At 66.6% G+C, this 44,436-nt stretch carries 41 protein-coding genes, 1 pseudogene and 1 riboswitch; of the genes and pseudogenes, 21 read left to right on the forward strand and 21 right to left on the reverse strand.

Translation table 11 applies throughout. The features are described 5' to 3' along the window. Nucleotides 1-211 precede the first annotated feature (211 nt). From O0J73_RS05560 to O0J73_RS05570, 3 genes are all read left to right on the forward strand, one after another. A complete protein-coding gene (locus O0J73_RS05560) occupies nucleotides 212-1,075 on the forward strand; it encodes a pirin family protein (protein ID WP_049457548.1) in 864 nt (287 codons plus the stop codon). A 120-nt stretch (nucleotides 1,076-1,195) separates the two neighbouring features. Beyond that, nucleotides 1,196-1,915, forward strand: coding sequence for an aquaporin Z (gene aqpZ, locus O0J73_RS05565; RefSeq protein ID WP_006462519.1), 720 nt, complete (start codon nucleotides 1,196-1,198; stop codon nucleotides 1,913-1,915). Nucleotides 1,916-2,111: 196 nt separating this feature from the next. Continuing rightward, nucleotides 2,112-2,570, forward strand: coding sequence for a hypothetical protein (locus O0J73_RS05570; protein WP_008266318.1), 459 nt, complete (start codon nucleotides 2,112-2,114; stop codon nucleotides 2,568-2,570). Between the two features lie 128 nt (nucleotides 2,571-2,698). Here O0J73_RS05570 and O0J73_RS05575 read toward each other — a convergent pair whose 3' ends face one another. Further along, entirely contained in the window at nucleotides 2,699-3,550 is an 852-nt protein-coding gene (locus O0J73_RS05575; RefSeq protein ID WP_308308191.1) for a pirin family protein, read from the reverse strand. A 215-nt stretch (nucleotides 3,551-3,765) separates the two neighbouring features. On the opposite strand from O0J73_RS05575, the gene O0J73_RS05580 reads away from it, so the two are divergent. Together O0J73_RS05580 and O0J73_RS05585 are read left to right on the forward strand one after the other, a co-directional pair. Continuing rightward, nucleotides 3,766-5,847 (forward strand): carbon starvation CstA family protein, encoded by a 2,082-nt coding sequence (locus tag O0J73_RS05580; RefSeq protein WP_006462520.1) that lies wholly within the window; start codon nucleotides 3,766-3,768, stop codon nucleotides 5,845-5,847. Then, nucleotides 5,847-6,071 (forward strand): CstA-like transporter-associated (seleno)protein, encoded by a 225-nt coding sequence (locus O0J73_RS05585; RefSeq protein WP_005410613.1) that lies wholly within the window; start codon nucleotides 5,847-5,849, stop codon nucleotides 6,069-6,071. The genes O0J73_RS05580 and O0J73_RS05585 overlap by 1 nt, the downstream gene beginning before the upstream one ends. 68 nt (nucleotides 6,072-6,139) lie before the next feature. Here O0J73_RS05585 and O0J73_RS05590 read toward each other — a convergent pair. Next, a pseudogene (locus O0J73_RS05590) lies at nucleotides 6,140-6,358 on the reverse strand (glutaredoxin family protein); the annotation flags it as partial. Nucleotides 6,359-6,457: 99 nt separating this feature from the next. Between O0J73_RS05590 and O0J73_RS05595 the strand changes: the two are divergent. Next, the gene (locus O0J73_RS05595) at nucleotides 6,458-7,840 is read left to right on the forward strand and encodes an L-serine ammonia-lyase (RefSeq protein ID WP_006464040.1); all 1,383 of its coding nucleotides are present in this window, start codon (nucleotides 6,458-6,460) and stop codon (nucleotides 7,838-7,840) included. A 78-nt stretch (nucleotides 7,841-7,918) separates the two neighbouring features. After that, nucleotides 7,919-8,914, forward strand: coding sequence for an alpha/beta fold hydrolase (locus tag O0J73_RS05600; protein ID WP_197564539.1), 996 nt, complete (start codon nucleotides 7,919-7,921; stop codon nucleotides 8,912-8,914). Between the two features lie 32 nt (nucleotides 8,915-8,946). Here O0J73_RS05600 and O0J73_RS05605 read toward each other — a convergent pair whose 3' ends face one another. Genes O0J73_RS05605 through O0J73_RS05615 form a run of 3 tightly spaced genes read right to left on the reverse strand, consistent with a single transcriptional unit; the run spans nucleotide 8,947 to nucleotide 12,274 of the window. Then, nucleotides 8,947-10,014, reverse strand: a complete 1,068-nt coding sequence (locus O0J73_RS05605) for a homoserine dehydrogenase (RefSeq protein ID WP_308308192.1) — start codon at nucleotides 10,012-10,014, stop codon at nucleotides 8,947-8,949. Next, nucleotides 10,011-11,246, reverse strand: coding sequence for an O-succinylhomoserine (thiol)-lyase (locus O0J73_RS05610; protein ID WP_308308193.1), 1,236 nt, complete (start codon nucleotides 11,244-11,246; stop codon nucleotides 10,011-10,013). Before O0J73_RS05610 ends, O0J73_RS05605 begins: the two co-directional genes overlap by 4 nt. After that, nucleotides 11,243-12,274 (reverse strand): homoserine O-succinyltransferase, encoded by a 1,032-nt coding sequence (locus O0J73_RS05615; RefSeq protein ID WP_197564538.1) that lies wholly within the window; start codon nucleotides 12,272-12,274, stop codon nucleotides 11,243-11,245. Before O0J73_RS05615 ends, O0J73_RS05610 begins: the two co-directional genes overlap by 4 nt. A gap of 77 nt (nucleotides 12,275-12,351) precedes the next feature. After that, nucleotides 12,352-12,470, reverse strand: a riboswitch (SAM riboswitch). A 149-nt stretch (nucleotides 12,471-12,619) separates the two neighbouring features. Between O0J73_RS05615 and O0J73_RS05620 the strand changes: the two genes are divergently transcribed. From O0J73_RS05620 to O0J73_RS05635, 4 genes are all read left to right on the forward strand, one after another. Next, on the forward strand, nucleotides 12,620-13,504 hold the full coding sequence (locus O0J73_RS05620; protein WP_308308194.1) for a M23 family metallopeptidase: 885 nt from the start codon (nucleotides 12,620-12,622) through the stop codon (nucleotides 13,502-13,504). Between the two features lie 66 nt (nucleotides 13,505-13,570). Next, nucleotides 13,571-15,175 (forward strand): peptide chain release factor 3, encoded by a 1,605-nt coding sequence (locus O0J73_RS05625; protein ID WP_006464054.1) that lies wholly within the window; start codon nucleotides 13,571-13,573, stop codon nucleotides 15,173-15,175. 174 nt (nucleotides 15,176-15,349) lie between these two features. Further along, nucleotides 15,350-15,988, forward strand: coding sequence for a hemolysin III family protein (locus O0J73_RS05630; protein WP_005418403.1), 639 nt, complete (start codon nucleotides 15,350-15,352; stop codon nucleotides 15,986-15,988). Nucleotides 15,989-16,071: 83 nt separating this feature from the next. Further along, complete coding sequence (locus O0J73_RS05635) at nucleotides 16,072-18,045, forward strand: AsmA family protein (RefSeq protein WP_308308195.1); 1,974 nt, start codon at nucleotides 16,072-16,074, stop codon at nucleotides 18,043-18,045. Between the two features lie 480 nt (nucleotides 18,046-18,525). On the opposite strand, the gene O0J73_RS05640 is transcribed toward O0J73_RS05635, so the two are convergent. From O0J73_RS05640 to mtgA, 3 genes are all read right to left on the reverse strand, one after another. Beyond that, complete coding sequence (locus O0J73_RS05640; RefSeq protein WP_012511858.1) at nucleotides 18,526-18,957, reverse strand: CBS domain-containing protein; 432 nt, start codon at nucleotides 18,955-18,957, stop codon at nucleotides 18,526-18,528. Then, nucleotides 18,917-19,936 carry a glycosyltransferase family 2 protein gene (locus O0J73_RS05645; protein ID WP_049455965.1) on the reverse strand — a complete coding sequence of 340 codons (1,020 nt, stop codon included), beginning with the start codon at nucleotides 19,934-19,936 and terminating at the stop codon, nucleotides 18,917-18,919. Before O0J73_RS05645 ends, O0J73_RS05640 begins: the two co-directional genes overlap by 41 nt. A 64-nt stretch (nucleotides 19,937-20,000) precedes the next feature. Continuing rightward, nucleotides 20,001-20,750 carry a monofunctional biosynthetic peptidoglycan transglycosylase gene (mtgA, locus tag O0J73_RS05650; protein WP_006464101.1) on the reverse strand — a complete coding sequence of 250 codons (750 nt, stop codon included), beginning with the start codon at nucleotides 20,748-20,750 and terminating at the stop codon, nucleotides 20,001-20,003. An 82-nt stretch (nucleotides 20,751-20,832) separates the two neighbouring features. On the opposite strand from mtgA, the gene O0J73_RS05655 reads away from it, so the two are divergent. From O0J73_RS05655 to O0J73_RS05665, 3 genes are all read left to right on the forward strand, one after another. After that, nucleotides 20,833-21,726 carry an Hsp33 family molecular chaperone HslO gene (locus tag O0J73_RS05655; RefSeq protein ID WP_308308196.1) on the forward strand — a complete coding sequence of 298 codons (894 nt, stop codon included), beginning with the start codon at nucleotides 20,833-20,835 and terminating at the stop codon, nucleotides 21,724-21,726. Between the two features lie 116 nt (nucleotides 21,727-21,842). Beyond that, nucleotides 21,843-22,691, forward strand: coding sequence for a hypothetical protein (locus O0J73_RS05660; RefSeq protein ID WP_006464105.1), 849 nt, complete (start codon nucleotides 21,843-21,845; stop codon nucleotides 22,689-22,691). Nucleotides 22,692-23,081: 390 nt separating this feature from the next. Further along, nucleotides 23,082-25,826 carry a TonB-dependent receptor gene (locus O0J73_RS05665; RefSeq protein WP_308308197.1) on the forward strand — a complete coding sequence of 915 codons (2,745 nt, stop codon included), beginning with the start codon at nucleotides 23,082-23,084 and terminating at the stop codon, nucleotides 25,824-25,826. 138 nt (nucleotides 25,827-25,964) lie between these two features. Here O0J73_RS05665 and O0J73_RS05670 read toward each other — a convergent pair whose 3' ends face one another. Further along, nucleotides 25,965-26,567, reverse strand: a complete 603-nt coding sequence (locus O0J73_RS05670; RefSeq protein ID WP_006464233.1) for a TetR/AcrR family transcriptional regulator — start codon at nucleotides 26,565-26,567, stop codon at nucleotides 25,965-25,967. 141 nt (nucleotides 26,568-26,708) lie between these two features. Between O0J73_RS05670 and O0J73_RS05675 the strand changes: the two genes are divergently transcribed. The 4 genes from O0J73_RS05675 to O0J73_RS05690 all read left to right on the forward strand — a co-directional run bounded on the left by O0J73_RS05675 (nucleotide 26,709) and on the right by O0J73_RS05690 (nucleotide 31,067). Next, nucleotides 26,709-27,626: an alpha/beta hydrolase gene (locus O0J73_RS05675; RefSeq protein ID WP_197564363.1), complete on the forward strand. Its 918-nt coding sequence runs from the start codon at nucleotides 26,709-26,711 to the stop codon at nucleotides 27,624-27,626. Then, a complete protein-coding gene (locus O0J73_RS05680; protein ID WP_006464326.1) occupies nucleotides 27,623-30,100 on the forward strand; it encodes an acyl-CoA dehydrogenase in 2,478 nt (825 codons plus the stop codon). Before O0J73_RS05675 ends, O0J73_RS05680 begins: the two co-directional genes overlap by 4 nt. A gap of 76 nt (nucleotides 30,101-30,176) precedes the next feature. Then, nucleotides 30,177-30,656, forward strand: coding sequence for a hotdog fold domain-containing protein (locus O0J73_RS05685; protein ID WP_308308198.1), 480 nt, complete (start codon nucleotides 30,177-30,179; stop codon nucleotides 30,654-30,656). A gap of 6 nt (nucleotides 30,657-30,662) precedes the next feature. Then, nucleotides 30,663-31,067: a hypothetical protein gene (locus tag O0J73_RS05690; RefSeq protein WP_308308199.1), complete on the forward strand. Its 405-nt coding sequence runs from the start codon at nucleotides 30,663-30,665 to the stop codon at nucleotides 31,065-31,067. Between the two features lie 29 nt (nucleotides 31,068-31,096). Here the strand turns inward: O0J73_RS05690 and O0J73_RS05695 are convergent, their stop codons facing one another. Beyond that, nucleotides 31,097-31,444, reverse strand: coding sequence for a DUF1304 domain-containing protein (locus tag O0J73_RS05695; RefSeq protein WP_164241737.1), 348 nt, complete (start codon nucleotides 31,442-31,444; stop codon nucleotides 31,097-31,099). A gap of 78 nt (nucleotides 31,445-31,522) precedes the next feature. After that, a complete protein-coding gene (locus O0J73_RS05700; protein WP_006464416.1) occupies nucleotides 31,523-32,851 on the reverse strand; it encodes an MFS transporter in 1,329 nt (442 codons plus the stop codon). Nucleotides 32,852-33,137: 286 nt separating this feature from the next. Between O0J73_RS05700 and O0J73_RS05705 the strand changes: the two genes are divergently transcribed. After that, on the forward strand, nucleotides 33,138-34,538 hold the full coding sequence (locus tag O0J73_RS05705) for a serine hydrolase domain-containing protein (protein WP_006464418.1): 1,401 nt from the start codon (nucleotides 33,138-33,140) through the stop codon (nucleotides 34,536-34,538). A gap of 245 nt (nucleotides 34,539-34,783) precedes the next feature. On the opposite strand, the gene O0J73_RS05710 is transcribed toward O0J73_RS05705, so the two are convergent. From O0J73_RS05710 to nudE, 10 genes are all read right to left on the reverse strand, one after another. Continuing rightward, a complete protein-coding gene (locus tag O0J73_RS05710; protein WP_308308200.1) occupies nucleotides 34,784-35,299 on the reverse strand; it encodes a hypothetical protein in 516 nt (171 codons plus the stop codon). 775 nt (nucleotides 35,300-36,074) lie between these two features. Next, nucleotides 36,075-36,470 (reverse strand): glycine cleavage system protein GcvH, encoded by a 396-nt coding sequence (gene gcvH / locus O0J73_RS05715; protein WP_006464497.1) that lies wholly within the window; start codon nucleotides 36,468-36,470, stop codon nucleotides 36,075-36,077. A gap of 93 nt (nucleotides 36,471-36,563) precedes the next feature. Further along, nucleotides 36,564-37,676, reverse strand: a complete 1,113-nt coding sequence (gene gcvT / locus O0J73_RS05720) for a glycine cleavage system aminomethyltransferase GcvT (RefSeq protein ID WP_197564362.1) — start codon at nucleotides 37,674-37,676, stop codon at nucleotides 36,564-36,566. A 79-nt stretch (nucleotides 37,677-37,755) separates the two neighbouring features. Beyond that, the gene (locus O0J73_RS05725) at nucleotides 37,756-38,199 is read right to left on the reverse strand and encodes an NfeD family protein (RefSeq protein ID WP_049458043.1); all 444 of its coding nucleotides are present in this window, start codon (nucleotides 38,197-38,199) and stop codon (nucleotides 37,756-37,758) included. A 1-nt stretch (nucleotide 38,200) separates the two neighbouring features. Then, a complete protein-coding gene (locus tag O0J73_RS05730) occupies nucleotides 38,201-39,160 on the reverse strand; it encodes an SPFH domain-containing protein (RefSeq protein ID WP_008268117.1) in 960 nt (319 codons plus the stop codon). 66 nt (nucleotides 39,161-39,226) lie between these two features. Next, on the reverse strand, nucleotides 39,227-39,529 hold the full coding sequence (locus O0J73_RS05735; protein WP_006464557.1) for a DUF962 domain-containing protein: 303 nt from the start codon (nucleotides 39,527-39,529) through the stop codon (nucleotides 39,227-39,229). Nucleotides 39,530-39,651: 122 nt separating this feature from the next. After that, a complete protein-coding gene (locus tag O0J73_RS05740) occupies nucleotides 39,652-39,981 on the reverse strand; it encodes a YnfA family protein (RefSeq protein ID WP_053451368.1) in 330 nt (109 codons plus the stop codon). Beyond that, nucleotides 39,978-40,817 carry a nucleoside triphosphate pyrophosphohydrolase gene (gene mazG, locus O0J73_RS05745; RefSeq protein WP_308308201.1) on the reverse strand — a complete coding sequence of 280 codons (840 nt, stop codon included), beginning with the start codon at nucleotides 40,815-40,817 and terminating at the stop codon, nucleotides 39,978-39,980. The genes O0J73_RS05740 and mazG overlap by 4 nt, the downstream gene beginning before the upstream one ends. A gap of 13 nt (nucleotides 40,818-40,830) precedes the next feature. Then, nucleotides 40,831-41,634 carry a 3'(2'),5'-bisphosphate nucleotidase CysQ gene (cysQ, locus tag O0J73_RS05750; RefSeq protein ID WP_197564361.1) on the reverse strand — a complete coding sequence of 268 codons (804 nt, stop codon included), beginning with the start codon at nucleotides 41,632-41,634 and terminating at the stop codon, nucleotides 40,831-40,833. Further along, a complete protein-coding gene (gene nudE, locus O0J73_RS05755; RefSeq protein ID WP_006464605.1) occupies nucleotides 41,631-42,194 on the reverse strand; it encodes an ADP compounds hydrolase NudE in 564 nt (187 codons plus the stop codon). The genes cysQ and nudE overlap by 4 nt, the downstream gene beginning before the upstream one ends. A gap of 77 nt (nucleotides 42,195-42,271) precedes the next feature. Here nudE and bioA point away from each other — a divergent pair, with 77 nt between their 5' ends. Together bioA and O0J73_RS05765 are read left to right on the forward strand one after the other, a co-directional pair. Next, nucleotides 42,272-43,663: an adenosylmethionine--8-amino-7-oxononanoate transaminase gene (gene bioA / locus O0J73_RS05760; protein WP_308308202.1), complete on the forward strand. Its 1,392-nt coding sequence runs from the start codon at nucleotides 42,272-42,274 to the stop codon at nucleotides 43,661-43,663. Continuing rightward, nucleotides 43,654-44,391, forward strand: a complete 738-nt coding sequence (locus O0J73_RS05765) for a 16S rRNA (uracil(1498)-N(3))-methyltransferase (protein ID WP_006464648.1) — start codon at nucleotides 43,654-43,656, stop codon at nucleotides 44,389-44,391. Before bioA ends, O0J73_RS05765 begins: the two co-directional genes overlap by 10 nt. The last annotated feature ends 45 nt before the right edge of the window (nucleotides 44,392-44,436 follow it).

Genomic DNA, 44,436 nt, shown 5'->3' on the forward strand with positions numbered 1-44,436 from the left:
GCCATGGATGGCGCCATCGAGCCCCCATGGATGGGTTTACGGCGTGTCCTGCGCAACCCACCCGCCCGGCCAAACACGAGATACGCATTGCGCGTCCAGCCACGAGGGGCTGCGCCGTTGGCTGGAACAACCTGTTACCCATACGGGGCATGCCCCCGTCACAGCTGCATGCGATGCTGACCACCTGATCCCTGCCAGCGAGAACGCCCGCATGACCACCATCATCGCCCCGCGCGTGCACGACATCGGCGGACTCGAAGTCCGTCGCGCCGTCCCGACCCTGCAGGCACGCAGCATCGGTTCGTTCGTGTTCGTCGACCAGATGGGCCCGGCACTGATGCATCCCGGTACGGCCATCGACGTGCGCCCGCACCCGCATATCGGCCTGGCCACCGTCACCTACCTGTGGTCGGGCGCCATCGGCCACCGCGACACGCTGGGCTCGGACCAGGTGATCCGCCCGGGCGACGTGAACTGGATGACTGCCGGCCGCGGCATCGCCCATTCCGAACGCACACCGCAGCCCGACCGTGATCACGACAACCCGATCCACGGCATGCAGACCTGGGTCGCATTGCCGAAGTCGCATGAAGAGATTGAACCGGCGTTCTACCACCACGCCGCTGCCACCCTGCCCGAGCAGCGCCGCAAGGGTGTCTGGCTGCGGGTCATCGCCGGCCGCGCCTACGGCGAAGAATCGCCGGTGAAGGTGTTCGCCGACACGCTCAACGTGGCGATCGACCTCGACCCGGATGCGGAGATCGATATCGACAATGGCCATCGCGAGCGCGCGCTGTACATCCTCGAAGGCGACGCGCAGTTGGATGGCGTGGACGTGCCCGCCCAGCACCTGATCATTCCCGAGGCCGGCGCCGTCGGTCGCCTGCGCGCAAAAACCCCGGTGAAGGCGATGCTGTTCGGCGGTGAGCCGCTGGATGGCCCGCGCCACCTGTGGTGGAACTTCGTGTCCAGCTCGAAGGAACGCATCGAGCAGGCCAAGCACGACTGGGAAGCCGGCCGCTTCGGCACAATCCCCGGCGACGACAAGGAGTTCATCCCGCTGCCGCAGTACTGAACATCGCGTGTTGCACACATCCGAAGGTGTATCCCTGCACCCGGCGTTGACGCCACAGTCACCCGCTGATCACTGAAATGTGACATAAATCACACTTTCACCGTCAAAGGAGTGCAACACATGAGCATGGGTAAACGCTTGTCCGCCGAGTTCCTCGGCACGTTCTGGCTGGTTCTGGGTGGCTGCGGCAGCGCGGTGCTGGCCGCCAAGTTCGGCGGTGACGGCAATCCGCTGGGTATCGGATTCCTCGGCGTGGCGCTGGCCTTCGGCCTGACCGTGGTGACTGGCGCCTATGCGTTCGGCCACATCTCCGGCGCGCATTTCAATCCGGCGGTCAGCGTCGGTCTGTGGGCCGGTGGCCGCTTCCCGACCAAGGACCTGGTGCCCTACATCATCGCCCAGGTCGCTGGCGGCCTGCTGGCGGGCTTCATCCTGCTGCAGATCGCCTCCGGTGCCAGTGGCTTCGCCATTGATGGCAGCCAGGCCGGCGCATTTGCCAGCAACGGCTACGGTGCGCTGTCGCCCGGGGGCTACAGCGTGGCAGCCGCCTTCCTGTGCGAAGTGGTGCTCACTGCGGTGTTCCTGATCGTGATCATGGGGTCCACCCATGGCAAGGCACCGGCCGGCTTCGCGCCGCTGGCGATCGGCCTGTCGCTGACCCTGATCCACCTGATCAGCATCCCGGTGACCAACACCTCGGTGAACCCGGCCCGCTCCACTGCGGTGGCGTTCTTCGCCGGCAGCGGTGCGGTCAGCCAGCTGTGGCTGTTCTGGGTCGCCCCGCTGCTGGGCGGCGCGATCGGCGGCATCATCTACAAGTGGATCGGCAACGACCGCTGAGACCTGTGCGGACCATTGCGGCCGACCATCGGCCGCAATGGTTACGCTTGTAACCGCAATTTGTGCGATCGCTCACGTTCCGTTAAGGTTGAGTTGACCGTCCGTGCACATGCCGGGCGGGGTGGCATCCGGGGATGGGATGCCAACGCCCCCATCCATCGGGCGGCGCCAAACGACACACCACCTTGGGGGATGCATGAAGTTCGCGCCTGTAGTGTTGTCGAGCCTGCTGTTCGCCGTGGCCCAGGCCGCCGCGCAGGCTCCCACCGAATGTCCTTCGCTGCCCGCCAGCAGCGGCCTGCAATGGCAGCAGCAGGCGCAGGCCGATTTCCTGGTCTGCCGCGCCAGCACCGGCGACGGCCGCGAAGTGCTGAGCCTGATGCTCAGTGCACGGGATCCGTCCATTCCACTGAACCGTTCGCTGCGCCAGGAAAAGGGCAGCTTCGGCGGTGAATCACTCTACTGGTACCAGCCCGACCTCGGCGGCCAGCAGCCACCCGGCTATGCCGAGCGGCGGATCAGCGTGGTCAAGCTCGACAAAGGGCGTTACGCGCAGATTTCGCTGTATCCGGACAGCCCGCAGGAACTGGGCTCGCTGCAGCAGCTGGCGCAGGGCATGAGCCTGACGCCGTCGGCCGTGGCCGCCGGGCGCTGACCGTGATGGGGATGACTGCCTGGCAGCATCCCCGCAATGCGGCCCGATCACCGGGTAGTGCCAGCCGCTGGCCGGCACCCCGATCCGCCATGACCTCACGCAGTGGCCGGCCAGCGGCCGGCTCCCCCTCAGAACCTGCCTTCCTGGAAATCGACGAAGGCCTGCATCAGCTCCTGCCGCGTGTTCATCACGAACGGGCCGTGCCGCATCACCGGCTCGCGCAGCGGACGGCCGGCCACCAGGATCAACCGCGCGCCATCACGGCCGGCCGAGATGTGCAGCTGCTCGCCACCGCCCAGCACCGCCAGCTCCTGGCGCGCCACGTCACGCGCGGCGTCCTGCTCGCCTACCGTCAGCGCACCTTCGAATACATAGGCAAACGCGTTGTGCCCTTCCGGCAGTGCGTAGGTCCAGGCGCGATCGGGCGCCAGCGTGATGTCCACGTAGAGCGGATCGGTGGCCGGCTGCACGATCGGCCCGCGGGTACCGTCGACGCTGCCGGCAATCACCTTCACCTCCACGCCGGCGGCCGGCTGCACCCGCGGAATGCGCTCGGGCGCGAACTCCTGGTACTTCGGGTCGGTCATCTTGTCCTTCGCCGGCAGATTCACCCACAGCTGGAAACCGCGCATCTGCCCGCTTTCCTGTTCGGGCATCTCCGAATGCACCAGGCCGCGCCCCGCCGTCATCCACTGCACGCTGCCCGGGGTCAGCAGGCCTTCGTTGCCGTGGTTGTCGCGATGCCGCATGCGCCCGTCGAGCATGTAGGTCACCGTCTCGAAACCACGGTGCGGATGCTCGGGGAAACCTGCGATGTAGTCCTCGGCGCGGTCGGTGCCGAATTCATCGAGCAGCAGGAACGGATCCAGGTCGGGCAGCGTCGGGCCGCCGATGACGCGGGTCAGGCGCACGCCGGCACCATCGGAGGTGGGCATGCCACGGATGGTGCGCAGTACGCGAACCGGTTCGGGAAAGCTCATGGCGACTCCTGTTGGATGGATGCCCCTGAAGATGGACGCCACACGGCCGTACGCCAATGGACGGCTCCGCAACCGATTGTTCCATCGCTGATGTTCGCTGCACGTCAGCATTCCCTTCGTTCGACCAAAGTACTACCGCAGATTCGTCCTGTGCCAATTGACCGTGTCGAGGGCAAGCAGGACTCTTTGTCTGTCTTTCCGGGAGAGAGCACCTCATGAAAGGGTTTTCCAAACTGGGCTGGGCGGTACTCGCCCTGCTCGGCGCGTTCTGTCTGGGCACCGTGGCGCTGCGTCGCGGCGAACACATCAATGCCCTGTGGATCGTCGTCGCGGCGGTGTCGCTGTACCTCGTCGCCTATCGCTTCTACAGCCTGTTCATCGCCAACAAGGTGATGCAGCTCGATCCGACCCGGGCCACCCCGGCGGTGATCAACAACGATGGCCTGGATTACGTGCCGACCAACAAGCACGTGCTGTTCGGCCACCACTTCGCCGCCATCGCCGGCGCCGGCCCGCTGGTCGGCCCGGTGCTGGCCGCGCAGATGGGCTACCTGCCCGGCCTGCTGTGGCTGGTGGTGGGCGTCGTGCTGGCCGGTGCGGTGCAGGACTTCATGGTCCTGTTCCTGTCCAGCCGCCGCAACGGACGTTCGCTGGGTGACCTGGTGCGCGAGGAGATGGGCCAGGTGCCCGGCACCATCGCCCTGTTCGGCGCCTTCCTGATCATGATCATCATCCTGGCCGTGCTGGCGATGGTGGTGGTCAAGGCACTGGCCGAGAGCCCCTGGGGCATGTTCACGGTGATCGCAACGATGCCCATCGCGATCCTGATGGGCGTGTACATGCGCTACATCCGCCCCGGCAAGATCGGCGAGATCTCGATCGTTGGCCTGATCCTGCTGCTGGCCGCGATCTGGTTCGGCGGCAAGGTCGCGGCCGACCCGACCTGGGGCCCGGCGTTCACCTTCACCGGCACCCAGATCACCTGGATGCTGATCGGCTATGGCTTTGTCGCCTCGGTGCTGCCGGTGTGGCTGCTGCTGGCGCCGCGTGACTACCTGTCGACCTTCCTCAAGATCGGTACGATCATCGCGCTGGCCATCGGCATCCTCGTGGTGATGCCGGAACTGAAGATGCCGGCGCTGACCCAGTTCGCCGCCAGCGGTGACGGCCCGGTGTGGAAGGGCGGCATGTTCCCGTTCCTGTTCATCACCATCGCCTGCGGTGCGGTGTCCGGCTTCCATGCCCTGATTTCCTCCGGCACCACGCCGAAACTGCTGGCCAATGAAGCGCACATGCGCTACATCGGCTACGGCGGCATGCTGATGGAATCGTTCGTGGCCGTGATGGCACTGGTGGCGGCTTCGATCATCGATCCGGGCATCTACTTCGCGATGAACAGCCCGGCGGCGGTGATCGGCCCGGATGTGGCGTCGGCCGCGCACTACATCACCAATACCTGGGGCTTCACCATTACCCCGGAACAGCTGACCGCCACGGCAGCAGCAATCGGAGAGCCGACCATCCTGCACCGCGCCGGTGGCGCGCCAACACTGGCAGTGGGCATCGCACAGATCCTGCATCAGGCGATTCCAAGCAGCAGCGACGCAATGATGGCGTTCTGGTACCACTTCGCGATCCTGTTCGAAGCGCTGTTCATCCTGACTGCAGTGGACGCCGGCACCCGTGCCGGGCGCTTCATGCTGCAGGACCTGCTCGGCAACTTCGTGCCAGCGTTGAAGAAGACCGAGTCGTGGACCGCCAACATCATCGGCACCGCCGGCTGCGTGGCGCTGTGGGGCTACCTGCTGTACACCGGCGTGGTCGATCCGTTCGGTGGCATCCAGACGCTGTGGCCGCTGTTCGGCATCTCCAACCAGATGCTGGCCGGTATCGCGCTGATGCTGGGCACGGTGGTGCTGTTCAAGATGAAGCGTGACCGCTACGCGTGGGTCACTGCGGTGCCGGCGGTGTGGCTGCTGATCTGCACCACCTACGCCGGCTTCATCAAGATCTTCGACAGCAATCCGGCGCAGGGCTTCCTGGCACAGGCGCACAAGTTCCAGGCGGCGCTTGCCAGCGACACCATCACCGCGCCGGCCAAGTCGGTGGCGCAGATGAAGCAGATCGTGGTCAACGCCTACGTCAACACCGGGCTGACCGCGCTGTTCCTGCTGGTCGTGGGCGCGGTGCTGGTGTATTCGATCAAGACCATCCTGGCGGCGCGCCGCAACCCGCAGCGCAGCGACCGCGAGACCCCGTACGTGGCGCTGAAGCCGCATGAAATGGTGGATCTGTGATGAGCACGCAACTGGTTCCCGCCGGCCAGTACCAGGCGCACCGCCGCATCTGGCGGCGCCTGGTGCAGACCGCTCGGCTGTGCTGTGGCATTCCTGATTACGACAACTACGTCCGGCACATGCTGGAAAAGCATCCGGACCAGGAACCGATGGACTACAAGACGTTCTTCCGTGAGCGGCAGGAAGCGCGATATGGCGGCCGCAATGGCGGTCGCTGCTGTTGAAGTTGTGTGTGGGTGGCGGGGGGTGCCCCCCCCCCCCCCCGCCCCCCCCCCACTACCTGACCGCCTTCGGCCAGCCAGGCCTGCACGGTGGCCGCATCGAACGGCCAGTCCAGCTCGCGCTGCCCCGCCTCGTCGCGCAGCACCGGTACCCGCGCGCCATAGCGCGTCTCCAGCGCAGGCTGGTCGTCCAGGAACACCGACTCGAACTCCGGTGCCCGCGCCTTGGCCAGTTCGGCCAGGGCCAGGTCGCACAGGTGGCAATCGTCACGCTGGATCAGGGTCAACACCGGTTCGGCTCCCGTGCCGGAAATGCTGCGCCGCAGCCATCGGATGGCCCGGCAAGCCGCTAGAATAGCGGCTTGTCCGGTACCCGCAGTTTGGCATCCATGGCTGTCAGCACGTTCGACGTTTTCAAGATCGGCATTGGTCCGAGTTCCTCGCACACCGTCGGGCCGATGAAGGCCGCCGAGCGATTCATCCATCGCTGGCTGCTCGATCCGGGCCGCCTGCACGAGGTCGCACGCATCCGCGCCGATGTCTATGGCTCACTGGCGCTGACCGGCCGTGGCCATGGCACCGACAAGGCGATCCTGCTCGGCCTGGAAGGCCAGCGGCCGAACCTGATCGACCCGGACATCATTCCGGCCACCCTGGAGCGCATCCGCAGCAGCAAGCGCATCCAGCTGATGGGCCAGCACGAGATCGCCTTCGACGAGAAGCGCGACCTCGGCATGAACAAGCGCCAGAAGCTTCCGTACCACACCAACGGCATGCGCTTCACTGCGTACAACGCCGACGACGAAGTGATCGCCACCCGCGACTACTACTCCGTTGGCGGCGGTTTCGTGGTCAACCAGGACGACGCGGCCGATGACCGCATCGTGCCCGACGAGACGCCGCTGCCCTACCCGTTCAAGAGCGGCGACGAGCTGCTGGCGCAGACCGCGCGCAGCGGCCTGAGCATCGCCCAGCTGATGTTCGAGAACGAGAAGTGCTGGCGCAGCGAGGACGAGATCCGCGCCCAGCTGCGCGAGATCTGGAGCGCGATGCAGTCGTGCGTGACGCGCGGCATCCGTGAGGAAGGCGTGCTGCCGGGTGGCCTGAAGGTGGGCCGTCGCGCACCGGCGCTGTACCGCGAACTGTCGTCGAAGCCGGAAGCAGCAATGCGCGACCCGCTGACCACGCTGGACTGGGTCAATCTGTACGCGCTGGCAGTGAATGAGGAAAACGCCGCCGGTGGCCGTGTGGTCACCGCGCCGACCAACGGTGCCGCCGGCGTGCTGCCTGCAGTGCTGCACTACTTCGACCGCTTCTGCCCCGGCGCCAACGAGCAGCGCGTGTTCGACTTCCTGCTGACCTCGGCGGCGATTGGCATCCTGTACAAGGAGAACGCCTCGATTTCCGGTGCCGAAGTGGGCTGCCAGGGCGAAGTGGGCGTGGCCTGCTCGATGGCGGCCGGCGGCCTGGTCGCGGCGCTGGGCGGTAACCCGAGCCAGATCGAGAACGCCGCGGAAATCGGCATGGAACACAATCTAGGCCTGACCTGCGATCCGATCGGCGGCCTGGTGCAGATTCCGTGCATCGAGCGCAACGCGATGGGCGCGGTGAAGGCAATCAACGCCTCGCGCATGGCCATGCGTGGCGACGGCAAGCACAAGGTGTCGCTGGACAAGGTCATCAAGACCATGCGCGATACCGGCCGCGACATGCAGGACAAGTACAAGGAAACCAGCCGCGGTGGCCTGGCGGTGAACGTCATCGAGTGTTGAGGTGTAGAGCCGGGCCCATGCTCGGCTTCGCATGACCGGATGCATTACGCTGGGGGCTCCGTCGCCCCCGAGAACGCCATGCGCCTGCTCGCTGCCGCCCTGCTCGCCTGCCTGCCGATGTCCGCCCTGGCCGCGCCGACCTATGGTCCGCGGCTGGAAGGTTTCGACTACGGCTATCCGGTGAAGACCTTCGCGCTGGAATCGCAGCAGCAGCCGCTGGAAATGGCCTACCTGGATGTCCTGCCCAAACGACGGGCCATCGGGGTGGTGGTGTTGCTGCACGGCAAGAACTTCTGCGCAGCCACCTGGCAGCAGACCATCGCCCCGCTGCTGGCCGCGGGCTACCGGGTGATCGCACCGGACCAGGTGGGTTTCTGCAAATCCAGCAAGCCCGAGCGCTACCAGTACACATTCGCGCAGCTCGCCGCCAACACCCACGCTCTGCTGCAGCAGCTGCAGCTGGGTGATGCGCCGGTGCACCTGGTCGGCCATTCGATGGGCGGCATGCTCGCGGTGCGCTATGCGCTGATGTACCCGCAGGACCTGCGCAGCCTGTCGCTGGTCAACCCGATCGGGCTGGAAGACTGGAAGGCGCTGGGCGTGCCGTGGCGCAGCGTCGACGAGTGGTATGCAGGCGAGCTGAAAACCAGCTACGACAGCATCCGGCGCTACCAGTTGGACGTCTATTACGATGGCCAGTGGAAACCCGATTACGAGCCGTGGGCAAGGATGCAGTCGGGCATGTACGAAGGGCCGGGCAAGCAGGCCGTTGCCTGGAGCCAGGCGCTGGCCTCGGACATGGTGTTCAACCAGCCGGTGGTCTACGAACTGAAGCACCTGCAGGTGCCGACCACCCTGTTCATCGGCCAGAAGGACCGCACGGCGATCGGCCGCGACCGCGCATCACCTGGGCTGAAGGCCACGCTGGGCAACTACCCGGTGCTGGGCAAGGCCGCGGCGGCGGCGATTCCCGGCGCAACGCTGGTCGAGTTCGCCGGGCTGGGCCATTCGCCGCAGGTGCAGGATCCGAAACAGTTCAACGCCGCGTTGTTGAAGGCGTTGAAGTCGCGCTGAGGGGGGCGCGCCGGGCGATGCCCGGCGATCCCTTACCGCACGATGCGCAGCACGTCATCCAGCAACGCGGCGGCGGTGACTTCCGCGCCCGCGCCCGGTCCCTGGATCAACAACGGCTGGCGCTGATAGCGATCGCTATGGATGGCCACGCGGTTGTCGGTGCCCGCGCCCTGCGCCAATGGATGATCGGCAGGCAGCTCGCGCAGGCCCACCTGCGCACCCTGGCCATCGACGCGACCGACAAAACGCAGCACGCGCCCATTGTCGCGCGCCTGCTGCCAGCGTGCCTGCAGCGGCGCATCCAGCTGTTCCAGCGCGGCCACTGCATCTTCCAGCGGCAACGCGGCGAGCGCTTCAGGCACCAGCGAGTCCACCTGCACCTGCGACGCATCCAGCGCCAACCCGCTGCTGCGGGCCAGGATCAGCAGCTTGCGGCGTACATCCTCGCCGGACAGGTCCAGCCGCGGATCCGGCTCGGTGTAGCCAGCCGCCAGTGCTTCGCGCACTGCGGCCGAGAACGGTGACTGGCCGTCATAGCGATGGAACAACCATGCCAGCGATCCGGACAGGACGCCCTCGATGGCATGGATATGGTCACCGCCGGCCACCAGCGCGCGCAGGCTGCTCAGCAGGGGCAGGCCTGCCCCCACGGTGGCGCTGTCGCCGTAGCGTGCGCCACTGTCGGCGCAGCTTTCGGCAATCGCCTGCGCGCGCGCCAGCTGCGCGCCTCGCCCCAGCTTGTTGGCGGTCACCACGTGCACACCGCGCGCCAGCCACTGCACGTGCCGTGCGGCCACGTCTTCACTGGCGGTTGCGTCAACCACTACGTCACCACGCTCCAGCCCTTCCGCACTCGCCCACGGCGGCGAACTCTGGCCATCGCGCGGTGCTCGCCGTGCAAGTTCCAGCGGCAACGCCAGGTCGCGATCGATCTCCAGCGCAGTGCGCGAATTGGCCAGCCACTGCACGCTGGGCAGTTCCAGCCCGCGTGCCTGCAGCACCTGGTAGCGCAGCACGAACGCCGAACCGACCGTGCCGGTGCCGAGCAGCGCCAGGCGTCCCGCGCCCAGCGCAGGAATGTCAGCGGCCAGTGCGCTCATGCGTCCACCACCTGCTTGCGGCGTGCAGCGGCATCGATCACCGCTTCGGCGCGCTGCAGCGCGGCGCCGAGATCGGCCAGCAGGTCACGCTCGGCCTCGATGCCCACCGACAGGCGCAGCAGCCCTTCGCTGATCCCGGCCGCCGCACGCGCTTCGGCGGTCATCGCCGCATGGGTCATGGTCGCCGGATGCGCGATCAGGCTTTCGACGCCGCCCAGCGATTCGGCCAGGGTGAAACAACGCAGGCCATCAACGAACGCGCGCACCGCCGCGTGCGGATCGTCGCCGGCACAGTGCGCCAGCTCGAACGACAGCATCGCGCCGAAGCCCTCCTGCTGGCGTGCGGCGATGGCATGGCCCGGGTGATCGGCCAGGCCCGGGTAGTACACCGCGCCGACCGCCGGATGCTGGTCCAGCAGGGCAACGATCGAGGCGGTGTTTTCCTGGTGCACGCGCAGGCGTGCATCCAGCGTGCGCAGGCCGCGCAGGGTCAGGAACGCATCGAACGGCGAGCCGGTCAGGCCCAGCGCATTGCCCCACCACACCAGCTGCTCGTGCAGTGCCGGATCGCGCGCAACCACTGCGCCACCGACCACGTCGCTGTGGCCGTTGATGTACTTGGTGGTGGAATGCAGCACCAGGTCCGCGCCAAACGACAGCGGCTGCTGCAGGGCCGGCGACAGGAAGGTGTTGTCGACCACGACCAGGGCGCCGGCCTTGTGCGCGGCATCGATGACGAAGCGCAGGTCGGTGATGCGCAACAGCGGGTTGGACGGGGTTTCCACCAGCACCAGCTTCGGCTGGGTGGCCAGCGCCTGTGCCAACGCGCGCGGATCGGTCAGGTCGGCGGTGACCAGTTCGAAGTGGCCCTTCTTCGCCAGCGCGTTGAACAGCCGCCAGCTGCCGCCGTAGGCATCGTGCGGCACCACCAGCGTGTCGCCCGGCTGCAGCAGCGCGTTCAGCACCAGATTGATCGCGCCCATGCCGGTGGCGGTGACGACCCCACCGGCGCCGCCCTCCAGATCCGCAAGCGCTTCACCCAGCAGGTCACGGGTCGGGTTGCCACTGCGCGTGTAGTCGTACTGGCGCTTGTTGCCGAAGCCTTCAAAGCTGAAATTCGACGACAGCACGATCGGCGGAGTGACCGCACCATGCGCGGTATCACGATCGATGCCGGCACGGACAGCGGCAGTGGTACGGCTACAGGACGGCTCGTTGGCGTGCAGGCTCATGCGGACTCTCCAGAGGTACGGAAGGCGGTGGCGAGGATCGCGTCGATGCGATCGGTTTCTTTGAGGAAGGCGTCGTGGCCATAGGGCGAGCGCAGCACGCGCAGGCTGCCGCGCGGGCCCAGTCCTTCGACCAGGCCGACCAGGTCAGCCAGCGGCACCAGGCGATCGCCCTCCACAGCCACCACCACGGTCGGCGGCAGGATCGCGGCAGGGTCCACGCGGTGCAGGTCGATCGACTCGGACAGGCGCAGGTAGGCGGTCACCGGCGTGCGCGCGACGTACTGCGCCCCGGCGGCGTCGAGATAGTCTTCGGCTGCCACGCGCACGCGGCCATTGATCACTTCCGGCGCCGCATCGAAGCGCTCGCCGAATTCTTCCGGGGTGCGGTAGCTGAGCATGGCGAACTGGCGGGCCAGTGCCAGCCCGTGATCTTCGCCGCACTGCAGCTGGCCGAGCGCGACGGCGCGGCGCTGCAGTGCGCGCCAGGCCGCGGCATACGGGTGCGGGCGATGTGCGCCGCTGGCCAGCACCAGCTGGCGCACGCGGGCACGATGGCGGATCGCGAACTGCTGGCCCACCAGCGCGCCATACGAATAGCCGACGAACGCTTTCAGCGCGCGGATGCCCAGATGATCCAGCAGCAGCGCCAGCGCATCGGCCTGGTCGGCGGTATCGATCGGAACGTCCAGCGCACCGTCGGCCCCGATGAAGTCGAAGGCCAGCACGCGCAGCTGCTGTGGGTCCAGCGCGCGGCCACTACCGACCAGGTCTTCGGCCCAGCCCTTCTCGCTGAACTGCGGGTTGGACGCCACATGGCGGTGGGCGGAAATGCCACCGGCCAGCACCACCACCGGCGCATTCGCCGGGCCGACCCACTCATAGCGCAGGCGCACCGGGCTGGGGCCGGCGTGGCGCATCGACAGCACCGCGGCGAACTCACCGCGCTCGGCATGCACGCGGTCATCGACCGGCACGCTGACGGGGACAAAGGGTTCGGGGCGAAGCGCGGTACTGGCGGCGAAGCTCATGGCGGGATCCGGTTGGGGAATCGGCCATCGAGCCTTCGCGGGGCCCGCGTTCGAGATGCACGTGGGGTGCATGGTTCGAACCATCTTTCGGTGGACGCCACGGTCCCCGCAGGATTTGGCACCTACGCAGTCGCTTGCGCGCCTGCGGGCTGCCCCGGCTTCAAAGGGCCTGTCCCTCTGCCGGTCTCGATGGTGAAGCAACGATGCCAGCCCTTTCCGACACTGTCAATCCCTTCATTCGGATAAAGCGATGGATATTTGCAGGCGAACTCTGAGGAGGCCGTCCCGGTCGTCCCGTTCAGGATCGGGTACAGTCCCGGCGGCCCCTCTCCCCCGGAACCACGGATGCCACGCGTGCCCCTGACCTGCCTGCTGCTGTGCCTGCTGGCGAGCGCGACGGCCCATGCAGGCGACTGGCGCCAGGGCTGGGGGCTGGTGCCCAAGGCCGCCCCTGCCACCGCTGGGGAATCTGCCCGGGATGCCACGCCGATGGCTCGACTGCGCCTGCAGCCGGTCGGCGAACAATGGCAGGCGCGGATCGACAACGGGCTGGCGGGGCCGTTGCAGATCGAACTGCGCGCGGCGCCGGGACACCCGGTCGAAGGCCTCCCGGTCGAATCACTGCTGCAGGGTGACAGCAGCCTGGTGGTCGGCCATCTGCCCGCGCCGGTCGATGGCCGGGCGCTCGACCTGCGCCTGCGGTCGGTGCCAGGCAATCCGTCCGCACAGGCAGAAGACGTCGCCTATCGCCTGCCCTTCGAGACCGCCCGCCTGCGCGTGGACCAAGCGCCGCAGGGCCGGTTCAGCCACGATGACGAGGAGAACCGCGAGGCGGTCGACTTCGCACTACCGGAGGGCACCGTCGTGCTGGCCGCGCGCGAGGGTACGGTGATGCAGATCCAGGATGGCTTCCGTGGCAACGGGCAGGACCGCGAACGCGATGCTGCCCGCGCCAATTTCATCCGCGTGCTGCACAGCGACGGCAGCATGGCCCTGTATGGCCACCTGCAGGCCGGTGGCATGCGCGTGCGTCGTGGCCAGGCGGTGCAGGCCGGGCAGCCGATCGGCCTGTCCGGCAACACTGGTTACAGCAGTGCCCCGCACCTGCACTTCGTGGTGCAGGTCAACCGCGGAATGGGCCTGCGCTCGGTGCCGGTGCGCATCTTCACCGCGCAGGGCCAGCTGCAGTTCGCCCGCCAGGCCGCGGCCGAAGGCGGCATCGGGCGCTGACCGGCGCCGGCCGGTATAATCGGGCGCTTATCTCTTTGAAAAGCGCCCCGGGCGGGCGCCACTGCCATGTCCGAAGTCGCCAACGAAGCGTCGCGTCGCCGCACCTTCGCCATCATCTCCCACCCTGACGCCGGCAAGACCACGCTGACCGAAAAGCTGCTGCTGTTCGGAGGCGCGATCCAGATGGCCGGTTCGGTCAAGGGCCGCAAGGCCGCCCGCCACGCCACCTCCGACTGGATGGCACTGGAAAAGGAGCGCGGCATCTCCGTGACCTCCTCGGTGATGCAGTTCCCGTACGAAGGCAAGATCGTCAACCTGCTCGACACCCCCGGCCACGCCGACTTCGGCGAGGACACCTACCGCGTGCTGACCGCGGTGGACTCGGCGCTGATGGTGATCGACGTGGCCAAGGGCGTGGAAGAGCGCACCATCAAGCTGATGGAAGTGTGCCGCCTGCGCGACACCCCGATCATGACCTTCATCAACAAGCTCGACCGCGAGGGCAAGGACCCGATCGAGCTGCTGGATGAAGTGGAAACCGTGCTCGGCATCCAGTGCGCCCCGGTGACCTGGCCGATCGGCATGGGCCAGCGCCTGAAGGGCGTGGTGCACCTGCTGACCGGCGAAGTGCACCTGTACGAACCCGGCCGCAACTTCACCCGCCAGGACTCGACCATCTTCCCGTCCATCGATGCCCCCGGCCTGGCCGAGAAGATCGGTGCGCAGATGCTGGCCGACCTGCGCGACGAACTGGAACTGGTGCAGGGCGCCAGCCACCCCTTCGACCTGGACGCCTACCGCGCCGGCAAGCAGACCCCGGTGTTCTTCGGTTCGGGCGTGAACAACTTCGGCGTGCAGCCGCTGCTGGACTTCTTCGTCGAGCACGCCCCGCCGCCGCAGGCGCGCACCACTACCGGCCGGATCATCGCACCGGAAGAAAACAAGCTGACCGGCTTCGTGTTCAAGATCCAGGCCAACATGGACCCGCAGCACCGTGACCGCGTGGCGTTCATGCGCGTCTGCTCCGGCCGTTTCAGCGCCGGCATGAAGACCTTCCACGTGCGTACGGGCAAGGAGATGAAGCTGGCCAACGCGCTCACCTTCATGGCCAGCGACCGCGAGATCGCCGCTGAAGCCTGGCCGGGCGATGTGATCGGCATCCACAACCACGGCACCATCTCCATCGGCGATACGTTCACCGAGGGCGAAGCGGTCACCTTCACCGGCATTCCCAACTTCGCCCCGGAACTGTTCCGCCGTGCCCGCCTGCGCGATCCGCTCAAGCTCAAGCAGCTGCAGAAGGGCCTGGCCCAGCTGTCCGAAGAAGGGGCCACCCAGTTCTTCCGCCCGCTCACCAGCAACGACCTGATCCTGGGTGCGGTCGGCGTGCTGCAGTTCGACGTGGCCGCCTATCGCCTGAAGGACGAGTACGGCGTGGAAGCCACGTTCGAGCAGGTCAGCGTGACCACCGCGCGTTGGGTCCACTGCAGCAACGAGAAGAAGCTGGAAGAGTTCCGCGAGAAGAACGCGCTGAACCTGGCCCTGGACGCGGCCGGCCACCTGGTCTACCTGGCTCCGACCCGGGTCAACCTGCAGCTGGCGCAGGAACGTTCTCCGGATGTGCGCTTCTCGGCCACCCGCGAAGCGGCGCATACGGTGTCGGCCGGCTGAACCGCAAGGAGGCCCGCGGCGGTTCATCCACGCATGGCGTGGATCTACTGATCGCGGGCGCATCTGCGCAACGCGGGGATTCACCGACCATACGGTGATGGGCGTGCATGCGCCGCCCATCGCGGCGATGATAGAGGGGTGCGGGTCCCCCTCCCCGCGAACGATGCCCACGCCATGTCCACGACTTCCGTTGCTTCGATCCGCGAAGAAATCGCCAGCGCCCTGACCCACGGCCTGGGCGCCGTGCTCGCCCTCGGCGCGGGCGCGGTACTGATCACCCTGGCCGCCATCTACAGTGACGGCTGGCAGCTGGCCGGCGCCATCGTGTTCGGCATCGCGCTGCTGCTGCTGTATACGGCTTCCACCCTCTATCACGCCATCCAGCACCCGGTCGCCAAGGGTCGCCTGAAGGTGTTCGACCACTGCGCGATCTACGTCCTGATCGCCGGCACCTACACCCCGTTCACCCTGATCGGCCTGCGCGGCCCGTGGGGCTGGGGGCTGTTCGCGGCGATCTGGACCCTGGCCCTGGCCGGCGTGGTGTTCAAGCTGTTCTACACCGGCCGCTTCAAGCGCCTGTCCACCGCCATCTACGTGGCCATGGGCTGGCTGGTGATCGTGGCGGTCAAGCCGATGCTGGCCTCGATCGACGGCTGGACGCTGGGCTGGCTGCTGGCCGGTGGCCTGTCATACACCCTGGGCACCTACTTCTACCACCGCGAATCGATCCCCTATTCGCATGCGATCTGGCACCTGTTCGTGATCGGCGGCAGCGTCTGCCACTTCGTCGCGGTCACCATGCAGGTGTTGTAAGACAGGGCCCGCGCGCGGGTTGTGCACACCGCGCACATGGGTGCTTCGCGCCCTGTCCACGATGAGGGGGCAACCATGGCAGCGTGAATGCTGCCGCCTCCCCCGCCACATCGCGCACCTCCCGCTGGCGCCTCCGCCGACCCGGCCCGCGCGGCCGGCGCTGGCTGACGGTCCTGATCTTCCTGCTGGCGGCGGTCCTGCTGCTGATCGCACTGTGGGACTGGAACTGGTTCAAGGGGCCGGTCGAACGCGCCGTGCAGGCGCGCACCGGCCGGGCACTGCACATCGGCCAGCTGAATGTGGATCTCGGCCGCACCAGCACGATCCGCGCCGACGCGATCACCTTCGCCAATGCCAGCTGGGCGAAGCAACCGGACATGGCCAGCGCCGACCGCGTCGAGATCGACGTGCGGGTGTGGCCGCTGCTGCGTGGCAGCGTGCAGCTACCCGAAGTGCGCCTGACCCGGCCGGACGTCCTGCTGGAAACGGCCGCGCGCAAGGGCGAGCCGGGCAACTGGGATTTCCTCGGTGACAGCGCTGGCGGGCCAGGCCTCCAGCTCAAGCGCCTGCGCATCGACGACGGCCGCCTGCAGTTCCTCGATGCACTCGGCCGCACCGACATCCGCCTGGATGTGCGCAGCGGCCAGCCGAAACAGGCCGATGCCGCACCGCCGCTGCTGGTGCAGGGCAAGGGCCGCTGGCAGGGCAACCCGTTCACCCTGCGCGGCGGCACTGAATCACCGCTGCAGCTGACCGACAGCGACCACCCGTTCCGCATCCACCTCGATGGCCGCGCCGGGGCAACCCACGCGGTGGCCAACGGCACACTTACCAATCCGTTCCAGCTGCGCGTGTTCGACCTGCAGTTCGCACTGAGTGGTCAGGATCTGGCCGACCTGTACCCGCTGCTCGGCATCGCCATTCCGTCCTCGCCGCCGTACGCGTTGAATGGCCGCCTCAAGCGCGACCACGACACCTGGCGCTACAAGCAGTTCACCGGCAAGGTCGGCGACAGCGATCTTGGTGGCAACCTGCAGTTCGACGTCGGCGGCGCACGCCCGCGGCTGACCGCCACGCTGGAATCCAGGCGACTGGACTTCGACGATATGGCCGGCTTCGTCGGTGCACCACCGAAGACCGGCAGCGGCGAGACCGCGAACGCCGAGCAGAAGGCCGAGGCCGCGCGCATCGCCGCGCGTGCCCGGGTACTGCCCGACACCCCGTACAACCTCGGCAAGCTGCGCGCGATGGATGCCGATGTGCGCTGGAAGGCCCACCGCATCAACGCGCCGTCGTTGCCGCTGGACGACATGGATGCGCACCTGCTGCTGGATGACGGCGTACTGCGGTTGGACCCGCTGAACTTCGGCGTGGCCGGCGGCGATATCCGCAGTACGATCCGCATGGACGCGCGGCAGGCGCAGATCAGCACTGCACTGAAAGCCAGCGTGCGCGGTGTGCAGCTGGGCCAGCTGTTCCCGGATGCAAAACTGGCCGAGCAGGCCAAGGGCGGCATCGGCGGCGAAGTCGACCTGAGCGGCCGTGGCAACTCGATCGCCGCGATGCTGGGCAGCAGCAGCGGCAAGGTCGGCCTGGCGATGGGTCGCGGCCATGTCGGCAACCTGGTGATGGAACTGGCCGGGCTGGATGTCACCGAGTCGTTGAAGTTCCTGGTGACCGGTGACAAGCAGATTCCCCTGCGCTGCGCCTTCGCCGACTTCGGCGTGCGCGACGGCCTGATGACCAGCCAGGCGCTGGCGGTGGATACCACCGACACGATCATCATTGGCGAAGGCACGGTCAGCCTGCGCGATGAGACCCTCGACCTGCTGCTGAAGCCGCGTCCGAAGGACAAGAGCATCCTGGTGCTGCGCTCTCCACTGCACATCAGTGGCACGTTCAAGGACCCCTCGTTCCGGCCGGACTTCAAGGCGCTTGGCATTCGTGGCGCGGTGGCCCTGGCGCTGGGCAGCATCGCCCCGCCGGCGGCGCTGCTGGCGACCATCGAACTGGGGCCGGGCAAGGATGCCAATTGTGGCGGGCAGTATGCGAAGTAGAGCGTTTGTTCGCGGCGCCTCGTTTTTCCGCGCGTAGAGCCGGAGCAAGGCGACAGGCAGGACACGCCGTAAATACCTCCCTGTAGGCTCGGTCGGCGCATCCATGCGCCTCACGGTCCTACCTGCCGCCTTGCTCCGGCTCCGCACAGTTTCCTGCGCGCGCGGAACGAGAGCGAAGTTCAAAGTCAAAAGAATGAGCAGAATCAAAAGCCAATGCCAACCAAGGTTGGCATCTACCAGGAGCGGGAGATCGGCACTGAAACGCACCGCGCTCGCGGGAACGTGCCCAGAGGCGGAGGGTGCGGCTGGGCAGGACCGTTGGCGCCATGGATGGCGCCATCGAGCCCCCATGGATGGGTTTACGGCGTGTCCTGACCAGCCGCACCCCCCGCCTCCCAACGTATCAGGAAAGCGCTGCTTTGGCTTTGGCTCTGGCTTCAAAAAGCGGGCCGGCGGGCCGCAGGCCCGCCAGCGAACAACTCATCCCGCCACGATGTACTGCTGCAGCTGATCCAGCTCCCTGCGCTGTGCATCGATCACCGACTTCACCAGATCACCGATGGAAATCACCCCCAGCACCTGCGCGCCTTCCACCACCGGCAGATGGCGGATGCGGTAATCGGTCACCAGCTGCAGGCAGTGCTCCACCTGCTCGCCCGGCGACACTGTCACCACCTGGGCCGTCATGATCTCGGCCACCGCCGTATCCCGCGACGAACGATCGCGCAGCACGATCTTGCGCGCGTAATCGCGCTCGGACAGGATGCCGACCAGTCGCGGCCCATCCATCACCAGCACCGCGCCGATACCCTTCTCCGCCATCAACCGGATCGCATCGATCACCGCCGCATCCGGCGCGACCGCATGTACTTCAGGAGACTTGCCGTCCAACAGTTGCCGTACCGTGGTCATCCGCCTGCCCTCCAAGGGTGGGTTGCAGGGCCGAGTCTGCCACGGCCGATGCTAGCCACGCGTCAACCAGGTACAGCGGCCGCTGCTTGGATTCTTCATACAGCCGGCCCAGGTACTCGCCGATCAGGCCCAGCGCGATCAGCTGCACCCCGCCCAGGAACAGGATCACCGCCATCATCGTCGGCCAACCCGCCACCCGGTCGCCATACAGCGCCGCCTTGACGATCACCCACAAGCCGAACACGAAGGCCACCGCCGCCGTTGCCAGCCCCAGATAGGTGGCGGCCCGCAGCGGCACGGTAGAGAAACCGGTGATGCCCTCCAGGGCGAAGTTCCACAGCCGCCACAGGCTGAACTTGCTGGTACCAGCCACGCGCGCGTGGCGGTGATAGGGCACCGCCACCCGCTTGAACCCGACCCAGCTGAAGAGGCCCTTCATGAACCGATGACGCTCGCGCATCTCGCGCAGTGCGCTCAGCGCGCGCGGCGACAACAGGCGGAAATCCCCGGTGTCGGCAGGGATCGGCGTGCGCGACAGGCGCCCCATCACCCGGTAGAACATCGCCGCCGTGGCGCGCTTGACCCAGGCCTCGCCATCGCGGGCCATGCGCGTGCCATAGACGTTGTCGTGCCCCTCGCGCCAGCGCGCGACGAACTGCGGCACCAACTCCGGTGGGTCCTGGCCGTCCGCATCGAGGATCATCGCCGCCCCCTCGCGCACCAGGTCCAGGCCGGCCGTCAGCGCGGCCTCCTTGCCGAAGTTGCGCGAGAGCTTCAGCGCCGAGACCCGCGCATCGGCCTGGGCCAGGCCGGCGATCACCGGCCAGGTGTCGTCGTGGCTGCCGTCGTCCACATACAGGATGTGGCCTTCGATGTCGGGCATGCCATCCAGCACCGCGCACAACCGCGGATGCAGCAACGGCAGTGCCAGGGCCTCGTTGTAGGCGGCGATGACAAAGGTAAGCCGTTCGCGGGTCATGCCCGGATTGTACGTTGCCGGCACGCATGCGGGCCGCCACCTGCATACCCGGCAGGCCGCGCCCTCACTCCTCCGACAGGTACGCCGCCCCCCCCAGCTGCCGCGCCTGGCGCTGGATCCATGCCGCACGCCGCTGGACATACGGCCCCGGCGCCGCCGCGTTGTAGCGCCGTGGTGCCGGCAGCACCGCCGCCAGCCGCGCGCTTTCGGCCGGGCTCAGCCGAGCCGCGTCCTTGCCCCAGAATTTCTGCGCCGCGGCCTGTGCGCCATACACACCATCCCCGAACTCGGCGATGTTGGCGTACATCTCCAGGATGCGCTCCTTCGGCCACAGTGCTTCGATCAGCACCGTGTACCAGACCTCAAGGCCCTTGCGGACCCAGCTGCGGCCCTGCCACAGGAACAGGTTCTTGGCCACCTGCTGGCTGATCGTGCTGGCACCGCGCAGGCGGCCCCCCTTTGCGTTGTGGTCGCGCGCCTTTTCGATGGCCTGCAGGTCGAATCCATTGTGGTCGGGAAAGCGTTGATCTTCGGCCGCCACCAGCGAGATCGGCAGGCTGGGCGCCATCTGGTCCAGGTCGCGCCACTGGTAATGCAGCCGGTAGGACCAGTCCGCCTCACCCAGCGCCTCACCGTAGCGCCACAGCATCACCATGGACCCGGGCGGGTCGATGAACCGCAATACCAGTACCTGCAGGCAGCTGAAGGCGGCCAGCAGCACCGGCAGCCACAGCAGCCGTTTCCAGCGCCAGCGCCTGCGGCGAGGGACGTCCGCCCCGGCCTCGACCTTGTGCTGCTCTCCCGCTGCCCCCATTACTGGTGCATCCTTCTTCTGTTCTGTCTGGTTGTCGGCGCATTATCCGGCAACCGCCTCCGTTTACGCGCGATGTGAGCTGATGACCGCCAACTCCGATTCCCTGATCCGCTTCCTGCTGCCCGACGCCGGCGTCCGCGGCGTGCATGTGCACCTGCAGGCCACCTGGCAGGAAATCCTGTCCCACGCCCAGTACCCGGATACCGCTGCCGAGCTGCTCGGCGAGGCCTGCGTGGCCTCGGCGCTGTTCACCGGCCATACCAAGATCGATGGCCGCCTGTCGATCCAGCTGCGCAGCAGCACCGCCCTGCGCACGCTGTTCGCCGAATGCACTGCCGCCGGTACCCTGCGCGGCATCGCCCAGCTCAGCGACGGTGCCGACGCGCCGCGCGACCTGTCCAGCCTGGGCGATGACGCCCTGCTCGCGATCACCATCGAGAACCCGGGCCTGGACCCGCGCGAACCGCAGCGCTACCAGAGCCTGGTCGGCCTGACCGCACCGGAACTGGACGAAGCCTTCGAGGACTACTTCCGCCAGTCCGAGCAGCTGCCGACCCGCCTGCTGCTGGCCGCCGACCGCAACGGTGCCGCCGGGCTGCTGCTGCAGAAGCTGCCGGGCGACGAGGGCGACGAGGACGGCTGGGCCCGCGCCAGCGCCCTGTTCGAGACCCTGGGCAAGGCCGAACTGCTGGCCACCCCGGCCGCGCAGTTGCTGCACCGCCTGTTCCACGAGGAGAAGCCCGAGCTGATGGGCAGCAAGCCGCTGTCCTTCGCCTGCTCCTGCTCGCGTGAACGGGTCGCATCGATGCTGCAGTCGCTGGGCGAGGAGGAGGCCCGTGCCGCCGCCGAAGCCACCAACGCAGTCGAGGTGCGCTGCGAATTCTGCGGGCGTGAGTATCACTTTCCTTTGACGGAGTTCGGCATACTGTTCCACGGTGCCGAGGGGACTGTGCCGGCGCCTGAACGGCTTCAGTAATCGGCTGGTCTTGCATCTGGGGGGATCAAGGCTTGTTAAGAATTCATAAACGCCCTACGATCAAGTTCCCGTTTCCGCGGGAACTTCCGTTGTTCATCCCTGTCTGAACTGGTCCGATGCGTACCTTCCTGCGTCTACCGCTGGCCCTGCTGATCGCCCTTGGCGCGATTGCGGGCGCGCATGCGCAGAGCAAGGACACCCGTACCGTGCTGCCGGTGTGGAACAAGGGCAGCGGCAAGGTCGAGGCCCTGCTGTATCTGGAACCCACCGGCGAACAGGCAGCCGGCGCCCGCTGGCACTTCGGCCGCAACTCGCTGGATGCCGCCTTCGGTCTGTCCTCCGGCGATTCGCTGGGCCTGCTCTGCAACAGCAGCAGCGGAACCAGCATCAGCGGCCTGGCCAGTCACTGCATGCTGGCCAGCCTCGGCGACGATGACGACCTCAACAGCCGCCGCTTCACCGGCACCGCCGCACTGAACCGTGGCAACAGCCGCCTGGGCATCACCGCCGGTACCGGCCGTGAAACCCTGCCGGCCTGGCTGTCAGGCCCGAACAAGACCCCTTCGCTGCGCGCCGAGCAGAACGACCTGACCGTGTTCGCGCAGAAGAACATCGGCCGCGAGGGCTTCGTCTCCATCGCCGGCACCTATGCCAAGGCCCGCCTGGTACCGCTGGCTGATGCCTCACCGGCCATCGTCGATCGCTGGGACAGCAAGAGCCTGAGCATCGGCGCCGGCTACGGCAACTTCACCGGCAGCATCATCGGGCGTGTCGTCGACGTGCCGGGCAAACCTGGCAAATGGGAAGGCCTGGGAATCGGGCTGACCTGGCGTACTCCCTGGTCCGGCCAGCTCACCGTTGGCGCCGAGAACGTGATCAGCCGCGGCAAGAATCCGTTCTCGCCGCGCAATGAAAGCAACGATGACGGCACCGTGCCGTACGTCCGCTACGAGCAGGATCTCTGACCAGACAGCACCGGCGGGGCTCACAATCCGGGCGTTGAATGAGAACGGGTGCCGCTGGGCGCCCGTTCTTTTTTTGCGCCGCAGCAATCCTGAATGGCCGATGGACGGAAAGAATTCTTTCGCCTGCACACTGCAACAACCGAAATATTTTCTTTCACATGAAACTAACGCCAGGCTGGCAAGCTGGCTGGAACGGCCTCAAGTCATTGAATTCAATGACGTCAATGACCTGCCCCCATCGCATTCAGCCCTGCCACGCCCTGTATTAACACACCTTTAATTTTTGGGAACGCACCAGTACTATCGGCTCAGCCTCGCGTTTTTTGGAGCGCCTTTTCGCTCCGTACGCAGGCAATCACCCAGCCAAGATTTCTTGGAGAGAGAGAGCCAATGAACTTCAAGTCCAACAAGCTGCGCGACGCCGTCCTGGTCGCGCTCGTTGCCGGTGTGGCGTCCACTGCCACCGCCCAGGCTCAGGAAGCGACCAACCTGGACCGCATCTCGGTCACCGGTTCGCGCATCAAGAGCACCGACATCGAAACCTCGCAGCCGGTGCTCAGCCTGACCCGCGCCGACATCGAAAAGCAGGGCGTGACCTCGGTCGCCGACATCCTGCAGCGCGTCGCCGCCAACGGTGCCGCCCTGAACCGTACGTTCAACAACGGCGGTGACGGCTCGGCCGGCGTCAGCCTGCGTAACCTCGGCGCCGAGCGCACCCTGGTGCTGGTCAACGGCCGCCGCTGGACCACCGGTCTGGATGGCAGCGTCGACCTGAACACCATCCCGACCGCGATGATCGAGCGCATCGACGTCCTGAAGGACGGCGCCTCGACCATCTACGGTTCGGATGCCATCGCCGGCGTGGTGAACATCATCACCAAGCAGAACTTCGATGGTGCTGAAGCCAACGTCTACAAGGGCCAGTACAGCGCCGGCGACGGCGAGCGCACCGCGGCCGACTTCACCCTCGGCACCACCACCGATCGCGCTTCGCTTGTGCTGGGCGTGTCCTACGTTGACGAGAAGGCCGTGATGGCCGGTGATCGCAAGATCTCCGCCGGTGGCCCGCCGTTCTTCAGCGGCCAGAGCGGCACCGGTATTCCGGGCTCCTATGTCCGCAATGATCAGCGCTACGTCATCATCAATGGTGTGGAAACGCCGTTCGTCTCCAACCAGCACGGTTACAACACTGCGCCCGACAACTACCTGCTGACCCCGAACGAGCGCACCTCGCTGTTCGCCGTCGGTTCGTACAACATCACCGACAACATCACCTTCCGTACCGAGGCGATGTACAACGAGCGCAAGTCCGAGCAGCTGCTGGCTGCGATGCCGGTGACCGGCATGACGCTGTCCGCTGACAGCATGTACAACCCGTATGGTGTCGACCTGACCGGCGTCAACCGCCGTTTCAATGAAACCGGCGGCCGTTCGTTCAACCAGAACGTCAAGAACTGGCACTTCTACGGTGGTTTCGAAGGCTTCTTCGAGTTCGCCGGTCGCAACTTCGACTGGGATGTCGGCTACCGCTACGACAAGACCGACCAGAACGATCTGACCTACGGCCTGTTCAATGTACAGCGCCTGGAAGAAGCGTACGGCCCGTCGGCCATCCGCGATGGCAGCCCGGTCTGCTTGAACTCGGCAGGTGCCGTCATTGCCGGTTGCGTGCCGATCAATCCGCTCGGTGGCCTGGGCTCGATCTCGCAGGGCGCTCTGGACTACACCTCGTTCACCGCGCACGACTCGGCGAGCCTGGTGTCGAAGAGCTACTACGCCAACATCTCCGGTGAGATCGTGCAGCTGCCGGCCGGTGCGCTGAGCTTCGCTGCCGGCTACGAAGGCCGTAAGGAAAGCGGCCAGTTCGATCCGGACGCCTTCATCGCCTCGGGCCTGAGCACCGGCAACGGTGCAGCACCGACCAAGGGTGCCTACGACCTGGACGAGTTCTACGTGGAACTGTCGATCCCGGTGCTGGCAGACCTGCCGGGCGCCAAGCTGCTGGACTTCAGCATCGCCTCGCGCTTCTCGGACTACAGCAACTTCGGCAACACCACCAACAACAAGTTCGGCTTCCGCTGGAAGCCGATCGATGACCTGATGGTGCGTGGTAACTACTCCGAAGGCTTCCGCGCACCGAGCATCAACAATCTGTACCGCGGTGACACCGACTCGTTCGAGACCTACGCCGACCCGTGCGCCCGGGCCAACAACCCGACCGGCGCCGTGCTTGCCCAGTGTATTGCACAGGGCGTTCCGGCCAACTTCGTCCAGCCGAACACCGATGGCGAGCCTGGCCCGCTGCAGACGGTCGAGCCGTTCACCTGGAAGTCGAACCCGAACCTGAAGCCGGAAACCTCGACCAGCAAGACGCTGGGCCTGGTGTGGAGCCCGAGCTTCGTCACCGGTCTGAACGTCACCCTGGACTGGTGGCAGATCAAGATCGAAGACGCCATCACCCGTCCGGCGATCGGCGACATCATGGATCGTTGCTACGGTGGTACCGCACAGCAGCAGGCAGCCTACTGCGGCCTGATCACGCGTGATCCGAACTACGGCACCGCCAACGAGCGCTACACCATCACCAACGTCGACATGCCGCTGATGAACCTGGCGTCGTACAAGGTGGAAGGCTGGGACCTGGGCGTCCTGTACCGCCTGCCGGAAACCTCGTTCGGCCAGTTCACCGTCAGCCTGGACGGCACCTACCTGTCGAAGTGGGAAACCAAGTCGACCGAGGATGCCCCGGTTGAAGGTCGCCAGGGTCGCTACCTCGACCAGGATCCGTACTGGCGCGTCCGTTCCAACCTGTACGTCGACTGGTCCTACGGTGATTTCGGCGTCAACTATGGCCTGCGTTACAAGTCGGGCATGACCGAGGTCTGCTCGCTGGGCGGCGCACTGCGCAGCTACTGCTCGGATCCCGACAACCGCGAAAACCACATCGGCGCCACCACCTACCACGACGTCCAGTTCCGCTACAACACGCCGTGGAAGGGCACCATCATGGTCGGCCTGAACAACGTGTGGGACAAGAGCCCGCCGGTGTCCTACTCGGTCCGCGCCAACATGTTCGACCCGCAGTACGACCTGCCGGGCCGCTACATGTACATGCAGTACAAGCAGAAGTTCTGATCGCTCCACTGATCGGCTGATGCAGCAACGGCCCCGCAAGGGGCCGTTGTTCTTTGTGGCGCCGGCCATACGTGGATGGCACGCAAGAAAAAAGCCGCGGCAGTGCCGCGGCTTTCTCGTGACCAGCTACGGCGATCTTCAACCGTTCGGAATCAGCGTCTCGATGAGGTGCTCGACATAGGCCTCGAAATCCTCGCGGGCCTGCTTGGGCTGCTGCAGCTGCAGCGACAGCTGCAGGAAGCCGACATACGCGGCATAGGCCAGGCGCGCGCGATGCCGCGCATCGGTGGAGCTGAGCCCGGCCTGGCGGAACGAGGCAATCAGGTAGTCCAGGCGACGCTGCGACACGCGGTCGATCACCGGGCGTACCATCGGATGATCCAGCGCTTTCAGCAGTTCGCTGTAGATGATGTGCGGCTGCACTTCGTGCGCCACCATCTGGAACAGCTGGCGCAGGCGTACGCGCGGATCGGGCACATCCTCGAGGCTGCCGAACACCTGTTCCTGTTCGAACAGTTCCCAGCGTTCCAGCGCCGCCTGCAGCAGGGCATCGCGGGAAGGGAAATGCCAATAGAAACTGCCTTTGGTCACACCCAGGCGCCGTGCCAACGGTTCCACCGCGACGGCACCCACACCTTGTTCAGCAATCAGGTCGAGGGCCGCCTGGGCCCAGTCTTCGGCACTCAGGCGGCTGTTGCGGCCGGCGCGCGGTTCGCCGGCGGAAGCGTCAGGTTGATTCATGGGCTGATTTAACCATACGCCGGGGTTCGTTGCAGTACGCCGTTGCGGTCGAAACCGTTACGCCCCCCGCCGGACCACCTGCCGCAGTGCACCATACCCTGCAGTATTGACTTCGCCCTCAAGCAATCCATACTATCCGGTATGGTTACGTCCCCTACTCCCGCTGCGTTCCATGACCTGCGCCTGGACGCTGCCCATGGCGCGCGTTTGGCGGCGACCGCCAGTGACCACGGCCGCCGCGGCCGGGTGCTGTTCGCGCATGGCTTTGGCCAGACCCGCCACGCCTGGAATGCCACTGCGCGCGCACTGAACGCGGCCGGCCTGCAGACTCTGGCCTACGATGCCCGCGGCCATGGTGATTCGGACTGGAATGCCGCCGACCTGCCGTATCACGGCGAACAGTTCGCCGATGACCTGATCGTCCTGGCCGGCGAGCAACCGCGCCCGCCCGTGCTGGTTGCCGCGTCGATGGGCGGCCTGTTCGGGCTGCTGGCCGAATCGCGCTGGCCCGGCCTGTTCTCGGCGATGGTGCTGGTCGACATCACCCCGCGCTGGGACACCGCCGGTGTCGAACGCATCCTTGCGTTCATGACGGCCCACCCGGACGGTTTCGCGTCGCTGGCCCAGGCCGCCGATGTGATCTCGGCCTACATGCCGCACCGCCCGCGCAAATCCGAGCAGTCGCTGCGTGCGCTGCTGCGCGAGGACGGCAACGGCCGCTGGCGCTGGCATTGGGATCCGCGCCTGGTGGCCGAGCTGGCCCGCGACAGCGAGCAGCACCAGGATGCGCTGGCCGAAGCCGCACGCCAGGTGAAATGCCCCCTGCTGCTGGTCAGCGGCGGCCGCAGCGACCTGGTCACGCCGCAGACCGTGGCCGAATTCCTGGCGTTGGCGCCGCACGCGCGCCATGTGCAGCTGCCGCAGGCCACGCATATGGTCGCTGGCGATGACAACGACGCCTTTACCGCTACTGTGTTGGACTATCTGGACGTGTTGCCCGCAGCGGATGCTGCAGCTTCGTCCGCCACAAACGAGCACGTCACCGGAGCACGCTCATGAGCATCGTTCTTCCCTTCCTCGCCCTGCTGCTGGCAGGCGCGTTCGTCGCCTACCACCGCATGCGGCTGGTTACCTGGACGCTGATCAGCGTGGCCCTGCTGGTCGCCTGCTGGTTCATTCCCTACGTCAACCAGACCGCCACGATCGTCGCGGCCGCGGTGCTGGCGGTGATCGCCGTGCCGCTGCTGCTGCCGTTCATCCGCAAGCCGCTGCTGACCGCCCCGATGATGAAGGTGTTCCGCAAGGTGCTGCCGCCGCTGTCGCAGACCGAGCGTATCGCGCTGGAAACCGGCTCGGTCGGTTTCGAAGGCGAGCTGTTCACCGGTGATCCGGACTGGAACATCCTGCTGAACTACCCCAAGCCGCAGCTGACTGCTGAAGAGCAGGCCTTCCTCGATGGCCCGGTCGAAGAGCTGTGCACCATGGTCAACGACTGGGAAATCACCCATGTCCATGCCGACCTGCCGCCGGAACTGTGGGCCTTTATCAAGAAGAACAAGTTCTTCGGCATGATCATTCCGAAGGAATACGGCGGCCTGGGCTTCTCCGCGCTGGCCCACCACAAGGTAATCCAGAAGCTGGCCTCGGTGTCCTCGGTGGTCAGTTCCACCGTCGGCGTGCCGAATTCGCTGGGCCCGGGTGAACTGCTGGTGCATTACGGCACCCAGGAACAGAAGGACCAGTACCTGCCGCGCCTGGCCGATGGCCGCGAGGTGCCGTGCTTCGGCCTGACCGGTCCATTCGCCGGCTCCGACGCCACCTCGATTCCCGACTACGGCATCGTCTGCAAGGGCGAGTGGAACGGCGAGCAGGTGCTCGGCGTGCGCCTGACCTTCGACAAGCGCTACATCACCCTGGCCCCGGTCGCGAGCCTGATCGGCATGGCCTTCCGCATGTACGACCCGGATGGCCTGATCGGCGATACCCGCGACATCGGCATCACCCTGGGCCTGCTGCCGCGCGACACCGCCGGCGTGGAAATCGGCCGTCGCCACTTCCCGCTCAACTCGACCTTCCAGAACGGACCGATCAAGGGCAAGGATGTGTTCATCCCGCTGACCCAGCTGATCGGTGGCGCCGCGATGGCCGGCAAGGGCTGGAACATGCTCAACGAGTGCCTGGCCGTGGGCCGCTCGATCACCCTGCCCTCCACCGCCAGCGGCGGTGCCAAGGCCGGTGCCGCCGTCACCGGCGCCTATGCGCGCATCCGCAAGCAGTTCGGCCTGTCGGTCGGCCGCTTCGAGGGCGTTGAGGAAGCGCTGGCCCGCATCGGCGGCAAGGCGTACAAGATCAGCGCGCTGTCGCAGGCTACCGCTGCGGCGGTCGATCGTGGCGACGTGCCGTCGGTGCCGTCGGCGATCGCCAAGTACCACTGCACCACCATGAGCCGCGAAGTGATCTCGGACATGATGGATGTGATCGGCGGCAAGGGCATCATCCTGGGGCCGCGCAACTTCGCCGGCCGCAGCTGGCAGGCCGCACCGATCGCGATCACCGTGGAAGGCGCCAACATCATGACCCGCAGCCTGCTGATCTTCGGCCAGGGTGCGATCCTCTGCCACCCGTGGGTGCTGAAGGAAATGAAGGCGGCGCAGGATCCGGACACCCGCGCCGGCCTGCAGGAGTTCGACCGCAGCCTGTTCGGCCACATCCGCTTCGGCATCTCCAATGCCGTGCGTTCGTTCTGGTTCGGCCTGACCGGCGCGCGCTTCGGTGCTGCTCCGGGCGATGACTACACCCGCCGCTACTTCCGCAAGCTGGACCGTTACTCGGCCAACCTGGCGCTGATGGCCGACATCTCGATGATGACCCTCGGCGGCAAGCTGAAGTTCAAGGAATCGCTGTCCGGACGCCTGGGCGATGTGCTGAGCCATGTCTACATGACCAGCGCCATGCTCAAGCGCTACCACGACGAAGGCGCACCGCAGGCCGACCAGCCGCTGCTGGCCTGGGCCTTCCATGACAGCGTGCACAAGATCGAGGAATCGCTGTCGGCCGCCCTGCGCAACTTCCCGATCCGTCCGATCGGCTGGCTGATGTGGGCGCTGATCTTCCCGCTGGGCCGTCGTGCCGAGGCTCCGGGCGACCGCCTGAGCCGCCGCGTCGCTGCGCTGCTGATGGCGCCGAACGAAGCCCGCGACCGCCTGGCCGATGGCGTGTTCCTGACCCCATGCGAGAACAACCCGGGTGGCCGCATCAACAGCTACCTGAGCAAGGCGATCATGGCCGAGCCGGTGGAGCGCAAGTTCCTGAAGGCGCTGAAGAGCAAGGGCATCGAGGCGCTGGACTTCAAGGCGCAGCTGGACGAAGCCGTGGCCGAAGGCGTGATCACCCAGGACGAGCGCAGCCTGCTGGAAGAGCTGCGCACGCTGACCCTGGACACCATCACCGTGGACGACTTCGACACCCACGAACTGCGCGCGGCCAGCTACTACGACCGCCAGCACAAGGACCCGCATTCCCAGGCGGCCTGACCGCCCGCGACACGCGTTGCCTTCGACGGCGGGCCTCGGCCCGCCGTCGCTTTATCCGCCGACCGGAATACCCACCATGTCCACGCCCCTGCTCTCGCTTTACCACCGCCTGCAGCGCTGGCCCGCCGGCAGCTGGCTGTTCTCGCGCGCGGTGTGCTTCAAGGCGCCCTACTTCGCCAGCATCGCGCCCACCATCACCGCACTGGAGCCAGGCCGCTGCGAAGGCGTGATCCGCCAGCACCGCCGCATCAACAACCACATTGGCACGGTACATGCGATCGCGATGTGCAACCTGGCCGAGCTGGTCGGCGGGGTGATGGTGGACGCCAGCCTGCCGGCAGACATGCGCTGGATCCCCAAGGGCATGGACGTGAAATACCAGGCCAAGGCCTTGGGCACGTTGAAGGCCGTGGCGACGCCAATGTTGTCCATCGTCAGTGCTGCGGACGGCTACGACCTGCCCGTGAAGGTCAGCGTGACCGATGCGGCAGGGACCGAGGTGTTCCATGCGACCATCTCAATGTGGGTATCGCCGCGCCCTCCGCGCACAGGCTGATCAACCATGACGACCACTGAACTGCTTGTGCGCCTGGCAGGCATTCACAGCCTGGGGTTTGCCGCCTTCCATCTGGCGTTCTGGCGGCTGTTCGGCTGGAAACACGAGCTCGCCAAGCTCGGCACGCTCAACCGCGCGATCATGCAGATCCTCAATCTGCGCGTGATCTATGTGTTCCTGGGAATGGGGCTGATCGCGCTGATCTTTGCCCCGGACCTGGTCGACACTCGTCTGGGGTTGGTCCTGCTGGGTTTCATGGCGGGGTTCTGGGTGGGCCGCACACTTGAGCAATTCATCTTCCTGCGTATCAACGACTGGCGCGTACACCTGCTGACGGGCCTGTTCGTGCTGGGTGCGGCGCTGCATGCCGTGCCAATGTGGCTGGGCTTCATGCGCGCCATCAGCCGCTGAGCGGCGGCGCCTGCCAGCACGCGCCCACGTCAGAGCGCTCGCGACACCAGCGCCAGAATGGCCGGTACGGCCTGGATCATGAAAATGCGCCGGCTCACGCTGTACGCGCCATAGCACCCGGCCACCACCACGCAGGCCAGCGAGAACGTCACCAGCACCGGCTGATCGATCACCAGCCCCACCCCGATGCCCGCCGCCAGGAAGCCGTTGTACAGGCCCTGGTTGGCCGCCAGCACGCGCGTGGTCTCTGCCTTCTCCGGCGTGTTGCGGAAGGTCTTCAGGCCCAGCGGGCGCGTCCACAGGAACATTTCCAGCACCAGGAAATAGACGTGCAGCAGGGCGACCAGCAGGGTCAGGGCGAGTGCGATCCAGTACATGGGCGGTTCCTTGGATAGATGGATGGGGTGATGGGGTCAGAGCCCTCTCCGTGGGAGAGGGAGCCGACCCCGCGCGGCTCAGCGGTCGCGCGGCAGCTTCTTTTCTTCGCGCAGCACACCGAATGCCGCGGCGGTCATGCACGCGGCAACCACCACGCCGCCGATGAACACCACGTGTGAACCAAACAGCGACAAGCCCTTGTGCACCCACGCAAAGCTCAGGTCCGCGCCGCGGTACACCACGGTATCGATGGCCGCACCGGCCTTGTAGCGCCACTGCCGGTCCACGCGGGTATAGATGGTTTCGCGTGCCGGCTTGGCCAATGCGAACTCGCTGGCGCGGGTCATCACCTGCACCACTGCGACCATCAACGGCATGGGTGAAGCGGCAAGCACCGAAAAGCCGATCAGGATCGCAAAGCCAGGGATCAACAGGGCCGGCGCGATACCGTGGCGCGACAGCAGCCAGCGGGTCAGGCCGAGCTGCATCAGCAGCGCCAGTGCGTTCACCGCCAGGTCGATACGCGAGAAGAAGGCCGTGGCAGCGCCTGCATCGTTGAACGCCGCACGCACGATGCTGGCCTGCTGGTTGTACAGCAGGGTGCCCACGCCCACACCGAACACCACCATGATCGCCAGCCAGCGCAGCAACGGCTCACGCACGATCAGTTTCAGACCGTCCAGCACGCTGCCACCCATCGGCTGCTCGCCGGATACCAGCTGCTGCTCCTGCTCACGCAGCACCGCCCAGTGCCTCAGCCGCCAGATGCTCAACAGGCAGATGGCGAGGAATCCGGCCGAGACCAGCATCAGGTTGGCGATGCCCACACGCTGCACCAGTGCACCGGTGATGATCGGCCCGAGAAAGGCACCGATGGTGCCTGCCGCGCCGATGTAACCGTAGAAGGCACGTGCCTGCGCGTTGGAAAACACATCGGCCATGAAGCTCCAGAACACCGCCACCGCGAACAGGTTGAAGACGGTGATCCAGAAAAAGAACGCCATGCCTCGGCCCGGCACACCGCTGTCGAACAGTACGTAGAAACCCAGCAAGGTGACGATGAAGAACCCATACACCGCCGGCAGGAATACCCGCCGCGGAAAGCGACTGACCAGCCAGCCATACACCGGCTGCAGCACCAGCATGATCACGAACACGCAGGAGAACAGGAACTGCAGGACGAAATCCTTCAGCGCGATGCCATGGCTGGCGAACCAGGCGATCAGCATCGGCGGGAACACCGTTTCCAGGTCGGCCGAGGCGGCCATGGCCTCACGCACCGGGCGCAGCACGTAGTAGCCGCTGAGCAGGCAGAAGAAGTACAGGAACGACCACCACAGCGCCGGCGACTCACGCAGTGCCGCCGTCAGCCCACGCAACGGCCCCTTGCCCTTCACCGCGCTCACGCGGTGTCCCTCGCCAGAAGACGGCGGTTGGACAGCGGCATGGCAGGCTCCGGGGGCGGTGAAGCGCGTACGTTAGCCAATGCACTGCAACATCGCCAGCAGCAGCCACGCAGAAGGCCGCAACGCAGTGTCACGGCCCCGCCCGGACGACACGTTCCGATACATGCTTTCGGGGCGTCAAAATTCCAACTTTTTCAACGAGATGCGCATTCATCTTCGCTTTGTTTGTGCACAAGGGAAAAGCGGCGCTAGAATCGCCATCAGCAGTCGCGCACGGGTCCAACCGATGAAAAAGAACAGCCTGCGTCGTCCGATCCGTTCGGCGGCCACCGGTTTGCTGGGCATGTTGATGCCCGTTGCCTTGTCCACTACCGCGCAGACCCCGCCGGCATTGCCACCGATGCCGGCCAACATCGAATCGGCCGCCGCCACCGCCGTCGCCCACACCCAGCCGGCGGCCTACCGCACCGGCCTGGTGCCACAGGTGCAGGCGCCGGCCGCAGGCTTCAATGTCGCCAACATCGAGTCGATGGCACAGCAGCTTACCTATGGCGAGCGCGTGCCGGGCATGGCGGTGGCGATCGTGCAGGGTGGCCGCATCCTCAGCGCGCGCGGCTATGGCGTCACCGACGTCAACAATCCGCTGCCGGTCGATGCGCACACCGTGTTCCGCCTGGCCTCGCTGTCCAAGGCATTCGCCGGCACCATGGCCGGCCTGCTGGTCAACGACGGCACCCTGCGTTGGGACAGCAAGGTCACCGACTACGTGCCAGGCTTCCGCCTGAATTCACCGGAGGCCACCGACCGCCTGACCGTCGCCGACGTGCTCAGCCATCGCGTCGGCCTGCCGTACAACGCCTACGACCGCGACATCGAAGGCAACGCCGAGTACTACGCGCTGACCCAGAAGCTGGCCAATACCAGCCTCAAGTGCCTGCCGGGCGACTGCTACGCGTACCAGAACGTGGCCTTCAGCCTGATCGGCGACGTGGTCTATGCCGCCTCGGGCAGCTTCTACGAGCAGTCGGTCGAGCGCCGCATCTTCAAGCCGCTGGGCATGAACGATGCCAGCCTCGGCCTGGCCGGCATCCAGGCCAGCTCGCGCTGGGCGCGTCCGCACGTGCGCAGCCGCAACGGCTGGGTGTCGCTGACGCCGAAGCCGACCTACTACCGCGTCGCCCCGGCCGCCGGCGTCAACGCCAGCGCCAGTGACATGGCGCAGTGGCTGCTGGCCCACACCGGCCATCGCCCGGACGTGCTGCCGGCACCGCTGCTGGCCACGCTGCACTCCAGCCTGATCAACACCCCCGGCGAGATGCGTTCGGGCTGGCGCCGCGAGCGCCTGCATTCGGCCGGCTACGCACTGGGCTGGCGCACCTTCGACTACGCCGGCCACGATGTGGTGTTCCATGCCGGTGCCGTGCAGGGCTATCGCGGCCTGGTTGCGCTGGTACCGGAACGCGATCTCGGCATCGCCATCATGTGGAACGGCGAAAGCGGCCTGCCCAGCGGCCTGCTGCCGACGGTGCTCGATTCCGCGCTCGGCCTGCCAGCGCAGCGCTGGCTGGACGTGGACACCGACTTCGGCAGCGACAACCTGATGGCCGAGGGCGCGAGCCCGGCGCAGCAGGACAAGCGCAAGGGCAAGGGTGCTTCGAGCAACCGTGCGGTGGCGTCGCCGCGCTGATCTGGCGAGCTGTGCCTTAAGTATGAGGGGCGGCCTGCGGGCCGCCCTTTTTGTTCGTCTGCAGCGAGCCGTGCTCGCCTGCCGGTGATCGGTGGAGTCGAGCACGCTCGACCCTGCAAGTGCGGTGACGCAGTCGACTGACAGCCGACTCTACCGTTGCCCACGCCGGCGAACACCCATAAAAAAACCCCCTCCCTGCTGGGCAACAGGGAAGGGGGTTTCAGGGTACGGCTATCGGGAAATACTTAGATCAGCGGCGCCGGGGTTGCCGGCAGAGCGACCGGAGCGGCCTTCTTCTTGCGGGCGGCCGGCTTGCGCTTGGCAACCTTCTTCGCTGCCTTCTTCGGGGCAGCCTTCTTGGTCGCCTTCTTCGCGGTCTTCTTGACTGCCTTCTTGGCGGTCTTCTTCACCGCCTTCTTTGCAGTCTTCTCTACTGCCTTCTTGGCCGGCTTGCGGGCAGTGGCCTTCTTGGCAGTCTTCTTGGTGGCCTTCTTGGCTACCTTCTTGACGGCCTTCTTCGCGGTCTTCTTGACGGCCTTCTTGGCAGTGGACTTCTTGGCTACCTTCTTCGCCGCCTTCTTCACTGCCTTCTTCGCAGTGGTCTTCTTGGCGACCTTCTTTGCAGCCTTCTTCACTGCCTTCTTGGCGGTCGCCTTCTTCGCGACCTTCTTCACTGCCTTCTTGGCGGCGGCCTTCTTCGCGACCTTCTTCACCGCTTTCTTGGCGGCGGGCTTCTTCTTCGCAGCTTTCTTGGTTGCCATGGGATGGCTCCTCGTCAGTGATAGGGAGTTGAAACGCCCAGGTGGATCAAACCCGCGGGTGCTGCGTGCGGGGACCGCCGGCGCGTCAGGCGCGCCGTTACGGATGCGGCAATGCCCGCCTCGATCGGCGGAGCGGGCATCGGAACGGGAGGTGCCTTGCATTTCTCCGGGGGAAGCGGGGCCATGTCCACCGTCATCAGGATCGCGGTGGTCTTGAAGGGGCTGCTTCGCATCGGACGATTGATTCTGCGCACTCGGTTGGGCAGGCAAGGTCTGCTGAGGCGAAACCTAATCACGGTTTTTTTTACTGTCAACAACCCCCGCGAAAAATTTTCACATCCGCGCCATTCCCGGTGGCACCTGCACGGCCGTTGCGCTCCGCCCGCAACGACCCGCAAAGCACGATGCACGCACGCCAGCGACAACACCAGCAACGCATGCGTTGCACAAAAACCACTTGAAATAGGCACTCCGCGCAGACGCATGCATGAGATCCGCAATGACGGGCGCGCATCGCAAACGGCGGTCGTCGGCAGCGCCAACGCCAGCACAACGGCACCGCAACGGGGGGCGAAAAGTTTTCACATCCGGACGCGCCGACGCAGGGTGGAAACGCGGATTTGCGCAAAACTGCGCACGCCCGTCGGCACCGCCCACAGGGCCGCTGATGCCGCGTCGAGGGTACGCAGCGAACCCTGCGTCATGAGTCCGATGCGTTCGCCAAAACAAAAACGGCCACCCGAAGGTGGCCGTGTCCGAACCCGGAAGCGACGACTCAGTGGTCTTCGTTTTCCAGGGCTTCGGCGTATGCGTCCGGGTCCAGCAGTTCGTTGACCTCTTCGGCGTTGGTCAGTTCGACCACGAACATCCAGCCTTCGCCGTAGGCATCTTCGTTGATGGTTTCCGGCTTGTCGGACAGGGCCGAGTTGACCTCGACGACCTTGCCGCTGATCGGGCTGTAGACGTCCGAGGCGGCCTTCACCGACTCGACGACGGCGATCTGTTCGCCGGCCTTGGCGTCGGCGCCGACTTCCGGCAGTTCGACGTAGACCAGGTCACCGAGCAGGCCCTGTGCGTGGTCGGAAATACCGACGGTAACGCGGCCGTTGCCTTCGACACGGGCCCACTCATGGGACTTGAGGAACTTGAGGTCGCCGGGGATCTCGCTCATGGGACTGCTCCAGAGATATGCAGGGGTGGAAAAAACGGGGCTAGTGTAACCAACCGGCCGCCACTGCTGTCAGTGACGGCCGGCACGTTCGGGTCAGGCGTCGGCAAGCACGCCGGGCTGGGCCTGGCCTTCGCGCACGAAGGGGAACTTGACCACGCGCACCGGCACCTGCCGGCCACGGATATCGACGGTAACCTCGCCGAGTTCGCCGGCCGGCACGCGGGCAAACGCGATGCCCTTGGCCAGGCTTGGCGAGAAGGTGCCGGACAGGATCTCGCCCTGGCCGCTGGCGGTGGTCACCGCCTGGCCGTGGCGCAGCACGCCCTTCTCGTCCATCACCAGGCCGATCATCTGGCGCGCGGTGCCGGCAGCCTTCTGCGCTTCCAGCACGTCGCGGCCGATGAAGTCGCGGCCTTCGTCCAGCGACACGGTCCAGGCCAGTGCCGCTTCATAAGGGCTGATCTCTTCGTCCATGTCCTGGCCGTACAGGTTCATGCCGGCTTCCAGGCGCAGCGTGTCGCGCGCACCGAGGCCCGCCGGCTTCACGCCCGCAGCCAGCAGGCGGTTCCAGAACGCGACCACCGCATCCTGCGGCAGCAGGATCTCGAAACCGTCCTCGCCGGTGTAGCCGGTGCGGGCAACGAACAGCTCGACGCCCTCGTCCGACTGCACCTGCAGGGCAGCAAAGCGGCCCAGCTTGGCCAGCGCTGCACGGTCGCCTTCGCCAGCCAGGCCGATCACGATGTCGCGCGCCTGCGGGCCCTGCACGGCGAGGATGGCCAGGTCCGGGCGCTGCTCGACGGAAACGCCGAACGGCGCGGCCTGCTCGCGCAGCCAGGCCAGATCCTTCTCGCGGGTGGAGGCGTTGACCACCATGCGGAAGAAGTCGTCGCCGAGGTAATAGACGATCAGGTCGTCGATGACGCCGCCGCGCGGATTCAGCATGCACGAGTACAGCGCCTTGCCCGGCACCTTCAGCTTGTCGACCGAGTTGGCCAGCAAGCGGCGCAGGAACGGCTTGACCTGGTCACCGCGCAGGTCGACCACGGTCATGTGGCTGACGTCGAACACACCCGACTCGCGACGCACCAGGTGGTGCTCATCCAGCTGCGAGCCGTAGTGGATGGGCATGTCCCAACCCCCGAAATCGACCATCTTGGCGCCGAGGGCGCGGTGGGTATCGTTGAGCAGCGTCTTCTGGGTCATGACCGGGTCCGGCAGCAGAGGAAACAAGAATCCCCATTATCCCAGATCGGTCGCCCGCAGGCGCGCCGCAGCGCAGCGGCTACAGGGGGCGGTCTGCTGCCTCGACCTGCAGCGTGCTGCCCTGCACCGCCACCACCCGCACCAGGCTGCCGGCCTGCAGTTCCGGGCCGCTGACCTGCCAGTAGGCGTCGTCGATGCTGACCCTGCCTTGCCCGCCGACGATGCCCTGCTGCAACGGCACCACCCGTCCGACCAGCTGCTCGGCGCGGCGGTTGAGCAACGGCGCATCGCTGGGCCGCGCCCTCGCCCTGCCCCAGCGCCGGTAGCACTGGATCGAAACAATGCTCAGCAGCACGAACGCCACCACCTGCCACAACAGGGGAATGCCACTGAACACGGCCACCAGCACGAACACGGCCGCCGCACCGATGCCGATCCACAACATGAACGCGCCTGGCGCCAGTGCCTCGGCGGCAAACAGCAGCAATGCCAGTGCGCCCCAGCCTACGACTTCCCAACGCATGTCAGCCCCCGATCGGCGGGGGGCGCTTGCCCGCCGGTGCATTGCCCTGCGACGCCAGCGCCTGCTTGGCCAGCTCGGCCACGCCGGCGATGGAACCGATCACGCCACTGGCTTCCATCGGCATCAGCACCAGCTTCTGGTTCGGCGAGCTCGCCAGTTCCTTGAACGCCTCCACGTACTTCTGGGCGACGAAGTAGTTGATCGCCTGCACGTCGCCCTCGGCGATCGCCGCCGACACCACCTTGGTGGCCATCGCCTCGGCCTCGGCCAGGCGCTCGCGCGCCTCGGCATCGCGGAACGCGGCCTCGCGGCGGCCCTCGGCCTCCAGCACGGTGGCCTGCTTCTCGCCGTCGGCGCGCAGGATCTCCGACTGCCGCGAGCCCTCTGCCTCGAGGATCTGCGCGCGCTTCTCGCGCTCGGCCTTCATCTGCCGGGCCATCGCATCCAGCAAGTCGCGCGGCGGCTGGATGTCGCGGATCTCGATGCGGTTGACCTTCACGCCCCAGGGGTTGGTGGCGTGATCGACCACGCTCAACAGCTGGGCGTTGATCACCTCGCGCTGGCTCAGCGATTCGTCCAGGTCCATCGAACCGATCACGGTACGGATGTTGGTCTGCACCAGGGCGATCATCGCCACTTCCAGATTGGCCACCTCGTAGGCGGCCTTGGCCGCGTCCAGCACCTGGAAGAACACCACGCCGTCCACGCGAACGGCCGCGTTGTCCTTGGTGATCACTTCCTGGCTGGGCACGTCCAGCACCTGCTCCATCATGTTCACCTTGCGCCCGACGCCGTAGACGATCGGGATCAGGAAGTGCAGGCCGGGGGTCATGGTGTGCGTGTAGCGCCCGAAGCGCTCGACGGTCCATTCGTATCCCTGCGGCACCATCCGTACTGCCTTGAACAGAATGACCACGGCCACGAAGGCCAGTACCACGGTAAAGAACATGGTGGGGAACATCGCGCTTTCCTTATCTATGACGTCCAGGCCCCAGCATAGCGCGTGAAGGCGGCATGCACAGCCTGGCTACCAGGGCACCCGTCCGCGCAGGATGTCGGCGAACATCACCCAGTCACCCACGAACGAATACAGGGGATGCCGGAAGGTGGCCGGGCGGTTCTTCTCGAAGAAGAAGTGGCCGACCCAGGCGAATCCATAACCGCAGGCGAGCGCGGCCAGCAGCAGGGCCGGCTGTCCACGCAGGATCGCTGCGGCGAGCAGCAGCAGGACTCCACAGCTGCCGATGAAGTGCAGCCGGCGCGACACCGGATGGCGGTGCTCGCTGAGGTAGAACGGATAGAACTCGCGGAAGCTGGCGAAACGGGACATGCACGTGCTCCGGGGGCCGTGGTCACCGCCATCATGCGCCTTCCCGCAGGGAAAGCGGCAGCAAAAGCAGTCGGGCATGGCTCGACTCTACAGAAGGCCGGAGCAGCCGAGCACGCTCGACGCTACACAGAGGGGGTGCGCGGCCCGAACATGATCACCGCCATGCCGGCCAGGCACAGGGCTGCGCCGATCAGATCCCAGCGGCTGGGGCGGATGCCGTCGACCAGCCACAGCCAGAACAGCGCGGTGCCGATGTAAACGCCACCGTAAGCGGCATAGACGCGGCCGCTGGCGGTCGGATGCAGGGTCAGCAGCCACGCGAACAGGGCCAGGCTGGCCGCCGCCGGCAGCAGCAACCAGATGCTCCCGCCCTTGCGCAGCCACAACCAGGGCAGGTAACAGCCCACGATCTCGGCCAGCGCGGTCAGCAGGAACAGGGCGAGGGTCTTCACGCCTTTTCCGCCGCCTTGGCGCGCTGCCACAAGGCTTCCTGCGCATCCAGGTCCATCGCCGCCAACGTGCTGCCCTGCGCTTCGGCCTGCGCTTCCATCGAACGGAAGCGACGCTCGAACTTATGGTTCGCCCGGCGCAGTGCGGCGCCCAGGTCGATCTCGGCGTGGCGGGCCAGGTTGGCGCAGACGAACAGCAGGTCGCCCAGTTCTTCCTGCAGCCGCACCTTGTTGCCGGCAAGGTCACCGCGCTCGAACTCCTCGCGCAGTTCCTGCAGCTCCTCGGCCGCCTTGTCCAGCACCGGCAGCGGGCCCGGCCAGTCGAAACCGACCTTGGCCGCACGCGACTGCAGCTTCACCGCCCGCTGCCATTCCGGCAGACCGCGCGAGATGCCGGCCAGCGCTGAGGTATCCTGCTCGCCCTTGGCGGCGCGCTCGGCGCGCTTGATCGCCTCCCAGTTGCGCATCACCCCGTCGGCATCATCGACGCTGACGTCGGCGAACACATGCGGATGGCGACGCTGCATCTTGTCGCTGATCGCACGGGCGACGTCAGCAAAGGCGAAGGCGCCCTGCTCCTCGGCCATGCGCGCATGGAACGCCACCTGCAGCAGCAGGTCGCCCAGCTCGTCACAGAGATCGTCGAGGTCGCCCCGGTCGATCGCATCGGCGACCTCGTAGGCCTCCTCGATGGTGTACGGCGCGATGGTCGCGAAGTCCTGCTCCAGGTCCCATGGGCAGCCGCCCTGCGGATCGCGCAGGCGCGCCATGATCGACAGCAGGCGCTCCAGTTCGGTGCTGGCAGCGCTGCGCTGGGTGGGGGTGTCATGCGCGCTCATGCGGCCTCCAGGGTCAATCGGACAACCAGTCGCGCCACGGCAGGCTGGTGTCACCAAGGGCAATGAAATCGCCGTTCAACAGGGTTTCGCGGCGGTTGTAGCGGAAGGGCTTGCCGGTCGCGGCCGACAGTACCGCGCCGCCCGCGGCGTGCAGCACGCACTGGCCGGCGGCGGTATCCCATTCGGAGGTCGGGCCGAGCCGCGGGTAGACGTCCAGGCCGCCTTCGGCGATCCGGCAGAACTTCAGCGACGAGCCCTGGGCAATGGTCTCGATGCGGCCCATGCGGGCCAGCAGCGCCTCGGTCTGCGCTGAACGGTGCGAGCGGCTGGCGGCCACCCGCAGCGGCGCGGTGGCCGGCGTACGCGTGCGCAGCACGGTGTCGTGCAGGCCCTGGCGCCGGTAGGCCAGCTCGCCACGCATGGCATGCCAGACGATGCCGGTGACCGGGGCCAGCACCACGCCGAAGGCCGGCGCCCCCTGGTAGATCAACGCGATGTTGACGCTGAACTCGCCATTGCGCTTGACGAACTCGCGGGTGCCGTCGAGCGGGTCGACCAGCCAGTACGCGCCCCAGTGGCGACGCTGCTCCCACGGCACCTGCGCCGATTCCTCGGACAGGATCGGCAGGTCCGGGGTCAGCTGCTGCAGGCCCTGTTCGATCACCTGGTTGGCGGCCAGGTCGGCCGCAGTAACCGGGCTGTCGTCATCCTTGATCTGCACGTCAAAGCCATCGGCATAGACCTGCATGATGGCGTGTCCGGCTTCCTGGGCGATGGCGATGGCCGTCTCGCGCAGGTCCGTGGTCAGCTTGATCATCGCGCTCCCTGCAGCCACTGGCGGGCGATGAACAGCGCTGCCAGCGAGCGTCCTTCGGAGAAGTCCTCGCGCAGCATCAGCTGGTCCAGCTCGGCCAGTTTCCACGGCACGACTTCCAGTTCCTCCGGCTCGTCGCCGGGCAGTTTCTCCGGGTAGAGATCGCGTGCCACCACCAGCCACGACTGGTGGCTCATGTAGGTCGGGGCCAGGGTCATCGCGCGCAGCACGTCGACCCGGCGCGCACCGTAGCCGGCCTCTTCCTTCAGCTCACGGTCGGCCGCCTGCTCGGGGGTCTCGCCGGCGTCGATGCGGCCCTTGACCAGGCCCAGCTCATAGCGATGCATGCCGGCCGCGTATTCACGTACCAGCAGCACGGTCTCCTCGTCGAGCATCGGCACCACCACCACCGCACCATGGCCACGGCTGACCAGGCGCTCGAAGCGGCGGTGCTCGCCGTTGGAGAACTCCAGGTCCAGATGCTGGCGCTGGAAGGGGCCGTTTTCCTCATCGGTGATCCGATGGATGATCGGCAAGCGACGGCCGGCACGGTCATCGTTCATGCGGAGTCTCCGCGGCGGCCGGCGTCTGCGCCGGGGCCGATAGAATGTGCAGGCAGCAACATGTTCATGAGCCCGAAATGCTAGCAGACCCAACCCCCTCCCCGCTGGCCCGCCAATGGCGGCAGCGCGACCTGCAGGTGCTGTGGCACCCCTGCACGCAGATGCGCGAGCATCCGCACACCCTGCCGCTGGTGCCGATCGCCCGCGGCGAAGGCGCATGGCTGATCGACCACGACGGCAATCGCTACCTGGATGCGGTCAGCAGCTGGTGGACCAACCTGTTCGGCCACGCCGAGCCGCGCATCGGCGGCGCCATCGCCGCCCAGGCCGGGCAACTGGAACAGGTGATGCTGGCCGGTTTCGGCCACGAGCCGGCCATCATCCTGGCCGAGCGCCTGCTGGCACTGGCGCCGCGCCAAGCCGGCCGCGAGCCGCTGGCGAAGGTGTTCTACGCCGACAACGGTTCAGCCGGCGTGGAGGTGGCGCTGAAGATGGCGTTCCAGTATTTCCAGAACCGCGGTGAGTCCCGCCGCACCCGCTTCATCTCACTGGAGAACGGCTATCACGGCGAGACCCTGGGTGCCCTGGCGCTGGGTGACATTCCGCTTTACCGCCGTGTCTATGCGCCGCTGCTGGCCGAAGGCCTGTTCGCGCCCTCGCCCGATGCCTATCTGGCCGAGCCGGGCCAGAGCCCGGCCGACCGTGCGCGCCACGCCGCCGATGGGCTGGCCACGCTGTTCGACCAGCACCCGGGCGAGATCTGCGCGGTGATCCTGGAGCCGCGCCTGCAGTGCGCGGGCGGCATGCGCATGTACGACCCGGTCTACCTGCAGCGCGTGCGCGAACTGTGCGATGCACACGGTGCGTTCATGATCGCCGACGAGATCGCCACGGGCTTCGGCCGCACCGGCACGCTGTTCGCCTGCGAACAGGCCGGGGTGATGCCGGACCTGATGTGCCTGTCCAAGGGCCTGACCGGCGGCTTCCTGCCGCTTGCCGCGGTGCTTGCAACACAGGCGCTGTACGATGCCTTCCTGGATGACTCGCGCGAGCGTGCGTTCCTGCATTCGCACAGCTACACCGGCAATCCGCTGGCCTGCGCGGCCGCCCTGGCAACGCTGGACATCTTCCGCGACGACGATGTGATCGCCCGCAACCGCGGGATCGCCTCGGTGATGGGCACGCTGGCGGCACCGTTTGCCGACCATCCGCACGTGGCCGATGTGCGCCAGGCCGGCATGGTGGTGGCGTTCGAGCTGTCGCGTGACGGCGACAAGCGCACGCCGTTCGACCCGGGCCTGCGGCTGGGGCTGCACGCCTACAAGGCTGCATTGAAGCGTGGCGTGGTGCTGCGCCCGCTGGGCGACGTGCTGTACTGGATGCCACCCTATTGCGTGGACGACGAACAACTGGAACTGCTCGCACATACCACGCTGGCAGCCATTGACGAGGCGATTGCATGCGCGTGACCCGCTGCCCCATCGACCTGGCGCTGCACAGCGGCCAGACCCTGACCCTGCCGGAAGAGACCGCCAACCACCTGGTGCGGGTGATGCGCCTGCGCGAAGGCGATGCCTGCGTGCTGTTCAACGGCGACGGCCATGACTACAGCGCCACCCTCACCGTGGCCGGCAAGCGCGAGGTTCAGGTCCGCATCGACGCAGTGGAGAGAGTGGACAACGAATCACCGTTGGCCATCACCCTGGTGCAGGGCATCGCCCGTGGCGAGAAGATGGACCTGATCCTGCAGAAGGCCACGGAACTGGGCGTGGCGGCGATCATTCCGGTCAACGCCGAGCGCACCGAAGTGAAACTCGATGCTGCCCGCGCCGAGAAACGCGTGGCGCACTGGAACAATGTGGTGACTTCGGCCTGTGGCCAGTCCGGGCGTGCGCGCATTCCGCAGGTCGGTTCGCCGCTGTCACTGGCGCAGGCTGCGGCGGCACTGCCCGCCGATACATTGCGGCTGACACTGGACCCGCAGGGCGCGCATCGGCTGTCGACGCTGGATGCCGCGCCCACAGGCGGCATCGTGATTGCCATCGGTCCGGAAGGCGGCTGGTCGCCGCGCGACCGCGACCAGTTGGCGGCGGCCGGGTTCCAGGGATTGCAGCTGGGCCCGCGCATCCTGCGCACGGAAACCGCCGGCCTGGCCGCGATCGCGGCGCTGCAGGCACGGCTGGGAGACCTGGGGTAAGGCTGATTCGTGGTAGTGCCGGCTGCTGGCCGGCATCCACGGGAT

The organism is Stenotrophomonas sp. Sm6012 (assembly GCF_030985895.1).
Taxonomy (GTDB): Bacteria; Pseudomonadota; Gammaproteobacteria; order Xanthomonadales; family Xanthomonadaceae; genus Stenotrophomonas; species Stenotrophomonas forensis.

Bases quoted from the DNA above. Each gene is read 5' to 3' on its own strand.
- O0J73_RS05560 (WP_049457548.1), top strand. From the start codon at position 212: ATGACCACCATCATCGCCCCGCGCGTGCACGACATCGGCGGACTCGAA.
- aqpZ (WP_006462519.1), top strand. From the start codon at position 1,196: ATGAGCATGGGTAAACGCTTGTCCGCCGAGTTCCTCGGCACGTTCTGG.
- O0J73_RS05570 (WP_008266318.1), top strand. From the start codon at position 2,112: ATGAAGTTCGCGCCTGTAGTGTTGTCGAGCCTGCTGTTCGCCGTGGCC.
- O0J73_RS05575 (WP_308308191.1), bottom strand. From the start codon at position 3,550: ATGAGCTTTCCCGAACCGGTTCGCGTACTGCGCACCATCCGTGGCATG.
- O0J73_RS05580 (WP_006462520.1), top strand. From the start codon at position 3,766: ATGAAAGGGTTTTCCAAACTGGGCTGGGCGGTACTCGCCCTGCTCGGC.
- O0J73_RS05585 (WP_005410613.1), top strand. From the start codon at position 5,847: ATGAGCACGCAACTGGTTCCCGCCGGCCAGTACCAGGCGCACCGCCGC.
- O0J73_RS05595 (WP_006464040.1), top strand. From the start codon at position 6,458: ATGGCTGTCAGCACGTTCGACGTTTTCAAGATCGGCATTGGTCCGAGT.
- O0J73_RS05600 (WP_197564539.1), top strand. From the start codon at position 7,919: ATGCGCCTGCTCGCTGCCGCCCTGCTCGCCTGCCTGCCGATGTCCGCC.
- O0J73_RS05605 (WP_308308192.1), bottom strand. From the start codon at position 10,014: ATGAGCGCACTGGCCGCTGACATTCCTGCGCTGGGCGCGGGACGCCTG.
- O0J73_RS05610 (WP_308308193.1), bottom strand. From the start codon at position 11,246: ATGAGCCTGCACGCCAACGAGCCGTCCTGTAGCCGTACCACTGCCGCT.
- O0J73_RS05615 (WP_197564538.1), bottom strand. From the start codon at position 12,274: ATGAGCTTCGCCGCCAGTACCGCGCTTCGCCCCGAACCCTTTGTCCCC.
- O0J73_RS05620 (WP_308308194.1), top strand. From the start codon at position 12,620: ATGCCACGCGTGCCCCTGACCTGCCTGCTGCTGTGCCTGCTGGCGAGC.
- O0J73_RS05625 (WP_006464054.1), top strand. From the start codon at position 13,571: ATGTCCGAAGTCGCCAACGAAGCGTCGCGTCGCCGCACCTTCGCCATC.
- O0J73_RS05630 (WP_005418403.1), top strand. From the start codon at position 15,350: ATGTCCACGACTTCCGTTGCTTCGATCCGCGAAGAAATCGCCAGCGCC.
- O0J73_RS05640 (WP_012511858.1), bottom strand. From the start codon at position 18,957: ATGACCACGGTACGGCAACTGTTGGACGGCAAGTCTCCTGAAGTACAT.
- O0J73_RS05645 (WP_049455965.1), bottom strand. From the start codon at position 19,936: ATGACCCGCGAACGGCTTACCTTTGTCATCGCCGCCTACAACGAGGCC.
- mtgA (WP_006464101.1), bottom strand. From the start codon at position 20,750: ATGGGGGCAGCGGGAGAGCAGCACAAGGTCGAGGCCGGGGCGGACGTC.
- O0J73_RS05655 (WP_308308196.1), top strand. From the start codon at position 20,833: ATGACCGCCAACTCCGATTCCCTGATCCGCTTCCTGCTGCCCGACGCC.
- O0J73_RS05660 (WP_006464105.1), top strand. From the start codon at position 21,843: ATGCGTACCTTCCTGCGTCTACCGCTGGCCCTGCTGATCGCCCTTGGC.
- O0J73_RS05665 (WP_308308197.1), top strand. From the start codon at position 23,082: ATGAACTTCAAGTCCAACAAGCTGCGCGACGCCGTCCTGGTCGCGCTC.
- O0J73_RS05670 (WP_006464233.1), bottom strand. From the start codon at position 26,567: ATGAATCAACCTGACGCTTCCGCCGGCGAACCGCGCGCCGGCCGCAAC.
- O0J73_RS05675 (WP_197564363.1), top strand. From the start codon at position 26,709: ATGGTTACGTCCCCTACTCCCGCTGCGTTCCATGACCTGCGCCTGGAC.
- O0J73_RS05680 (WP_006464326.1), top strand. From the start codon at position 27,623: ATGAGCATCGTTCTTCCCTTCCTCGCCCTGCTGCTGGCAGGCGCGTTC.
- O0J73_RS05685 (WP_308308198.1), top strand. From the start codon at position 30,177: ATGTCCACGCCCCTGCTCTCGCTTTACCACCGCCTGCAGCGCTGGCCC.
- O0J73_RS05690 (WP_308308199.1), top strand. From the start codon at position 30,663: ATGACGACCACTGAACTGCTTGTGCGCCTGGCAGGCATTCACAGCCTG.
- O0J73_RS05695 (WP_164241737.1), bottom strand. From the start codon at position 31,444: ATGTACTGGATCGCACTCGCCCTGACCCTGCTGGTCGCCCTGCTGCAC.
- O0J73_RS05705 (WP_006464418.1), top strand. From the start codon at position 33,138: ATGAAAAAGAACAGCCTGCGTCGTCCGATCCGTTCGGCGGCCACCGGT.
- O0J73_RS05710 (WP_308308200.1), bottom strand. From the start codon at position 35,299: ATGGCAACCAAGAAAGCTGCGAAGAAGAAGCCCGCCGCCAAGAAAGCG.
- gcvH (WP_006464497.1), bottom strand. From the start codon at position 36,470: ATGAGCGAGATCCCCGGCGACCTCAAGTTCCTCAAGTCCCATGAGTGG.
- gcvT (WP_197564362.1), bottom strand. From the start codon at position 37,676: ATGACCCAGAAGACGCTGCTCAACGATACCCACCGCGCCCTCGGCGCC.
- O0J73_RS05725 (WP_049458043.1), bottom strand. From the start codon at position 38,199: ATGCGTTGGGAAGTCGTAGGCTGGGGCGCACTGGCATTGCTGCTGTTT.
- O0J73_RS05730 (WP_008268117.1), bottom strand. From the start codon at position 39,160: ATGTTCCCCACCATGTTCTTTACCGTGGTACTGGCCTTCGTGGCCGTG.
- O0J73_RS05735 (WP_006464557.1), bottom strand. From the start codon at position 39,529: ATGTCCCGTTTCGCCAGCTTCCGCGAGTTCTATCCGTTCTACCTCAGC.
- mazG (WP_308308201.1), bottom strand. From the start codon at position 40,817: ATGAGCGCGCATGACACCCCCACCCAGCGCAGCGCTGCCAGCACCGAA.
- cysQ (WP_197564361.1), bottom strand. From the start codon at position 41,634: ATGATCAAGCTGACCACGGACCTGCGCGAGACGGCCATCGCCATCGCC.
- nudE (WP_006464605.1), bottom strand. From the start codon at position 42,194: ATGAACGATGACCGTGCCGGCCGTCGCTTGCCGATCATCCATCGGATC.
- bioA (WP_308308202.1), top strand. From the start codon at position 42,272: ATGCTAGCAGACCCAACCCCCTCCCCGCTGGCCCGCCAATGGCGGCAG.
- O0J73_RS05765 (WP_006464648.1), top strand. From the start codon at position 43,654: ATGCGCGTGACCCGCTGCCCCATCGACCTGGCGCTGCACAGCGGCCAG.